General features: G+C 39.7%; 45 protein-coding genes, 5 tRNA genes and 1 pseudogene (2 of these 51 only partly in view). 17 read left to right on the plus strand and 34 right to left on the minus strand.

Features of this window, described 5'->3' with window-relative positions:
• From JKG64_RS15320 to porD, 5 genes are all read right to left on the minus strand, one after another.
• Window positions 1-2,925 carry the 5' portion of a SusC/RagA family TonB-linked outer membrane protein gene (locus JKG64_RS15320; protein ID WP_210355199.1) on the minus strand. The gene continues 483 nt to the left of window position 1, outside the view, so only the first 2,925 of its 3,408 coding nucleotides appear in the window; its start codon is at window positions 2,923-2,925; its stop codon lies beyond the left edge, outside the window.
• A 191-nt stretch (window positions 2,926-3,116) separates the two neighbouring features.
• On the minus strand, window positions 3,117-4,277 hold the full coding sequence (locus JKG64_RS15325) for a FecR family protein (RefSeq protein ID WP_210355200.1): 1,161 nt from the start codon (window positions 4,275-4,277) through the stop codon (window positions 3,117-3,119).
• A 75-nt stretch (window positions 4,278-4,352) separates the two neighbouring features.
• Window positions 4,353-4,937 carry an RNA polymerase sigma-70 factor gene (locus JKG64_RS15330; protein ID WP_210355201.1) on the minus strand — a complete coding sequence of 195 codons (585 nt, stop codon included), beginning with the start codon at window positions 4,935-4,937 and terminating at the stop codon, window positions 4,353-4,355.
• A gap of 184 nt (window positions 4,938-5,121) precedes the next feature.
• A complete protein-coding gene (recN, locus tag JKG64_RS15335; protein WP_210355202.1) occupies window positions 5,122-6,783 on the minus strand; it encodes a DNA repair protein RecN in 1,662 nt (553 codons plus the stop codon).
• 16 nt (window positions 6,784-6,799) lie between these two features.
• Window positions 6,800-7,693, minus strand: coding sequence for a type IX secretion system protein PorD (gene porD, locus JKG64_RS15340; protein WP_210355203.1), 894 nt, complete (start codon window positions 7,691-7,693; stop codon window positions 6,800-6,802).
• Window positions 7,694-7,784: 91 nt separating this feature from the next.
• Here porD and JKG64_RS15345 point away from each other — a divergent pair, with 91 nt between their 5' ends.
• The 3 genes from JKG64_RS15345 to JKG64_RS15355 all read left to right on the plus strand — a co-directional run bounded on the left by JKG64_RS15345 (window position 7,785) and on the right by JKG64_RS15355 (window position 10,671).
• Entirely contained in the window at window positions 7,785-8,414 is a 630-nt protein-coding gene (locus tag JKG64_RS15345; RefSeq protein ID WP_246512624.1) for a SprT family zinc-dependent metalloprotease, read from the plus strand.
• 106 nt (window positions 8,415-8,520) lie between these two features.
• Window positions 8,521-10,182, plus strand: coding sequence for a M28 family metallopeptidase (locus tag JKG64_RS15350; RefSeq protein WP_210355204.1), 1,662 nt, complete (start codon window positions 8,521-8,523; stop codon window positions 10,180-10,182).
• 75 nt (window positions 10,183-10,257) lie between these two features.
• A complete protein-coding gene (locus JKG64_RS15355; RefSeq protein ID WP_210355205.1) occupies window positions 10,258-10,671 on the plus strand; it encodes a hypothetical protein in 414 nt (137 codons plus the stop codon).
• Window positions 10,672-10,719: 48 nt separating this feature from the next.
• On the opposite strand, the gene JKG64_RS15360 is transcribed toward JKG64_RS15355, so the two are convergent.
• Window positions 10,720-12,327, minus strand: a complete 1,608-nt coding sequence (locus JKG64_RS15360) for a DUF4139 domain-containing protein (protein ID WP_210355206.1) — start codon at window positions 12,325-12,327, stop codon at window positions 10,720-10,722.
• 161 nt (window positions 12,328-12,488) lie between these two features.
• Between JKG64_RS15360 and JKG64_RS15365 the strand changes: the two genes are divergently transcribed.
• From JKG64_RS15365 to JKG64_RS15385, 5 genes and pseudogenes are all read left to right on the plus strand, one after another.
• Complete coding sequence (locus tag JKG64_RS15365) at window positions 12,489-13,337, plus strand: transketolase (protein ID WP_210355207.1); 849 nt, start codon at window positions 12,489-12,491, stop codon at window positions 13,335-13,337.
• 94 nt (window positions 13,338-13,431) lie between these two features.
• Complete coding sequence (locus JKG64_RS15370) at window positions 13,432-14,385, plus strand: transketolase family protein (RefSeq protein ID WP_133585279.1); 954 nt, start codon at window positions 13,432-13,434, stop codon at window positions 14,383-14,385.
• A gap of 5 nt (window positions 14,386-14,390) precedes the next feature.
• A pseudogene (locus JKG64_RS15375) lies at window positions 14,391-14,935 on the plus strand (RNA polymerase sigma factor).
• Window positions 14,936-14,969: 34 nt separating this feature from the next.
• Window positions 14,970-15,836 (plus strand): hypothetical protein, encoded by an 867-nt coding sequence (locus JKG64_RS15380; RefSeq protein WP_210355208.1) that lies wholly within the window; start codon window positions 14,970-14,972, stop codon window positions 15,834-15,836.
• Complete coding sequence (locus JKG64_RS15385) at window positions 15,836-16,273, plus strand: hypothetical protein (RefSeq protein ID WP_246512625.1); 438 nt, start codon at window positions 15,836-15,838, stop codon at window positions 16,271-16,273. Before JKG64_RS15380 ends, JKG64_RS15385 begins: the two co-directional genes overlap by 1 nt.
• 6 nt (window positions 16,274-16,279) lie before the next feature.
• Here the strand turns inward: JKG64_RS15385 and JKG64_RS15390 are convergent, their stop codons facing one another.
• Entirely contained in the window at window positions 16,280-16,984 is a 705-nt protein-coding gene (locus JKG64_RS15390) for a DUF4397 domain-containing protein (RefSeq protein ID WP_210355209.1), read from the minus strand.
• 142 nt (window positions 16,985-17,126) lie between these two features.
• On the opposite strand from JKG64_RS15390, the gene JKG64_RS15395 reads away from it, so the two are divergent.
• From JKG64_RS15395 to JKG64_RS15405, 3 genes are all read left to right on the plus strand, one after another.
• Window positions 17,127-19,835 carry an FtsK/SpoIIIE family DNA translocase gene (locus JKG64_RS15395; RefSeq protein ID WP_210355210.1) on the plus strand — a complete coding sequence of 903 codons (2,709 nt, stop codon included), beginning with the start codon at window positions 17,127-17,129 and terminating at the stop codon, window positions 19,833-19,835.
• Between the two features lie 78 nt (window positions 19,836-19,913).
• Complete coding sequence (locus JKG64_RS15400) at window positions 19,914-20,567, plus strand: LolA family protein (protein WP_210355211.1); 654 nt, start codon at window positions 19,914-19,916, stop codon at window positions 20,565-20,567.
• Window positions 20,568-20,633: 66 nt separating this feature from the next.
• Window positions 20,634-21,671, plus strand: a complete 1,038-nt coding sequence (locus JKG64_RS15405) for a LacI family DNA-binding transcriptional regulator (protein WP_210355212.1) — start codon at window positions 20,634-20,636, stop codon at window positions 21,669-21,671.
• Here the strand turns inward: JKG64_RS15405 and uxuA are convergent.
• The 4 genes from uxuA to uxaC all read right to left on the minus strand — a co-directional run bounded on the left by uxuA (window position 21,664) and on the right by uxaC (window position 26,623).
• The gene (uxuA, locus tag JKG64_RS15410; RefSeq protein WP_210355213.1) at window positions 21,664-22,827 is read right to left on the minus strand and encodes a mannonate dehydratase; all 1,164 of its coding nucleotides are present in this window, start codon (window positions 22,825-22,827) and stop codon (window positions 21,664-21,666) included. The two genes, JKG64_RS15405 and uxuA, sit on opposite strands and share 8 nt — an antisense overlap.
• Before the next feature lie 14 nt (window positions 22,828-22,841).
• A complete protein-coding gene (locus tag JKG64_RS15415; protein WP_210355214.1) occupies window positions 22,842-23,663 on the minus strand; it encodes an SDR family oxidoreductase in 822 nt (273 codons plus the stop codon).
• 114 nt (window positions 23,664-23,777) lie between these two features.
• Window positions 23,778-25,163, minus strand: coding sequence for an MFS transporter (locus tag JKG64_RS15420; protein WP_246512626.1), 1,386 nt, complete (start codon window positions 25,161-25,163; stop codon window positions 23,778-23,780).
• A 59-nt stretch (window positions 25,164-25,222) separates the two neighbouring features.
• The gene (gene uxaC, locus JKG64_RS15425; RefSeq protein WP_210355215.1) at window positions 25,223-26,623 is read right to left on the minus strand and encodes a glucuronate isomerase; all 1,401 of its coding nucleotides are present in this window, start codon (window positions 26,621-26,623) and stop codon (window positions 25,223-25,225) included.
• A 226-nt stretch (window positions 26,624-26,849) separates the two neighbouring features.
• On the opposite strand from uxaC, the gene JKG64_RS15430 reads away from it, so the two are divergent.
• The gene (locus JKG64_RS15430; RefSeq protein ID WP_210355216.1) at window positions 26,850-28,088 is read left to right on the plus strand and encodes a glycoside hydrolase family 88 protein; all 1,239 of its coding nucleotides are present in this window, start codon (window positions 26,850-26,852) and stop codon (window positions 28,086-28,088) included.
• A 107-nt stretch (window positions 28,089-28,195) separates the two neighbouring features.
• Here JKG64_RS15430 and JKG64_RS15435 read toward each other — a convergent pair whose 3' ends face one another.
• The 19 genes from JKG64_RS15435 to JKG64_RS15525 all read right to left on the minus strand — a co-directional run bounded on the left by JKG64_RS15435 (window position 28,196) and on the right by JKG64_RS15525 (window position 48,547).
• Entirely contained in the window at window positions 28,196-28,966 is a 771-nt protein-coding gene (locus JKG64_RS15435) for an SDR family oxidoreductase (RefSeq protein WP_246512627.1), read from the minus strand.
• 8 nt (window positions 28,967-28,974) lie between these two features.
• Window positions 28,975-30,096, minus strand: coding sequence for a DUF4861 family protein (locus JKG64_RS15440; protein WP_210355217.1), 1,122 nt, complete (start codon window positions 30,094-30,096; stop codon window positions 28,975-28,977).
• A gap of 11 nt (window positions 30,097-30,107) precedes the next feature.
• Window positions 30,108-30,953 carry a 5-dehydro-4-deoxy-D-glucuronate isomerase gene (gene kduI, locus JKG64_RS15445; RefSeq protein ID WP_210355218.1) on the minus strand — a complete coding sequence of 282 codons (846 nt, stop codon included), beginning with the start codon at window positions 30,951-30,953 and terminating at the stop codon, window positions 30,108-30,110.
• Between the two features lie 64 nt (window positions 30,954-31,017).
• Entirely contained in the window at window positions 31,018-32,523 is a 1,506-nt protein-coding gene (locus tag JKG64_RS15450; protein ID WP_210355219.1) for an alpha-L-fucosidase, read from the minus strand.
• A gap of 107 nt (window positions 32,524-32,630) precedes the next feature.
• Entirely contained in the window at window positions 32,631-34,865 is a 2,235-nt protein-coding gene (locus tag JKG64_RS15455) for a glycoside hydrolase family 2 protein (protein WP_210355220.1), read from the minus strand.
• A gap of 291 nt (window positions 34,866-35,156) precedes the next feature.
• Window positions 35,157-39,434 (minus strand): DNA-directed RNA polymerase subunit beta', encoded by a 4,278-nt coding sequence (rpoC, locus tag JKG64_RS15460; protein ID WP_210355221.1) that lies wholly within the window; start codon window positions 39,432-39,434, stop codon window positions 35,157-35,159.
• Between the two features lie 71 nt (window positions 39,435-39,505).
• Window positions 39,506-43,315, minus strand: coding sequence for a DNA-directed RNA polymerase subunit beta (gene rpoB / locus JKG64_RS15465; RefSeq protein ID WP_210355222.1), 3,810 nt, complete (start codon window positions 43,313-43,315; stop codon window positions 39,506-39,508).
• Window positions 43,316-43,479: 164 nt separating this feature from the next.
• Window positions 43,480-43,854, minus strand: coding sequence for a 50S ribosomal protein L7/L12 (gene rplL, locus JKG64_RS15470; RefSeq protein WP_133585303.1), 375 nt, complete (start codon window positions 43,852-43,854; stop codon window positions 43,480-43,482).
• Between the two features lie 74 nt (window positions 43,855-43,928).
• Window positions 43,929-44,447: a 50S ribosomal protein L10 gene (gene rplJ / locus JKG64_RS15475; protein WP_210355223.1), complete on the minus strand. Its 519-nt coding sequence runs from the start codon at window positions 44,445-44,447 to the stop codon at window positions 43,929-43,931.
• 2 nt (window positions 44,448-44,449) lie between these two features.
• Window positions 44,450-45,148, minus strand: coding sequence for a 50S ribosomal protein L1 (gene rplA, locus JKG64_RS15480; protein WP_210355224.1), 699 nt, complete (start codon window positions 45,146-45,148; stop codon window positions 44,450-44,452).
• A gap of 22 nt (window positions 45,149-45,170) precedes the next feature.
• Complete coding sequence (rplK, locus tag JKG64_RS15485; RefSeq protein WP_133585306.1) at window positions 45,171-45,614, minus strand: 50S ribosomal protein L11; 444 nt, start codon at window positions 45,612-45,614, stop codon at window positions 45,171-45,173.
• A 218-nt stretch (window positions 45,615-45,832) separates the two neighbouring features.
• On the minus strand, window positions 45,833-46,378 hold the full coding sequence (gene nusG / locus JKG64_RS15490; RefSeq protein ID WP_021068871.1) for a transcription termination/antitermination protein NusG: 546 nt from the start codon (window positions 46,376-46,378) through the stop codon (window positions 45,833-45,835).
• A 14-nt stretch (window positions 46,379-46,392) separates the two neighbouring features.
• Entirely contained in the window at window positions 46,393-46,584 is a 192-nt protein-coding gene (gene secE, locus JKG64_RS15495) for a preprotein translocase subunit SecE (protein ID WP_021068870.1), read from the minus strand.
• A 25-nt stretch (window positions 46,585-46,609) separates the two neighbouring features.
• Window positions 46,610-46,680, minus strand: a tRNA-Trp gene (locus tag JKG64_RS15500).
• Window positions 46,681-46,838: 158 nt separating this feature from the next.
• Window positions 46,839-48,023 (minus strand): elongation factor Tu, encoded by a 1,185-nt coding sequence (gene tuf, locus JKG64_RS15505; protein WP_133585308.1) that lies wholly within the window; start codon window positions 48,021-48,023, stop codon window positions 46,839-46,841.
• Between the two features lie 76 nt (window positions 48,024-48,099).
• A tRNA-Thr gene (locus JKG64_RS15510) sits at window positions 48,100-48,171 on the minus strand.
• A gap of 87 nt (window positions 48,172-48,258) precedes the next feature.
• A tRNA-Gly gene (locus JKG64_RS15515) sits at window positions 48,259-48,331 on the minus strand.
• A gap of 33 nt (window positions 48,332-48,364) precedes the next feature.
• Window positions 48,365-48,445, minus strand: a tRNA-Tyr gene (locus tag JKG64_RS15520).
• Window positions 48,446-48,474: 29 nt separating this feature from the next.
• Window positions 48,475-48,547: transfer RNA gene (locus tag JKG64_RS15525), tRNA-Thr, on the minus strand.
• 477 nt (window positions 48,548-49,024) lie between these two features.
• Here JKG64_RS15525 and JKG64_RS15530 point away from each other — a divergent pair.
• Window positions 49,025-50,170, plus strand: coding sequence for a BamA/TamA family outer membrane protein (locus JKG64_RS15530; RefSeq protein ID WP_210355225.1), 1,146 nt, complete (start codon window positions 49,025-49,027; stop codon window positions 50,168-50,170).
• 11 nt (window positions 50,171-50,181) lie between these two features.
• On the opposite strand, the gene JKG64_RS15535 is transcribed toward JKG64_RS15530, so the two are convergent.
• Window positions 50,182-50,637, minus strand: a complete 456-nt coding sequence (locus JKG64_RS15535) for a hypothetical protein (RefSeq protein ID WP_210355226.1) — start codon at window positions 50,635-50,637, stop codon at window positions 50,182-50,184.
• 137 nt (window positions 50,638-50,774) lie between these two features.
• Here JKG64_RS15535 and JKG64_RS15540 point away from each other — a divergent pair, with 137 nt between their 5' ends.
• Window positions 50,775-51,233 carry a GyrI-like domain-containing protein gene (locus JKG64_RS15540; RefSeq protein WP_210355227.1) on the plus strand — a complete coding sequence of 153 codons (459 nt, stop codon included), beginning with the start codon at window positions 50,775-50,777 and terminating at the stop codon, window positions 51,231-51,233.
• Window positions 51,234-51,309: 76 nt separating this feature from the next.
• Here the strand turns inward: JKG64_RS15540 and JKG64_RS15545 are convergent, their stop codons facing one another.
• Genes JKG64_RS15545 through JKG64_RS15555 form a run of 3 tightly spaced genes read right to left on the minus strand, consistent with a single transcriptional unit; the run spans window position 51,310 to window position 55,322 of the window.
• Complete coding sequence (locus JKG64_RS15545; RefSeq protein WP_210355228.1) at window positions 51,310-52,629, minus strand: sensor histidine kinase; 1,320 nt, start codon at window positions 52,627-52,629, stop codon at window positions 51,310-51,312.
• Between the two features lie 3 nt (window positions 52,630-52,632).
• Window positions 52,633-53,994, minus strand: coding sequence for a sigma-54-dependent transcriptional regulator (locus JKG64_RS15550; RefSeq protein WP_210355229.1), 1,362 nt, complete (start codon window positions 53,992-53,994; stop codon window positions 52,633-52,635).
• 14 nt (window positions 53,995-54,008) lie between these two features.
• Window positions 54,009-55,322 (minus strand): TolC family protein, encoded by a 1,314-nt coding sequence (locus JKG64_RS15555; RefSeq protein WP_210355230.1) that lies wholly within the window; start codon window positions 55,320-55,322, stop codon window positions 54,009-54,011.
• 262 nt (window positions 55,323-55,584) lie between these two features.
• Between JKG64_RS15555 and JKG64_RS15560 the strand changes: the two genes are divergently transcribed.
• The 3 genes from JKG64_RS15560 to JKG64_RS15570 form a co-directional block, all read left to right on the plus strand.
• Window positions 55,585-56,835, plus strand: a complete 1,251-nt coding sequence (locus tag JKG64_RS15560) for an efflux RND transporter periplasmic adaptor subunit (protein WP_210355231.1) — start codon at window positions 55,585-55,587, stop codon at window positions 56,833-56,835.
• 95 nt (window positions 56,836-56,930) lie between these two features.
• The gene (locus tag JKG64_RS15565) at window positions 56,931-57,608 is read left to right on the plus strand and encodes an ABC transporter ATP-binding protein (RefSeq protein WP_210355232.1); all 678 of its coding nucleotides are present in this window, start codon (window positions 56,931-56,933) and stop codon (window positions 57,606-57,608) included.
• A gap of 10 nt (window positions 57,609-57,618) precedes the next feature.
• Window positions 57,619-57,671, plus strand: the 5' end (the start) of a protein-coding gene (locus JKG64_RS15570; protein WP_210355233.1) for an ABC transporter permease. The gene runs 2,362 nt beyond the window's last position; 53 of the gene's 2,415 nt are visible here — the first part of the coding sequence; the start codon lies at window positions 57,619-57,621; its stop codon lies off the right edge, out of view.

Here is a 57,671-nt window from a genome sequence, read left to right on the forward strand (position 1 = left end):
GGTCCGATTCGTAACGGAGTACATGCTTCCACCTTTTCTAATATCAATCACGGCACGCAATTCAAACCCCTTATATTGAAAGGAATTCGTAATACCACCTGTCCAATCAGGAAGCGTAGATGCTAATGTCTCTGGATCAGTGGTAAAGACAGGCATACCTTGGTTATCGTGCACTCTTCTGCCTTGTTCATCTAACACAAAAGTGCGTCCTATAATTGATCCAAAAGGCTTTCCTTTTTCAGCAATAATTGTCGCTCCTGCCCAACGTGCTTCTGCAACAGTATAGGCATCCAATCCATTCGTTATATCGAGCACGGTATTATAGTTCTTTGCAAAGTTTAAACTCAAATTCCATTTAAAACTATTTTCTAAACTCAATACGGTTGATTTCAATAAAATTTCAACACCGGTATTTTTTAATTTTGCTGCATTTAAAGACGCAAAACGGAAACCAGTAGTTTCATTAACCGGGATATCTAGCAGAACATCTTTTGTAATCTCATTGTAGTACGTGAAGTCTAAACCAATTCTATTTTGAAAGAAACTTAAGTCAGCACCTACTTCAAAAGAATTTTTGCGTTGTGGCTTTAAGTTCGCATTTGGAATAATATCACCTAAAATTTCCCCCATTGGCAATCCATTCATGGATTGCCCCGTCAGGCTATACATAAAACTTGTTTTGTAGGGATCGGTATCACTTCCAACTTGCCCGTAGGAGGTTCTCAATTTGGCATAATTGACAGCCGACGAACTGAAATCGAATGCATCTGAAAGCACAACCGATAGATCCGCTGCCGGATAGAAGTAACTGTTGTTTCCTTTTGGAAGCGTAGAAGACCAATCGTTTCGACCTTGTAAGTTTAAAAACACATATTGATTATAGCCAAACATTACATTTCCGAACAAAGACTGAATTTCCTTTCTCGGATTAGAAGGAACAATCTGTACTTCTTTAAAATTAGTAATCAAAGCTTTACCTGGTGCATTAATCTCGGCCCCATTTGTTAAGGTTTGCTCTCTATTAAATTTCATGATATTTCCACCAATCATGGCATCCATTTTAAACCTGGATGAGATATCCTTACTGAAATTTAATAAAGCTTGAAAATTGTCCTCTCTAACATTAAGTTGATTCATACGTAATGAACCTCCTGCTCTATTGGGTGTATATAAGTCGTAGAAATTAAAAAAATCAAACTTGTAGAAATCAGTTCCTGCCGATGCATTCGCCGACCAGTTCTCATTGAACTTGTACGTTAAGTTTGCTGATCCTCCTGTGCGTACCTTTTTACTATCATTCAATGTTTTATTCAGTGTCCAATATGGATTTGCTCGGTAAGGATTACCGGTGTAGTCGATGTATGATCCATCTTCATTTTGATAATTTTGCAACCATGATTGATCAAAATTGGCAGCTATATTGAGTAAAGCATTTCCAATATTGTTGATATCATCTGTCAATGCAGGTCTATTTTTAACGTTCTCAAACATCAAAGAACCTTTAACATCTAAGGTAAGTTGATCAAATATTTTACTACTTCCTTTGAACGAAATATTATTACGGTCAAATTTTCCAGTCGGAACAATATCTTTATTCGTCACATTCGAGTAGGATGCATATAAATTATGATCTTTATTCCCCCCTGTAAGCGATATCGTATTCATCGCAGTAACACCTGTTTGAAAAAAATCTTGAATGTTATTCTTTATATATTTATACGGTCGTACTGACCCATCTTTTTGAAAGATAGTTTCAGCATCTGTAAAACGTGGTCCCCAGCTCGAGGCTATATTATTTGAAGTGGTCGCATCTCGTGGCAGCAAACCATTGGAGCCCTGTCCGTAAATCTTTTGCTCTTCATCGAATTTTGTAGAAATGGTTTCCGTCGTTAAGGTACTGTTGAAATCTATACCCAAGCCCTTTTTGTGTGCACCATTTTTCGTCGTTATTAAAATCACACCATTTAATGCCCGAGAGCCATACAATACTGCGGCAGAAGCTCCCTTTAGTACAGAAATATTTTCAATATCGTTCGGATTAATATCGCCTAAGCCATCCCCCAAATCAAAACCACCATCTTTATCGGCCGAACCGATGTTGCCATTCACAGCAGGAATACCATCAATGACATAGAGTGGTTGATTACTTCCCTGTAGCTCACGAATGCCTCGAATCACCACACGGCTCGAACTCGACGGACCGTTTGTCGTCGTTGAAACACTGACACCGGCCACTTTACCTGCTAAAGAAGCAATAGCATTGGTCTCTCCAAAACCGGTAATATCTTTTCCGTCAATATCTGAAACAGCATAGCCCAACTCCTTCTTTTGGCGCTTGATTCCGAGCGCTGTTACGACTACATCATCCAGTATTTCTGGCTTTTCGGTCAATGTGACTTGTAGTTGTGATTGCTTATTTACCGTAACTTCTTTGCTGTTGTATCCTAAAAAACTAAAAATCAAAACCGCATCTTGCGTAGGTATCTGAAGTGAAAATAAACCACCTGCTGCTGTTACTGTGCCCACGTTCGTTCCTTTTACCCGGACTCCTACACCTGACATCGGCGTCCCTTTTTCATCGCGAACGATCCCCGTAACAGCATGCTGAGACTTCTTTTCAATATCGTTTATTTCACGCAGCTTGACAATCACCGTATTATCCCACAAGGTATATGTGACGGGTTGATTTTTAAAACACATATCTAAAGCTTTCTCTAAATCGACCGCTCTTAAATCCACATTTACGGGTACCGAACTTTTCAACATATTAGCACTATACACAAAGTCATACTCACTTTGCGAACTTATTTTTTGCAGTACTTCTTCTAGTGTCTTATTCTGGGCATGCAAGGTGATTTTCTGCGCATAGGTATGCGCGCTTACATGCATAAAGGTACCTAGCAATAAGATTAGTATAAATTTCATAATGCACAGCATCTTAAGGAAGAAATAGTTCTTCCCCGTTAAATAAAATTTCATATTTTTGATTGTTTAGGGTTTAATCTTGTTAGTAAAATATTCCACATGTTTTATTCAATGATCCTAAGCTAGAATGCTTGAGCGTCGGAAGCGCTCTTGCATTTTTAAGATATCATCAAATACTCTATAGATCCGATCTATGGCATGACAATAATCCTCCTTCCTTCAATTTTAAAATGTATCCCCCCCGTTAATTCTAATTTTTTCAAAACTTCATTAATCGAACTTTTTCGAAGAATTCTACCTGTAAATATTTTATTGTCTAAGTCCCCTGTATAGGTAATTTCTACGTCGTACCACCGCGCTAATTGTCGCATAATAGTGGTGATCGATTCATTACGAAACATAAAATAACCATCCTTCCATGCAATATCTGTCTGTAGATCGATTCGTTTTGAAGATAGGTCCTCTTTAGACTTATCAAATAATCCGAGTTCGCCCGGTTTAATTTTCAATGTATGATTAATTGTATTTAATTGCACCGACCCTTCCACTAATGCTGTACGAATTTGTTTGTCTTCTGGATAGGCTCTCAGATTAAAGTGCGTTCCCAATACGCGAACAAGTATTTTATCTGCATGAACTATAAATGGTTTGCTTTTATTCTCAGCGACTTCAAAATAAGCCTCGCCAACTAAACTTACTTCACGCGTGTTGCCGACAAAGTGGTTCGGAAAAGTCAAAATACTACCTGCATTTAGCCATACTGTAGTACCATCGTCCAATATGATTCGATATTGCCCCCCTCTAGGTGTACTCAGTTGATTTTCGACGATTCTTTGACTAGAACTGGTTGTCCTTGCTTGATTACTTTTCATGGTCAACACACCGTCACTTTCTACCCTAAAATTTTGATCTTGATTATTCTGCAGGACTTTCTTTCCTGCCTCATCAAGAGGAATCACCAAACCATCTGCCAAGGTTAATATCGCCTTATCTGTTCCAGGCTGGATTTGTAAGATACTATCTTTATGGACTTGCTTAGCTGATTCGGTTAGCAAATTGCCCCTTTCTATATAAAAAAGTGATATAGAAAAGCCTATGAGTAAAATTGCCGCAGCCCAATACCAAGGATGAATTTTTTGAATGATACTTTTTTTTCGCGGAGGAAAATCTAGTGTAGCATTTAATTTGGTTAAAATAAGTTGCAAGGACTCGTCTACCTTGTCTTCATCCGCCATGAATATCTCCGAATGATCAAAGGAACGATACCAAACAAGTAGACGCTCACGCTCATCATAAGTAGCAGTACCATCAATATATTTTTCTATTAAATCAGGTAATTCAGATTCGTTCATTATTAAAATTGGCATTAATATATGAACATGTACCACAAAGGACTAGGTAACCCTTGCTCTATAAATGAACTTTTTTTAAAAATCTTTTAATAGCATTTCGATAAGAACTAAAGAAAGGCCTAATCCCTCTAATCCCTTTCGTACTTTTTTCAATGCCTTTGTTAAATGACCTTCAACCGTCTTTTCAGCAATACCCAATTCTTCCGCGATCTCCGCATTTGTCATCCCTTCCCGACGACTACATACAAAAACAAGTTTACACTTCTCAGGTAACTGTTCAACAATTCCATTGATATACTCTTCTAAAAACTTTGCATCAATTTTTTCTTCTGCTAATTCGATAATTTTTGGCTGATAATGCTGTCTTGCCATTTCTTCCTGGCGTTTCTTACGATGTAATGTTTTAAAAACGGAAAACTTAACAGCAGTCGCTAGATAAGGTCCTAAAGTATCTATCTGTACCTGATCTCTACGCTCCCACAAAACACTGAAAACCTGTTGCACAATTTCTTCGGCCAATTCCATATCCTTAGCATAATTATAACCTATAGCCAATAATTGCCGAGAAAAACGGAGATAGATAGCAGTAAAAGCTTCTTGACTTCCATTTTTTAAAGAACGAGCTAATTCATAATCTGAGTAGGTGTGGTAACTATTCATTTCATATGTAAATAATTTGTCTTTTAATGGTCATCCGCCAGCTGGCGGATCCAAAACTATATTAATCCGCATTTGTGTAGCCTCTACTACACGGATATTTCATAATCATATATGAGTTAAAAAAATGTGCCTATTACCTAACATGTAACGCCTTCTTTCATGTTGGCGAAAGTAAACAAGCTGCTTATGCGTTCAATAATTCTCGCGCATGCTGAATCGCTGCCTCTCCAGGATTCGTCCCGCTCAGCATTTGTGCGATTTCCATAACACGCTCATCATTATTCAACAATTGTATATTAGACTGGGTCTTATCCCCGCGATCTTCTTTATAAACTTTAAAGTGTGCTTTTCCTTTTGAAGCGATTTGCGGTAAATGCGAGATGGCTAATACCTGCATATGATCTGCCAACCTATCCATTACCTCTCCTACGCGCAATGCTACCTCACCAGATATACCTGTATCTATCTCGTCAAATATAATCGTCGGTAGGGCGGATGATTTCGCAACCAAAGATTTAATCGCCAACATAACCCGCGACAGCTCTCCTCCAGACGCTACCTTATGAATAGCTTGCATAGCCTGTCCTTTATTTGCGGAAAAAAGAAATTGTATAACATCTAGTCCCTTTACACTCATCCGATCACCATCTAACAATTGTAAATCAATCTTCAATTGCGCATTAGGCATCCCTACCGCACTCAGTGTTTGCTGTACCTCCATCTCCACCCTCGGAATAATAGATTTCCGCCTTTCATGGATATCGCGCCCTAACTGTAGTACCTTTTGCATTTGCTCTTTCTGCTTATGGGCAAGTTCTTCTACAAGCTGATCTTGGTTTAAAACCATCTGAAGCTTAGTCTCTAATTGTTGGCGGATCTGGACCAGTTCATTCTCCGAATCTACACGGTGCTTTTTCTGTAGAACATAAATCTCGCTTAAGCGATTATTCACTTCGTCAAGACGTTGTTCATCCAAATTAACCGCATTCTCCTGTGTCACCAACTCCTCGGCAATATCCTTGAGTTCAATCAAGGCACTCTGCATTCGCTCTGTCAGCCCCTCAACACCACTAAGGTAGCGAGTCACATGTTGCACCTGCCCTACACTTTCCTTCAAAAGTGAAATCACATTAGCCTCACCCTCTGACAAAGAATAGCTTGCGGCATTTAGCCCTCGTTTTATTTCTTCAGCATGTTCCAACTGCTGCTGCTCATCTTCCAATCCCTTGACCTCATCAAGCTGTACATTCACACGCTCCAATTCGTCAAATAAAAACTGATTATAATCGGCCTCCGCATTCGCACTGTCCAGCTCTTCCCGTACCGTCTTGAGCTGTCTGTCCAAATTCCGTAACTCCTTCAACTCTTCTTTAAACGAGACCAACCGCTCTTCATTTTCAGCCAGGCTATCCAGAACAAATAATTGAAAATCTTCCGTATTGATCTGCAAAGTGGCATGCTGAGAGTGGATATCAATCAATTTCTCCCCTAGTCCCTTCAATGTAGCCAGTGTTACGGGCGAATCATTAACAAATGCGCGTGACTTGCCATCTAATAGGATTTCCCTGCGAATAATGGTTTCGGCTTCGTAGTCTAAGTCTTCTTCTTCAAAGAAGGGTTCTAAGCCATAGGCGGAAATATTAAAATATCCTTCTATAACACATTTTCGCTCTTCACTAAAAAAAGGACGCCCTTCTACTCTACTCCCTAAAATCAACCCCAAGGCTCCCATCAATATAGATTTACCAGCTCCTGTCTCGCCTGTTATGATATTCAGTCCTTTGTCGAAAGAAATATCTAAACTATCGATCAGCGCATAGTTTTTTATCAGTAATCGTACTAGCATAAAATTCAATCAGATTTTAGTTCTTCAACTTTTCATATTTTGACACATTGGTCGGGTCCAGGTCGGCCAATAGATTGAAGACCTTAACACTCTCATTGCCTGGCATCTTCGAAAACAAACCGACAAACTCATTCGACTTTGCTGTAAACAATGCATTAGTCAGCACATTTCCCGTATTAGAACGATCTACATCCTTCAATTTCACAAGAAGTTCAGCCATCTTCTTTTTCGCTTCTATCTCCTTTTCTGCCATCAGATCCAACCCTTCTCTATGATAGGTGTAAGAAAACTCTCGATAAGGAAAATACTTTCTGTCCAATAAATTATTCACCAGCCAGTATCTATTATCTGTTGCATCCATAGCCCGCCACCCTTCGGTCTGCGTAGACTGCGAATAGTTCACGATATTCCGAGCCCGCCCAAACACACTAGTCCCGCCCATACTTTTGAAGGTATCCATATCCATTCCTATAATAATCTGCGCATAAAACGCCAATAAAGAAGATAACGTTCCCATATTTTGGTTTTCGTTAAACTCCAGTTGCTCCCCCTCAGTATAGGTGAAATTAAAATATTTGTCTTTAAAACTCAGAACGGGAGAATTGTAATTCGTCCCGTATACAGGCCGTGCTGAATTGACTTGCACAGTAGCTTTATACTGACTAACTCCGTCAAAGGAAGAAATCACAATGTTGAAGCTGCAATCTATACGTTCCTCCGGTTTGACTTTATGATCCGTCCAGGATCGATTGTTTAAATAATCAGAAACGACCTTTTTCAAAAAATCTATAGTGCGTGAGTTTGCATTTTGAACCTGAGGCGCTGAGATTTCAACTCGCGCCAACAACTCCTGTCCCCACGATAAGCAATAAAAATGAACAAAAAATAAGGTGAAAAGAATCCGAACCATATGTATTTAAATATCTAAATCAAACTTAGATAAAATGCTTTATATTCACGAATTTGAAATTGAAATAATCTGAATCTGAAAAGAAAACGATATGTTTGCAATCATGTCAGACTTTAGCAAACAACTGAGTAAATATATGCCTGAGGCTGCAGCTCCCATTATCTCCCAATGGATCAATGATACTTCATGCCGCTTTAAAGTAACCCGAAGCCGCAAGACTAAATTAGGAGATTATAGAGCCCCTTTTAGAGGTAGCCCTCATCAGATTACGGTAAACCACGACCTCAACCCTTACTCTTTCTTAATCACGAGTATCCATGAATTTGCTCACCTAAAGACTTATCAGGATTATAAAAGCACGGTCAAACCACATGGTAAAGAGTGGAAACAGAACTTTGCTACGCTCATACTGCCTTTTATTAAACTGTCTATATTCCCCACGGATCTACTCATCGCGATTTCGTCTTATATGAGCAACCCCTCGGCCTCATCATGTACAGATCTAAATCTATACCGTGCGTTAAAAAAACATGACACTCAAAACACCAACGGCGCGACGGTGGTGGAAGAACTTCCTCTCCATGCGATTTTCACCTTAAAAAATGGGCGGAAATTCAAAAAAATGGAAAAGGTCCGAAAGCGTTACAAATGCATTGAAATAGATACCGACAAAATATACCTGTTTCATCCTATTGCCGAAGTCTTCCTCTCTGAAGATTAAGTTCCTATTGTAAGAGCCTCTTATCAATAGCTCAAATTATGGGAAAAATATTGTAATTTTAGAGTTTGCAATCCACAATACTATACTTTAAACAGCATATTCACATATGAACAAACAGCTATTCATCACCTTATCTACATTCTTTATATGCATTGGATGTACGCAAACCAACAGCACTTCATACGATGCATCGGGCATTGATAGCACTGCTATTGCCGCTATAGACATGGACAGTTATGCTAATAATGTAGCTAATCTAGCCTCTGATAAATTTGAAGGAAGAATGCCATTTACCAAAGGAGACAGTCTTACGGTCGATTACATCAAAAATCAATTTATTGCGCTAGGATTACAGCCCGGAAATGGCGACTCTTTTTTCCAAGAGGTACCTATGGTCGAGATATCGTCCAAACCTGTAACCTCAACACTTACATTTAAAGGCAAAAACGGCTCTCTATCCGCTCAATATCTGGATGATTATGTCATCGGTACGAGGCGATTGGAAGAACATACTGATATTGCATCTACGGATTTGGTATTTGCGGGTTTTGGAATTGTAGCGCCTGAATACAATTGGAATGACTACGCCGACCTTGATGTAAAAGGCAAGACCGTAGTTGTCTTAGCTTCTGATCCCGGACACTATGACAAACAGCTATTCAAAGCCGATACAATGACCTATTATGGACGATGGACCTATAAATTTGAAGAAGCTGGTCGACAAGGTGCCACAGGTGTACTAATCATCCATGATACCAAAGCTGCGAGTTACGGTTGGGATGTGGTCCGCTCGGGATGGAGTGGCCCTCAAATGGACCTCGATGACAAAAATACAGCAGATCCAAAACCACAATATGAAGGATGGATATCGGCAAAAACTGCACAGCAGTTATTTAAACTCTCTGGAATAAGCACCGATGCAATCGAATCTGCTAAAAAACCGGGATTTAAAGCGATCCCTCTAGCTATTTCAACGGCAGTACAGTTGAAGAATACGTTAAAATATGCCAAATCTAACAACGTCATTGCGAAACTAGAGGGAACCAAAAGAGCCGACGAAACCATTATCTATACGGCCCACTGGGATCACCTAGGAATAGGGGAAGCAGTAAACGGCGATTCTATTTATAATGGAGCAATAGACAATGCAGCGGGAGTCTCTGCATTATTTGAAATAGCGAGAGCTTTTCAAGCTGCTAAGGTAAAACCGGAGCGGACTATTATCTTTATGGCTGTGACTGCCGAAGAGCAAGGTTTATTGGGATCGGCACATTATAGCAACAATCCAATCTATCCCATCAACAAAACTGTCGCTAACCTAAATATGGACGCATTCAGTCCCTTAGGAGAAACAAAAGATGTCTCTATTGTCGGATTTGGACAAACGGAAATCGACGACTATGTCATACAATCCGCTAATAAGTTCGGGCGGACAGTACACGGTGAGAAAAATCCAACATCAGGTGGCTTCTATAGATCAGACCATTTCAATTTTGTAAAAAAAGGTATCCCTGGTCTCTTTATGGGGAGCGGTACTGAATTGGTATCTACTGATACGGTACAAATCAATAAACGAAGAACAGCCCTATCGGACCGATACCATGCGCCATCTGATGAATTAGATGATAATTGGGATTTTGAAGGAATACGAGCAGACATTAAGTTGTTTTTTGATATTGGGTACACCTTAAGTATGGAAAAAACGTTCCCACAGTTCAAAATTATGTCAGAATTTCGTGAATTAGGAGAGAAACGATTAACAAAGTAGTACTTTTGACGGAATCATTATTAAAGAAGAGAAAAACAAAAGAGAGAAATTAAATTATAAATCATGTTAACAGGAATGAAACACCTACACTCTACATTAGCTATCATCTTATTGATTGCTTTAGTTATTTCGATTGTAATCACAGCATCAAATTATTTCAAAGCAAAACCTTACAACCGTAAAGTAGCATTAATCGGCTTTATCAGTGCACACCTTCAGTTGTTGATTGGTCTAATTTACTTCTTCACACTTAAATACCACACGATGTTCTCTGCAGGCATAATGAAAAGTCCTGAATTACGCTTTAAAGTAATTGAGCATCCATTGACGATGCTTATCGCTATTGTATTGATCACAATTGGGTATTCAAAAGCAAAAAAAGCAAAAGAAAGCTATGCAGCAAACAGAACTGTCTTTATTATGTATACAATCGGATTGATACTAATACTATCTAGAGTTCCTTGGTCTACATGGTCTATATTCAACTAATAAAAAAGGCATCGAAATAATCGATGCCTTTTTTATTAGACGAGAAGCTTAGTTAAAATCTAAGGTCTTATCCTTTGGCGATTTCACCAAGTAGCTTATTCTATACGTTTGTGTTTCATTTGGCTTCACACGGAGCATCCAAGTCACAATTCCTGTTTCTGTGTTAACCTGCCCAGACTTGGCTTCTAAAAGTTCCACCTCAATAGATTTGTCCGTAGAAATAGGAAATTGATCCTTCAATAGGATATCCACTTCACTCGCTTTGTTGTTCCTCACTTTAATCTCATAGGTAAACACCTGTCTTTTCCAGCTACCTGAAATCTGTGTACTCTTTTGATCCATTATCCGTTCTCTTTTTATAGATATCCCCTTATCCCGACCAAGACTAAGATTCAATGTATCCACAGTTACGTTCGGGTTGATGTAGGACTTACCCACAAACATATTTTCGAAAGAAACATTCGCCTCACCTGGTATAAGGTTTAATTTCTGAAAATCGGTAATCTCAGCCATCAAGAAAGCATCCTTATCCAATTTAGGCACGGCATAATACTTATAAATAGCCGGCTGTGAAAACTCTTTCAGTGCTACGCTATGAGGTTGTCCGTTTGACAAGATAGTATAAGGAACCTCAATATCGAAAGTCGTACTCAACTGATTTTCGACCATATTAATGGCTGGAGTGGCAAGCTCTTCAACGTACTTAGCATCTGCTACTACCTCTGCCCGTATAGACTTTGCACTCATAGATTGTATCTTATTCTGCGCTCTATTTTGTACACTTAAATTTGAAAAAATCGCATCATCTAGGTTACGGATTACAGCATAAGAAGGTGATAGGACTGGCGCGGTTCCTCCTACGGCAGGATTACCGGTTGACAGAATCAACTTCGCGTTCCGCCAATCCACTCCTGAGCTTTGCGAGACGCCAGCCTTATAATACATTTTCAATGGAGCCGATACAGAAGCAGCCTTCAAGTCGTAATAAGCTTGCCAGCTGGCGGCAGAAGTCATATAACGTACTTCCATTGAAACATTCCCACTGCGGGTGGAAGTAATTTGCAACTTAAGCTGACCTCCATTTCCGGTGTACAGACGTAATCCCTCCCGGACTTTAGCTATCCGTTTATCCAACTGTTCGATTTCTTTGCTCAGGGAGGATATATCCTTATTAAGATTTACCGATTTAAGCTGATAATAGTCCACCAGCTTCGATAGGTCTGCGATATCAATCTTACCATCTCCACCGCCCAACAAATTCTGGTTTGTCAAAATCTGTAAAGCTCCTCGCGCTGCATCTAGTTTATTTCCTAACAATTCTCTGTCGGCCGTAAACAAATCCAATGAATCCTTGAGCTTTTGATGGGCAGGATTCGTGACCTGTACATCTTCAGCCCGTGTCTTGGCTATGGATAGTATAGAAAGATAGTCGGGCCCACTAATCTGGATATTCCGTTCATCCAAATCGCTGGCCACATTATTGATCACCAAATCACTACTACCTACTGGTAGGTTTACCTGAATGCGATTCTGCACCTGAGCCCCATTGGCATAGACCGTTACTTCTTTTACTTCTGCGGTTGCACTGAGCTTGTTTTGTGCAATACCAGGCAATACCATGCCGAAAAATGAAACACAAAAAACAATTTTTTTCATACGATATTCTGTTTTAATAACCATTTTGAATCTACGATTTGACTAGGGATGCACAATCCATACCAATTCCATAATCGACAACAATTAAAAATGCAAATAATACCCCTAAATATTCAAAATTCACTACCTTTACGAATAAACATTATGAAATTCAATTAAAGATGAGTGTAGATATTAACAATCTCGAGCAAATCGCTTCTCAGGTAAGACGTGACATCGTACGTATGGTACATGCCTGTCAATCTGGTCACCCAGGAGGGTCTTTAGGATGTGCAGACTACTTTGTAGCGCTGTATTTTCACGCCATGAAACATGATACTTCTTTCCAAATGGATGGAAAAAACGAAGACTTATTTTTCTTGTCCAATGGACATATCTCCCCTGTGTTTTATAGCACCCTAGCTAGAGTTGGTTATTTTCCGGTGAGTGAACTAGCTACTTTCCGCAAACTCAATACTCGTCTGCAAGGCCACCCTACTACCCATGAGCATCTTCCGGGAATACGCGTTGCCTCAGGATCTCTTGGACAAGGACTATCCGTAGCAATAGGTGCTGCACAAGCTAAAAAATTAAACAACGACAATAGCTTAGTCTACGTCTTGATGGGAGACGGAGAGCTACAGGAAGGCCAAGTCTGGGAAGCAGCAATGTATGCCCCTCATAATAAAGTAGACAATATAATCGCTACAGTCGATTATAATGGAGCTCAGATCGATGGACCGACCAATCAAGTGTTATCACTTGGAAACCTGAGAGCAAAATGGGAAGCTTTTGGATGGGACGTATTAGATGTGACCAAAGGAAATGATATGACTGCAGTGATAGCAGGCTTAGACGAAGCAAAATCCCGTACTGGAAAAGGAAGACCTGTTGTTATACTATTGCATACAGAAATGGGTTTTGGCGTAGATTATATGATGGGAACACATAAATGGCATGGTGCAGCACCTAACGACGAACAGTTAGCGTCTGCTCTAAACCAAATCCCAAGAACTTTAGGGGATTATTAATTTTAATAGACTTTTAGAAATCAGATAGTAGAAATAAGAGTATAATCAGCGCTGATTAAGATTCTCTTATCTCCTATCTCACATCTATAATATAATGAAAAAATATACTTTTACAGAATCTAAAGATACACGCTCGGGTTTTGGAGCGGGCCTGTTAGAAGCAGGCAAAATAAACAGCAATGTCGTAGCACTTTGCGCCGATTTGATCGGTTCACTAAAGATGGAAGCTTTTATTAAAGAGTTTCCAGAGCGTTTTTTCCAAATCGGAATTGCTGAAGCTAATATGATCGGCATTGCCGCGGGACTTACGATCGGCGGAAAAATTCCGTTTACCGGAACGTTTGCTAACTTTTCTACAGGACGTGTATACGACCAAATTCGTCAATCAGTAGCTTACTCTGGGAAAAATGTTAAAATCTGTGCTTCGCATGCTGGACTTACACTAGGTGAAGATGGCGCTACGCACCAGATTTTGGAAGACATCGGTTTGATGAAAATGTTGCCAGGTATGACAGTAATCAATACCTGTGACTACAATCAGACCAAAGCAGCGACTATCGCACTAGTGAACCATGAAGGCCCAGTCTATTTACGATTTGGCCGTCCGGTAGTACCAAACTTTACCCCTGCTGACCAGACCTTTGAAATAGGAAAAGCAATCTTACTTAACGAAGGGACAGATGTTACCATTATTGCAACAGGTCATCTAGTTTGGGAGGCCATACAAGCTGGTGAAGAACTTGAAAAATTAGGCATCAACGCAGAGATTATCAATATCCACACCATAAAACCACTAGACGAGGAGGCGATTTTAAAATCTGTAGCCAAAACTAGGTGTGTCGTAACCGCAGAAGAGCACAACCGCCTAGGCGGACTTGGAGATAGTGTCGCACAGGTACTTGCTCAAAAACTACCTACACCTCAAGAATATGTTGCTGTAAACGATAGTTTTGGAGAATCCGGTACACCGGCGCAACTAATGGAAAAATATGGCCTAAATGCCAACAGCATTGTTGCTGCAGCACGTAAAGCTATCAGTAGAAAGTAATTCAAATGGAAGACGCGCAAATCATTGCTATGTTTGCTGATGAACGTACACGTGAAGATGCGTTCAGTCATTTGTTAAAAAAATACCAACAGAAAATATATTGGCACGTCAGACGCATGGTCATCAACCATGACGATGCGGATGACGTGACCCAAGATGTTTTTATCAAGATATGCGTAATCTAGAGAAATTTAGAGAGGATTCTCAGCTGTATACCTGGTTATACCGTATTGCTACAAATGAATGTATTACTTTCTTGAACAAGAAAAAACAAAAACAAAATGTCTCTCTTGACGATGATAATTCCTCTTATCTTTCTGAGACTTTAGCGGATACAACCTACTTCAATGGAGACAAAGCACAGATGAAGCTACAACAGGCTCTATTGACGCTTCCCGAAAAACAACGCTTGGTATTTAACATGAAGTATTTCGAAGACCTCAAATATGATGAGATCTCTGAAATACTGGGAACAAGTGTGGGAGCGCTAAAAGCTTCATACCATCTAGCGGTTAAGAAAGTTGAAAACTTTTTTAACAATAACGATTAAACCTTTAGTCCGAGAAAGCATCTATACATAGACCATGAATCAAAGAGACACATATAACGAGCCAATGGAAGAGAATAACCTTCCGGATGCACTACGTGTCACACCTTTTTCTACAAATGAGGATTTCTTTGCTAAACAGGAAGAACTGATACGAGCAGAAATTAAAATCGGTATTCAGCGTTCTTCACTGGAATCAAGTGGGTATACGGTGCCTGAGGGATATTTTGGACAACTAAAAGAATCCATTTTTCTAAAAGAATCTGAACAGAAACTCAAAGAACAAGTGGCTACTTTATCTTATCAAGTACCGGAAAATTACTTTGAAAGCCTAGAAGATTCAATACGCATTAAAATTTCAGAGATCAATCTTAAAGAATCTGTTGTACAGAGTGGCTTCACCGTTCCGACAGACTATTTTGCAACTTTGGAAAATCGTATTACTGCACAGCGATCAGAAGAATTCCTGAGGTCAAAAGTCACAACAGATGGTTATTTGACTCCGGCAGATTATTTTCAATCACTAACTGGCAAGATTACAAGTAAAATATCTGCGGATGGCGAAGATGAAGGAGTAAAGATAATTGCTATTAACAGAGAAAGAAGCTTGTCTAGCTATATTTCTGCTGCAGCTGTGCTATTTCTTATTGGCTTCGGTTCTTATTTTGCGTTGAAGCAAACTCCATCATCCGATGCGACTCCCAATTTGCAAACTAGCACATCGAAAATCAATGTGAGCGATGTAAGTGATGAAGAAATTTTAGAATATCTCGCCCAGGTTTCAGAAGGAGAAGAGCTCATACATCTCACAAAATTTGTAGAACAAGAGAAAACGAGCCAAGATCATATTGATAATTCAATAGACGACGAGGATATAAAGGAATATTTAAACTACATGTTATAATGTTACGGTTAAAGTATATTTTAATTGCGTTTTTTGCACTACTGTCTTTCCATTCGATTTCATTTGCACAACAAAGAAACTTTGAAGCAATTGAAAGTGAGAAGATTGCCTATATTACTAAAGAATTAAAGATTACCCCAAATGAAGCGCAAAAGTTCTTCCCTATATATAATAAGTATATGGATGAGCTAAGAGATTTGAAAAAAGCAAAAAGAGGAGAATCTCCACAACAAGCCAATTCTTTTATGGGTGGCAAACGTGATGTCATTGCTTTCGACGCCAAAGAAGTCGAAACAAAGAAAAAATACAGAGAAGAATTTTCCAAAGTTCTTGGACAGGCACGAGCTTCACAATTCTTTCAGGTTGTTGAAGATTTCAACGATTTACTGAGAAATACTTTACAAGAACGACAAAATCAAGAGCGGAGAAGAAGATAAAAGGTGTTAAAATTTTATAGATTTTAGGGAGACCTCTTCATCTTTACTTTCCGCATTCAGTAATCCGACTACCATCAACGTATAGAAGACCTTATTTTCCGGGACGAAAGTCTGTGAAATCTCTGGAGTCTTATTCCGATCTCCAGAAGGTACTATTTTCAAACTCAAACTTTCATTTGCCTTTACTTCGATAAACTCGGTAATATCTTTAAAAGGAATATTCCCAAATAAAGGTTGAGTCTGCTCCTTATCCCACATACTGAGGGCTGGTGCATCTTTAACCATATGTACAAATCTTATCTTCGCATATCCATCCCTAGGAACTACGATATTATCCTTTGAAAGTTTGACTTGAATACCTCCCTCCTCATAAAGGAATAGACTGTATATATTTTCTGCCTGCAACGTTATATCCTTTAACGCGTGTACCGGCTCTCCCTTTGTCGTCAGCCCTTCAATACCTAGCTTCTTCTGTCCCGGAAAACTATTCCGATGTCGCATAAACTCACCGAAAGAAAATTTCTCATTTGTAGTGTTAAAACGCACGCCATCTAAAAAAAGATTGACCTCTGAAGTACTAGGAACCGCATTAAAGGCGGATAAGCTAGAAAGGCTCCCTGGATTATTAAATATCTGATTTGTATCATCCTTTACACAGCTACCTAAAAACAGTGTCATCAAAAAAAGCGCAACATTATATCTATACCTCATGGCTAACGAACAAAATACTAATTTAATCATTAAAACGAACAGTATACAACAATCGCTACAGATACCTTATAAATCCAACGGCAACACTGCATTTCTATGTTTTTTTTTAATAAGTTTGTATAAGGTAAAGTATAACATTTTCATGGCATACAAAGGCAATACATTTAAAAACAGCAGTCAGAGTAGAAGTACTAAAGAGGCAAAGAATACTGCGACAACATCGACTAAAAAGACTCCCTCATTCGTAAAATCTTTCGACAACATTGATTTTTCCGAGGGCCAAAGAAAAGCATTAAAAATAATAGGTCTTTTCCTAATATTAAGCTCTTTTTTACTGGCGGTTGCTTTTACATCTTACCTTTTTACATGGAAAGAGGATCAAAGCTATATTGCGGCGACCAACGGAGGATGGAAAACACTATTTGATACCAGTGCAGAACTTCAAACCGAAGGATTGGAAATTCCAATTGTCGAAAATAAATTAGGAAAGTTAGGTGCCCTGCTTGCCAATATGTTTATTTTCGAGTGGTTCGGAATCGCTTCGTTTCTTTTTATCCTGATTTTATTTGTAGTTGGTTATAAACTGCTCTATAAAAAATCAATACTTCCGGTATGGAAAACCGTTCTTTATTCCTTTATCGGAATCATATTTCTCTCCGTCACGCTTGGATTTATACAAGAATATATAACGGAGACACCACATATCTTAGAGGGGAAGTTTGGCTTCTGGACCAATCAGTTACTAAACACACAAATCGGAAAATATGGTGTAGGAGGCCTTTTAATATTCTCGTATCTCACGGCATTGATACTGATATATAATCTTGATCTTAAATTATCATTTCAATCGATCAATAAATCCGATAATGTAGGCCTTGAAGAAGAGGAGGATGAAGAACCGATCCAAATAAACAGAGTCTCTACGCCAAAGAATCAACCTGTCCCAAGCTCAGAAAAAGAGGAAGAAATTAATATTGATGGTGCGGTAATAGAAGTTTCAAACACTTTGCGGGGTAGAAATACGCCCAACCTATCTGCCAATCTTTCTCCAAGTCTAAATGACAGGTACGCGCATCTACGAGAAGACAATCAAGAAGAAGAGATTGAAGACCCAATGCTAGATGATATAGAGATTATCAACAGTGTCAACTTTGAGGCAAAAGCTCAAACAGAAGCGATTGCATCTTCGGATAATACAACAATAGAATTGTCCATAGATCCGCCTCTTGATATTGAACCTCGCCAGGAAGAGAGCCAAGAGCCAACTTTAGTTATTGAGGAACAAAAAGAAGAAAAGTCTATATCAGCAAGTGATCTGGTCGCTCAGTTTGGAGAATACGACCCTAAACTGGATTTATCAAGTTATCAGCATCCTACACTAGAGCTACTAAAGGACTATGGTACTGGCAAAATCACAATCAACCAGCATGAGCTTGAAGCCAACAAAAACCGGATTGTTGAAACATTAAGAAATTACAGTATAGAGATAGAACATATCAAAGCAACGGTAGGCCCTACAGTGACTTTGTACGAAATCATTCCCAAACCTGGAGTACGGATTTCAAAGATTAAAAATCTGGAAGACGATATCGCTTTGAGTTTAGCGGCGCTAGGTATACGGATTATTGCTCCTATGCCCGGCAAGGGAACGATCGGAATTGAAGTACCAAACAGTACTCCCGAAATGGTCTCTATGCGTTCGGTTATCTCAACCGAAAAATTTCAAAAGACAGATATGGATTTGCCTATTGCACTGGGAAAAACCATATCCAATGAAGTCTATATTGCTGATCTGGCAAAAATGCCTCACCTCTTGGTGGCCGGAGCCACAGGTCAAGGTAAGTCGGTGGGGATAAATGCGATATTAACCTCTCTGCTTTACAAAAAACATCCGGCTGAACTAAAATTTGTCCTGGTCGATCCAAAAAAAGTGGAGCTATCCTTGTTTAAAAAAGTAGAAAGACACTTTCTAGCCAAACTACCAGGAGAAGAAGATGCTATTATCACGGATACAAAAAAGGTAATCAATACCTTGAACTCGCTTTGTATCGAAATGGACCAGCGTTACGACTTACTAAAAAATGGTCAAGTACGTAACTTAAAAGAATATAACGCAAAATTTGTCAATAGGAGATTAAACCCTGAGGAGGGACATCGATTCTTACCTTTTATAGTTCTTATTGTAGATGAGTTTGCAGATTTAATGATGACTGCCGGTAAAGAAGTTGAAACGCCTATTGCACGATTAGCACAATTGGCCCGGGCTGTTGGGATACACTTGGTCATTGCGACACAGCGTCCATCCGTCAATATTATTACGGGTACAATCAAGGCCAATTTCCCGGCAAGGCTAGCGTTTAGAGTACTATCGAAGGTAGACTCTCGGACAATTTTGGATTCGGGAGGAGCGGACCAGCTTATCGGTCGTGGGGATATGCTCTTGGCTACAGGAAGTGACCTTATACGGATACAATGTGCGTTTGTGGACACTCCAGAAGTAGAAAGCATTTCTGATTTTATCGGAGGACAGCGTGGCTACCCGTCGGCATTCATGCTACCTGAATATGTAGATGAATCGGGTGAAGGGTCTGGATCGATGGATTTCGACATGTCTGAGAGAGATCAGCTCTTTGAAGAAGCAGCCCGTCTTATCGTAATGCATCAACAGGGTTCAACCTCACTGATACAGCGCAAACTAAAATTAGGGTATAACAGAGCAGGGAGAATCATCGATCAACTGGAGGCAGCTGGTATCGTAGGGCCATTTGAAGGTAGTAAGGCCCGCGAAGTATTATATCCAGATGAATACTCATTAGAACAGTATTTAGAAACTTTGAGAAAAGCTGATTAAAATGAAATACTCATGTCTATCGAAGCACAAAAGCCCATGAGTATTCCATGTGACAGATAAAAGGCAACTTATACACATATGAAAAAACACATTCTTACATTGATTTGTACTGCAATTGCAGCTCTCTCCATAGCACAAACCGATCCAGCAGCGACAAAAATGCTAAATGAAGTTTCTAAGAAATATGATTCTTATAAAACAATTCGTTCGGAATTTGATCTGACTGTGCAAGATGCGAACAAAACGGCTTATAGCAACACAGGAGTTATGTATTTCAACAAGCCTAAAAAACAATATGCCATCAAAATGGAAGATCAAGAGATATTGTCTAATGGAAAGACAGTATGGAATATCGCCCACGATATCAAGGAAGTTCAGATAACTGATGCGGAGCACGATGATAGCACGATAGGCCCCAACAACCTTTTTTCCTTCTACAAAAAAGGATATAAGTACATATCGATGCCAGTAGAGAAGTTGAGCAAAAACGGTAAAACGGAGTCCCTGCGTGTAGTAGAATTATCTCCCCTGGATACGAAAACAAACTATTTTAAGATAAAACTACGTATCAACGAAAATAACCATATACACGACGTTACGATTTTTGACAAGTCCAGTAACCGGTTTACCTATACGATTAAATCGCTATATCTAGGTCAGAAGTTCGATGAAAGTATTTTTACTTTTGCAAAAGACAAATTCAAAAACTACGAAATAGTCGACTTAAGATAAATATAAAGAAAGGGGCTTATTTAAGCCCTTTTCTTTGTATATTAGAGCCAGGAGGAATCTACTAACATGGCCAAAATTACCTTAAAAGAAATCGCAGAAAGATTAAATTTATCTCCATCTACTATTTCAAAAGCATTGAATGACAGTTATGAAATCAGTGAAAAAACCAAGAAGAAAGTAAAAGAATTTGCACAAGAACATAACTATCAACCCAACCCCTTAGCCAAGTATCTAAAATTAGGAAAGACGAACAATATCGGTGTACTGTTACCGAGTATCCGTACTCCTTTCGCTGCTCAACTATTACAATACTTACATCAAAGCGCAATATACAACAGTTACAACATTATCCTTATGCAAAGTATAGATAATGAAAAGGATGAAGAAAGGGCGCTAATAACACTAACCAATCAAGGTGTAGACGGTATCTTGATAGCTCCGGTAAGTGAGACATCAAATCTGCAATTGCTATCTAGTATCCATGCCAATCACTGTCCAGTAGTTGTATTTGACCGTATACATTACAACTTAGATACGCACAAAATAGGTATAGACAACATGAAAAGCACCTACATGGCAGCAGAAGAACTCATAAAAATAAATAGAAAGAATATCATGGTGCTATGTGGTAAAAATCTTGGAGTAACACAATACCGCTTAGAGGGATACCAAAAGGCACTCAAAGATTATAGTATCCCCATTAAAGAAGAAAATATCATCCATATAGATTACAGTAAATCTTTAACAACAATAGATGAGAGTTTGAAAGAAATTATTACAGGGCGTATGTGTTCCGACGATGCTCCAAATGCTATTTTGGGTACAACGGAGACGTTAACTACACGTGTACTTGGAGTTCTTGCAGATCTAAAAATACAGGTGCCTAAAGAAATTGCGGTTATTGGTTTTTCAAATATAGAGTTTGCAAATAGTCTTAACCCAGCACTATCTACTGTTCACCAGCCTACAGAAGAAATGGCTAGTACCGCATTACAGTTACTTTTGGATCTTATAAACTCAAAAAAAGAGCGGAGCCAGATAGATTTTCAAACTATTCTTTTAGAAACCTCTATCCAGCTCCGAAAATCTACGGCACTTACATAAGGGCTATCAGGCCCTGCTCTACTCCTCTTAATTCGGCCAAACCACGCAATCTGCCTATGGCAGAATATCCGGGATTCGTGACTTTATGCAGATCATCTAGCATCTGATGCCCATGGTCAGGTCGGAAAGGAATAGGACGCGTCCTATTTTGATTTTCTTCAACAAATATTCGGAGAAGGCCAGGCATATCCACATCGCCATCGAGATGGTCTGCTTCATAGAAATTACCTATATGATCCTTCTTAACATTTCTAAAGTGCGCAAAATGAACCCTGTGCTTGACAGCACGAGCTATATCCAAGACATCATTAGCCGCTCCAGCTCCTAAGGATCCAGAACAAAAGCAAATTCCATTAAAAGGACTGTCTACCCCGTTTATTACTTTAAGGTAGTCCTCTTTATTGCTAGCTATCCGGGGCAAACCTAAAATCGGATAAGGTGGATCGTCTGGATGCAATGCCATCTGTATTCCATTGGCCTCACAAACCTCCTGAATTTCTCCTAAAAACCACAAGAGATTGCTTAAAAGTCCATCAAGTCCTATGTTTGAATATATGTCTAAACTATTTTGAAGATCTGTTAACGAGATATCTTTTTCGCTAGGAATCCCCATTAGTATCACATGAGTTAGGGCGGCCAAATCCTCTTCGGAACGCTGTTCAAAGCCCTTCTTAGCAGCAGTTACGATTTCCTCTGAATAATCCTTATCAGCTCCTTTTCTTTTCAATATATAAATATCAAATAGAGCAAGGTCGACCCAATCAAAATAGAGTGCCTTTGCACCATTTTCCATTTCCTTATCGAGCATCGTCCGCGTCCAATCTAATACAGGCATAAAATTGTAGGTAACGATATATATCCCACAGGAAGCAAGGTTTTCAAGTGTTTGTTTATAGTTCTCAATATATCGCTTTGCTTCGCTACCTCTAGTCTTTATGACTTCATGTACTGGTACGCTCTCAACAACGGACCAGGAAAGTCCACTTTCCTCTATAATACGTTTCCGTTCAAGAATATCTGCTACTGTCCATACTTCTCCATGAGGTACATGGTGTAAAGCCGTCACGACACCTGCAGCGCCAGCTTGTCTAATATCTTGTAAAGACACTGGATCATCGGGTCCGTACCATCTCCAAGTTTGTTCAAATTTCTTCATTTTTTTCCTTTTAATTACACGCCTGTCCATGCATTAAAGCCACCGTCTACGTACACGGTCTCTCCAGAAACAAAAGCAGATGCATCACTCAACAAATAAATAAGAGTACCCTCTAATTCACTGGGATCACCTAGACGGGAATAGGGAGTACCATTAACAAAACGTTGTGCCCGTTCGGTGAATGTCCCATCTGGATTGGTCAATAATGTCCTATTTTGCTCGGTCAAAAACACGCCAGGAGCAATAGCATTGACACGCACCTTATCTCCATAGCGCAAAGCCAACTCAGTAGCCATCCACTTGGTATAGCCCACAATACCATTCTTTGCAACTGTATATCCTAATACCCTTGTTATAGCCTGACTAGAAGACAAAGAGCCGATATTGATAATCACTCCCTTTCCTTTCTCTGCGATAATCTTTCCAAAGATATGCGTAGGTATTATCGTACCGAACAGATTTAATTCAATCGCTTTTATTGTATCCTGCACATTTGAAGCAAATAAATCCTGATCTGGACCTATAGTAGCACCAGGTATATTCCCACCTGCGGCATTAACCAAAGCATCAATTGTACCCCATTTGTCAAGGATCTGCTGACAGGCTGCCAACATAGACTGTTCATCTAACACGTCTCCTGCTATCGCTAAACCTTCAGATCCCAGTTCTTCGACTAACTTAACACGCTCTTGTGCCTTAGCTAAGTCTCTGCCTATAATACAAACTTTCGCACCGGCCTCAGCGATTGCTTTTACAAAATTCTTACCAAGAATACCCGTCCCTCCAGTTACGACAACGACCCGTCCTGATAAAGAAAAACGTTCTAAAATGCTCATAATTTAATTATATTTAATACAATAATAATCAAGTTAATTAAGAAATCTACTTCTCGGGAGAGACATATATACGAAAACGTTTTCGTTCATAAAATAAGCTTTCCAATTTGAAATTTAATCGAAACTAATAACCTTCATTTTTGGCACTAGTAATTTCATCACTGACCAAGCAGCCAAATAGGCAATAGCACAGATACTAAACATAATGGTATATCCTGTCTCTATATGTCCTAAAGATTTATAATGGTCAAACAGATATCCGCCGAGCTTAGTAATCAGCGCTCCACCAACTCCTCCAGCCATACCTCCTATACCGACCACCGATGCTACCGCCCGTCGCGGAAACATATCAGAAACCGTGGTAAATATATTCGCACTCCAAGCTTGGTGAGCAGAAGTACCTATACCTATCAGCAAAACGGGCAACCAAAAACTAACTCCTCCTAGAGGTTGTGCCAATAAAACCAATAAAGGAAAGAACGCAATCGTAAGCATTGCTTTCATACGACCATCATACGCAGCGTATCCCCTAGCTATAAAATATTTAGGAAACCATCCTCCTGCCACACTACCAATCATGGTCATACTGTACAATACGGCTAGCGGCAACATAATATCCTCGTTAACAATATTGTATTGGTCTTTAAGATATCCGGGTAACCAGAACAAAAAAAACCACCACACACCATCCGTCATAAATTTGCCTAACGTAAAGGCCCAAGTCTGTCTAAATTTCAATAATTTAAGCCACGAAACAGGTTTTTCGTCCTCTTCTGACAATCCTGCTTTTCTTCTTCTCTTGTCCTCTTCTTGGTCTTTACTAATATAAGCGCGTTCTTCATCCCCCATTCTCTTTTGTTTCGCAGGTGTTTCATAGAAGATGAACCAAAAAATTAACCAAATAAAACCAAGTGCACCGACAATCTCAAATGCAGTAGCCCATCCCCAATGATTTGCAATCCAAGGAACGGATAGCGGAGCTAAAATAGCGCCAATATTCGCTCCGGAATTAAAGATACCAGTGGCAAAGGAACGTTCACTTTTAGGAAAATATTCTGCGGTAGCCTTGATCGCCGAGGGAAAATTACCCGCCTCACCTATTGCTAGCACTCCCCTCGCAAACATAAAACCGATGATGGAAACAGGTAGTGCTGCTATACCTATCCACTCGAATACTTGATTTATTCCATCGCCTATAGATATGGCATAGGCATGAATAATAGCTCCGACGGACCATAATATAATTGACCAGGCGTAGCCCCACTTAGTACCAATTCTATCCACAAACCGACCTGCGAATAACATAGATACCGCATAAACAAACTGAAATATGGCAGCAATATCAGCATAATCACTATTTGACCAATTGAACTCTTCTTCCAATGTTGGCTTCAAAAGGCTCAATACTTGCCGATCCATATAATTGATAGTTGTTGCAAAAAACAAAAGAGAGCAGATTACCCACCTATAGTTTCCTACCTTAGCTGTGTTCACATTCATTTTATTTAGGTTTATAAATTACTGTTTTAGTGGTTTTCAGGTCTTTTCTCCATTGCTCATTATAGCCTAAAATATGACCGTGCATTGTAATAGCAAATATCTGCTATTATTTTGCCAATCCACTCCATATCATTAGGTAGCTCACCTCGCTCCATCTCGTCACCAAATTGATCACAGACCAACCGTCTAAAATATTCATGCCGCGGAAAAGAAAGAAAACTTCGAGAATCTGTCAGCATACCTACAAAATTGCTGATTAAACCGATATTTGCCAGTGCATTCATCTGTTTAATCATACCGTCTTTCTGATCAAGAAACCACCAAGCCGATCCAAACTGAATCTTACCCCGCACGGTGCCGTCATTAAAGTTACCAGCCATACTAGCGAATAGCTCATTATCCGCAGGATTCAAGTTATATAATATGGTTTTTGTAAGTTTTCCCCGATAATCCAACCCATCTAAGAAACGAGATAATGATGGCCCTTGTTTAAAATCACCGATTGAGTCATGTCCTGTATCTCTCCCCTTTCGCTCATACATCTTGCTACTGTTATTACGCATTACCCCCAAGTGGTATTGTTGTACCCAATTTTTTTCATAGTTCCATTCCGCAAAATTCACTAATAGCGCAGATTTAAATTTCAACACCTCGACTTCTGTGAGTTGTCTACTATTTCGTATTTTATTAAAAATAACTTCTAACTCAGCATCAGTATAAGCTTCCGTATATATCTGTCCCAATCCATGATCGGAAATCGAGCAACCACATAAGGAAAAAAAATCATGGCGCTGTTTGAGCGCATCTAGGTATTGCTTAAAGTTACCTATAGATAGCCCAGCTACTTCTTCCAATTTCACTATATATGCATTCAAGGACACCGTATCCTCTGCCCGCATTGCATTATCAGGCCTAAACGTAGGTAATAGCCTAAAAGATGTCTCTTCTTTAGATACCTGTTGATGATGTTCCAAGGTATCTATGGGATCATCAGTGGTACAGACCACCGCGACATTCATTCGTTCCAACAATCCTCTAGCTGAGAAATCGGCTTGGCCGATCTGTTCATTCGCTCGTTCGTAGATAAATTCTGCTGTTTTAGGTGATAAGAGTTCTGTAATACCAAAGTAGCGCTGCAACTCTAGATGAGTCCAGTGATATAAAGGGTTTCTCATTGTGTAAGGCACAGTCTCAGCCCATTTTAAAAACTTCTCCTTGTCCGAAGCATCGCCTGTGATATATCTTTCAGGAATACCATGTGAACGCATAGCCCGCCATTTGTAGTGATCGTTAGCCAGCCACAACTGTCCCAAGTTTGCATATTTTGTATCTTGGGCTATTTCAACAGGCGGTAGATGGTTGTGATAATCTATAATAGGGAGATTCTTCGCGTATTGATGATATAATTCCTGAGCGGTATCAGTCTTCAGTAAAAAGTTGTCGTCTAAAAAAGTTCTCATTAATCAATTAAAATTCTAATCGTGACTCCCTTTTGATCGATTACTAAGTTTATAAATCTTCAGGCAGGTTAGAAACTTGACATATCGTTGCATAGGAGTAAAATACAAACGCAATATAGGTAACGTTACAGTTTTACGCCCATGTTATTTACGAAAACGTTGGCGTAGTTAGTTTTCCCTATAACGTCTATAAGTCGTATCCTTGTAATTAAAACCTATATAATATATGAAAACTTTAAAACACATACATTTGATATTCCTTTTTCAAACATTACTATTTCTTCCAGTTACTTTTGCACAAAAAACCACCATCAACCTAGAGTTCATAGACAAACAACTATCAGATGCCGCTAAGCAAATCCAAGTGTTGGTCCAAAATACTCCAGAAGATAAATTCCCAAAGACTTTCGAAAATGGTCAACAAAAATATAGCAATTCGGATTGGTGGTGTTCCGGTTTTTACCCTGGAACTTTACTTTATTTATATGAGGGAATAGGTGATCAGCGGTTACTTGATGAGGCTGAAAAAAAATTGGTTTATCTTGCTAAAGAAAAAAACAATAAAGGTACGCATGATTTAGGTTTTATGCTTTACTGTAGTTTTGGAAACGCTTATCGTTTGACGGGGGATTCCTCCTATAAGGAAGTATTGCTAACAGGTGCCGAGTCTCTGGCTTCCCGTTATAGTGATATTCATAAGGTCATAAAATCCTGGAGCTGGGGTACATGGAACTATGCTGTAATAATAGACAATATGATGAACCTAGAGTTTTTGGCTGAAATGTCTAAATTATCAGGGAATCGTAAATATGAAAAAATAGCTATTAATCATGCAAACACCACCATACAAAATCACTTCAGAAAAGATTACAGTTCCTATCATGTCGTTGATTATGATAAAAACAGTCCAAAAGTGTTGGCTAAGAAAACACATCAAGGGGTAGCTGATGAGTCTGCATGGTCGAGAGGCCAAGGATGGGCATTATATGGCTACACGATGATGTATAGAGAGACGAAGCAAAAGGCCTTTTTGAATCAAGCTCGCCATGTAGCTAAATATATTCTTAATCACCCAAATCTGCCTAAAGATCTAATTCCCTATTGGGATTTTGATATGGATAAGATTCCTACATCTAGCAAAATGTATAAAAATAGAGCTCTAAGGGATGTATCGGCCGCTTCTTTGTATGCTTCTGCACTATTGGAATTGGCTCAATACACTAAGGGAAGCGAAAGTAGCCGTTATTTTACAGCTGCAGAAACGATATTAAGAAATCTTTCTAACACGCCTTACAAGGCAAACTATGGCGAAAATGGAGGCTATATTCTACAACATAGTGTCGGTGCTCTACCTGGAAATTCTGAAGTAGATGTTCCGTTGACTTACGCTGACTATTATTATGTTGAGGCTTTATTACGTTACAAGAGATTGCTGGAAGGTAAACCACTTACCTTAGGGTTATAATGCCCTCTGGCGAAAATGAATTCTAAACTCATTCCCTATTGCTATCGTAAGAGAATGTAGGAAAATCGAAAGGTTTTCCTACATTCTTTCAGAAATTCTACCAGATATTATCTACCCATCCAGCCACCATCTACGGCCAAAATAGTACCGTGTACATAATCGGAAGCTTTAGATGCTAAAAATACGGCTGGTCCCTTAAAGTCTTGCGGTTCTCCCCATCTTCCTGCGGGTATACGCTCAAGAATGGATACAGCACGATCTGGATTGCTCCGAAGTGCTTCCGTATTGTCCGTAGCGATATATCCTGGAGCAATAGCATTTACATTGACCCCCCTAGATGCCCACTCGTTGGCAAAAGCCTTGGTTAATGATCCAATAGCTCCTTTTGAAGCAGCATACCCTGGGACATTGATGCCACCTTGAAACGTTAGTAGCGAAGCGGTGAAGATAATTTTACCTGAACCTCTCGCAACCATGTCCTTCCCTATTTCACGTGTCAATACAAATTGAGCATTTTGATTAATTTCAATAATTTCGTCCCAGTACTCATCGGGATGCTCTGCAGCCGGTTTACGAAGAATATTACCAGCATTATTGAATAAAATATCGATTATCGGATGATCCTGCTTTACCTGCTTTATAAAGCTATATAGGTCATCCCGCTTCGAAAAATCGCATTGATAGGCATAAAACTTACGCCCTAGATCCTGGACCGCTTTTTCTACCGCAGAACCACTTTGTTCTAATGAAGCTGATACACCAATGATATCCGCCCCCGCTTCTGCGAGCGCCTCGGCCAAGGCTTTTCCTATACCACGTTTACATCCCGTTACAACTGCAACTTTGCCTGATAGGTCAAAAGAATTCATAATAGACATGTATTTACTTATTTTAATTTTATTTTTAAAGGTTTCTTAATGGATTCAGCAAAGTCTTCGACATAATCTCCCCATGCCGCTGCTGATGTTATTTTCTCTGCTTTATTCCAGGCAGCACCATTGTAATAAACAAATGGGGTATCATTTTTTACTTCTGTCTTTAATAGGTATTGCTTCAGATCATCAGAGATAAACTGGATTTTTGCTTTAGGCACGAATAGGGCTATTCCTGTATGACCGAAGTTATTGAAATCGGGTTCCCAATACCATAACGTCCTTTCGGAAGCATCGTATTCAAACTTTGGCTCGCTCTCACTTCGCTTTGCAATACCAACAACTAATGGTGTTTCTTTTGTTCCTTCACTTTTTAAGATTACCTCAATCCGGTTGAACTGTTGACCTGCATCTATGGAAATTGTTTTGGTTAGAGACACCATTTTTCCTGCTATATCCTGTGGCTCAAAGATCAGGCGAAAAGAAGTCCGCAAAGGACCATTGTCCAGTATTTGATATTGCCTATAATGCTTTGTAAAGTGAATTTTATTATCATAATAAAGAGCTAAGTCACCTGCACCTAGGCTTTGTCCCACAGAGTAGTAATCCATCCCCTCTCCATGATCTTTATGATAATCATTTTGCTTATACCATTTGTCAATCACGAGGTCTTCGGTTCTTTTTGCCCAGTAATCCATCCCCTGTGCATCATCGTTTCGCCCCTCAAGTGCTTTACCATACATTCGAAAGGCCACGAGATCGTTTTCCCAGGCAAAATCATCAAAACGCTCAGGAACATAGCGTGCATACGTTTTTGATTTAACAGCAAGAGCCGGTTCTTTATTTACAGTAAGCCGCAGCTCAGCGTTTGGAGCAATTTTTATTTGAACCAACACGTTCTTGACCACCTCGTTCCCCAATTTTTCAAGTTGGTGGACTACAAGTTGACCAGAACTTTTGTCCCTTATGCTAAAAATAGTGTCTACACCAAAATGCTTTGCAAAAGAGCCATAAGGAATAGAGATTACTTCCATCCGATTCAGATCGGTAGGATTTGTTACATAAATCGTCTTCTGCGCCTGTACCGATAGAAATACAGCACAGCTTATTGCTATGGTGAAAAAAATCTTCTTCATTGCTATATTCTTCACTTCAGATCTGTAATCAGACTCTTGTCCATATCATCATAGTCCATATTTTCTCCTGCCATCCCCCATATAAAAGTATAATTGCTCGTACCAGCACCAGAATGTATAGACCAGGGAGGAGAAATGACCGCTTGTTCGTTATGCATCCAGATATGCCTAGTCTCATCAACTGGCCCCATAAAATGCGAGACAGCCTGTCCTTCAGGCACATCAAAGTAGAAGTAAACTTCCATACGACGGTCATGTGTGTGCGAAGGCATCGTGTTCCAAACAGACCCAGGCTTTAACTCGGTCATTCCCATTTGAAGTTGACATGTTTGAATTACAGTGTGAAGTAACATCTGGTTGATGGTACGATGATTCGCTGTTTCCATATTCCCTAATTCTATTTTATTAGCTTCCGCTCTGGTAACCCTTTTGGTAGGATAACTATGATGAGCTGGAGTAGAATTTAAGTAAAATTTTGCTGGAGTTGCTACATCGTCGCTACTGAAATAGACTTCCTTTGCCCCTTTGCCTATATATAAGGCTTCTTTGTTACCTACCTCAAAAACCTGCCCATCTACCTCTACCTTGCCCGGTCCTCCTACGTTTATGGCACCGAGTTCGCGACGGGAAAGAAAATAAGGCTCTTTTAAAAGAGATTCGATGGCCTCTAATTTTATTTTTTGTGTTACGGGAAAAGCTCCTCCTGCCATATACCTATCGTAATGGCTATACACAAAATGTATTTTCTCCTCAAAGAATAGTTTTTCGATCAAAAAATTACCTCGCAGTCCCCTCGTGTCCAAGGACTTGCTTTCATTGGGGCCAATTGCGTACCTAGATTCAAAAGTTATCGACATAATGGTATAGTTATTTAAATTTTCCTAAAATCTATTATATTATTATTACCCAGTTGGTATAAATTTACATCTTGGCATCCATCAATTTATCAGTCGTTGATAGTGGGGCTCCCAATTTCATTTTGATAACAAATGCCTGGTTTGATTTAAATTTCTTGGGCAATAGAATATCATAATAAGTGTTCTTGTCTAGATCCAAACCTATATCTGCATGCTTAACCTGTAGAGACTGTTTAGTCGTTAACAACGATGCTCGCACTGGGACAGCTTTAGTATTTTTAGGGACTGCTATACGCACGATATCATTAACCGGCCTATTCATTACAGTAAGGTACAAGTCATCCCCTTTTTGCGTATAATACCCCAACTTTGAAAGAGGTAAATCTGCATGTCTAACCCCATACACCGCTTCACTGTTAAGCTTCATCCAATCGCCTAATTCTTTTGAGACCTTATCTTCTCCCACATGCATCTTACCATTACCATCTGGCCCAAAGTTCAGTACGAAGTTCCCATTCATAGAGACAGCATGCATCAACATATCAATAATATCATCAGTCGTTTTGGTATATAATCCAGACCAATCTTTCATATATCCCCAACCATTTGGAGGTATAGTCATAACTGCATCCCAATCATTACCATCCAACCATTCAAACTGTTGAGGCAGTTTACGTTCCCACCCTTGTTCATAATCCCCGAGTAGCCTACCATTGGTATCAAAGTGTCTCGATCCGTTTTCATCATTTCTAAAGCGGGAACCAATCACTAATCCGGGATGACGGTCTCTAAGTTCTTTTTCCAGTTGGTAGGTAAAGTCATATGCCGATTTCCAAGATGGATCCCAGGTACCATCAAACCAAAACCCTTTGATTTTTGGATAGTTATCCGATAGCTCTACTAACTGATTGCGCGTATAATCCAGAAATCGACCAAAGCGTTGCTTTTCTTCGGCTGTCTGTGGTACTTTTCCCATATAATCAGGATTATTCCATTCCAGAACAGAGAAATAAAGATAAACGTCTATTCCTTCCGCCGTATACGCATCCACGACTTCTTTAACGATATCTTTTCCATACGGAGATTGAGTAATATTATATTCGGAGTATTTCGTAGGCCATAACGCAAAGCCGTCGTGGTGCTTTGTGGTAAATATCAGATATTTTGCTCCCATTTCTTTTGCCTGCCTAGCCCATTTCTTAGCATCAAAATCCTTCGCTGCAAACTGTTTGTATAGGTTATCGTAGGTATTTTTCCAGTTTTTTGGAGCAGTAGCACCACCCCAGCTCCGGATCCATTCAGAGGCTGCCGCGCCGCCACGGGCGCTTACACCCTCCCACTCATTTCCGGGAATAGCATATACTCCCCAGTGGATAAACTGGCCCAGACCGTAATTCCGAAACGCTTCCATGTTAGCATCCATCCGGTGAGCAGAAGTTATCGGTCCATATGTAAGCGAAACCTGCTGTGTCGGCTTTTCCTTAGGCCCGGTCCATTGAGCTTGCACAGTTGTACTAGCCAACATCAAGGATGTTGAGCATATCAAAACTAGATTAAATATTTTTATCATATTTGTATATAATTATTCGGTTATATTTGTTTGTTTCCTCCTAGATTCATCATCTACGGTCTGGATAGTCAGCATGGTTACCGATACCCCGAAACACGATCTAAAGCCTACAACCCTACATGTTCGTCTTTGGTAACCGATGGTTCGCCAACAGCCCGCTTGTATTTAGGATCATAGTTCCATTTGATTTCATCCCTCGTCACTGTACCATTTGCTACATCATTAACTTCAGCAACAACCGTATTCTCTCCCAATTCTAATTTGACGTTTTCAAAAATATAGTGAACCTCCGTAGTTCCCATTTTATAGCTCTTCACCTCCTTTCCATTCACTTTAAGTACTGGTGCACCTTGATTCGAATACACCGTTATAAGCGTGATTTCATTCCCCCTATTGATCACTCGACGTTGGGTGATGTACACTACTGGAGTTTTACTCCAGTTAGCTTTATACCAGTAGAAGGCGTCTTTTTTCACCTTTCTATCAAAGGTGACTATCCCTTTGTAGTTGCGCGGATTAATATTTAAACCGGTAATTGGTGTAGCAAATTCAAAAGTATTCCATAGGTAAGATCCCAATAAAGTAGGTGTTTTAGCAATTACACCCCAATTGATCTCGTGAAATCGAGTTGCGAAATCCTCCGGAAAGAAATCGGGTCTGCTAAATTGGTTGCCAAAATTGCCAGTTACCTCCGCTTGGTCTTCGATGATAGCTTCTGCTCCGTATTCCGAAAAAATCAATTTATAATCCCTAAATTCTTCAGAAATACGTTTCGCCCAGGTTTCAACATCATCACTCTTATCTGACTGATTTTCTAACTCTCCGTTATACCAGCCGAAGTAATGATTGATTCCCTGTACATCTGCATTGTTATTGACCGCGTGATTTACCACGTTATAGCCACTCACCTGAACTGTATATCGGTCCGGATCTTCAGACTTCGCCAGATCATGTAGTTTTGTCGTCAGCTCCACCGTGTACGTATTAGGGCTATATACCTCGTTGTGTAATCCCCAGATATAAATCGACGGGTGATTAAAATTCTGGCGTATCAGCTCTTTCATTTGCTGCAGTGCATTGTTTTCTTCGTGTGTGGTCACGCGGTTTACAAACGGAATCTCCGCCCATACGATCAATCCTATACTATCACATTTGGCGTAAAAGTACTCTGATTGCTGATAATGCGCCAGACGGATACTTGTAGCCCCCATTTCTTGAATAATAGCTAGATCTTCGTCATGATCAGCATTGCTCAATGCCGATCCTTTACCCAGTCTATCCTGATGACGGCATACCCCGTATAACGGGTACTTGATATCATTCAGGAAAAAGCCCTTACTGGCTATCAGTTCAAATTTTCGGATCCCCAATGGCTCTACAATTTCGTCCACCACCTGATTGTCTTTTTTAATCTGCGTTACGACCTTATACAGATATGGATCGTCTAATCCTTGCCACAGGTGAGGGCTCTTCACATTAATCTCGTACTTTACTTCCTGTCTTCCCTGCGGCAGCAGAGAATAAGGTTGTTTATATGAAGCTTTTACCTTACCATCCCTTTCGTATATTGTAGTGCCCACTTCGATTTCCTGTATCTTACCTGTCTTGTTCTCTATCTTTACCTTAAAACCAATATCTGCATTTTTCTTAGATACATTTTTCTGGGTGATATATACGCCAGAAGACGCAAAATCCGATGTTGCGATACTTACGGCGTCCGTCACGATCAGTTCTACGGGACGATAGATCCCACCATACATAGGAAACAATGTATGATTGACAGGTATAACGTCGGGAGAAGCCTCATTATTAACCTTCACCAATAGTTCATTTTCCTGCCCATATGAAATCATTTGCGTCAGCTCGAATACAAAGGCAGAATATCCACCTCGGTGACGACCTACAAATTGATAATTATTGGTAGGGGTCTGTTCTGTATAATTGACCACTTCCTTTTCTTGTTTTACAGCAGGTGCTTTTGTACCTAGATAGACCTCGGTATTGGTGTTCACTCCTTCAAACCTAATAAAGACCCGTTTCCCTTTCCAAGATGCCGGGACAGAAAATGATTTTCTATAATAAGCATCACCGGTATAAAAACGTTCGTTAACAGCCAAGCTACCTACCTTGATGTCTTTCAACTGCATATCATTGGCATTCCAGGTATGGGGTACCTGCACCGCTTGCCATTTACCTTGAAATACAGCACCAAATTGCATGGCATCATCAGTAAATGGTCCTTTTTTAAACGCCCAACCCGCGTTGAAGGGGATAACTTCTCTTCCTAAAGAACGTGGCATAAGACCGAACAAAAATAGACTCAATAACAAAAAAACTCTCATGTGATGGCATTACAAAATTTAAATTCTAATTTTTTATAGTTCAAATTAAATTTAGATAATTAAAACTTTGGTCTAAGTATACACAACATTTCTTTAAACACGACACAAAAACGAAGCACAATCGATTGCATTGTTAGCTACAACGTTATAGTTTTGGTTAATACCTATCTCACTGTAGAAGTCTATGCGGGACTTGTACGCTAGAGCAATCGACCTTGATGGGGGGATATAAAAAAAAGGAAGGTGCCCTTTTGGAGCACCTTCCTTTTTTATAATCTTCTTAAGAAGTGATTAATCTTCTTCTTTAGAAGCTAATAACTGATCGTATTCTTCACGCGATCCAACGATGATATTACCATATTGACGAAGACCTGTACCTGAAGGAATTAAGTGTCCTACAATTACGTTCTCTTTCAATCCTAATAAATTATCACGTTTTCCAGCGATAGCTGCCTCATTCAACACTTTAGTAGTTTCCTGGAAGGAAGCTGCTGAAATGAATGATTTAGTACCTAATGAAGCTCTAGTAATACCTTGAAGTAATGGACTAGATGTCGCTGGGATAGCATCACGAACTTCTACTAGTTTCATATCTTGACGCTTCAAGAGTGAATTCTCTTCGCGCAATCTACGCAACGTAACAATCTGTCCTGGACGCAATTCATTAGAATCACCAGCTTCAACAACAACCTTCTTGTCGTACAATGAATCGTTCTCCTCCATGAAGTCCCATTTATTTACAGCTTCTTTTTCTAAGAAACGTGTATCTCCTGGATCTTCAATATTTACCTTTTGCATCATTTGGTGTACAATCGTCTCAAAATGCTTATCATTAATCTTCACACCTTGTAGACGGTAAACCTCTTGGATACCATTTACGATATATTCTTGTACAGCCGCTGGGCCCTTGATTGACAAAATATCACCTGGAGAAATCTGTCCATCAGACAATGGCATACCCGCTTTGATAAAGTCGTTATCCTGAACCAAGATGTGTTTCGAAAGAGGTACTAAGTACTTCTTCACTTGACCATCACGTGATTCGATAGAAACCTCACGATTACCACGTTTTACACCGCCTAGTGATACAACACCATCGATTTCTGTAACAACAGCTGGATTCGAAGGGTTACGAGCCTCAAACAACTCTGTAACACGAGGTAGACCACCCGTAATATCTCGAGTTTTACCTGTCGAACGAGGGATTTTAACTAAAACAGCACCTTCTTTCAATTTTTGTCCATCAGAAACAGAAACGTGTGCTCCTACTGGAATATTGTATGAACGGATCACCTCACCTTTATTATCAAGGACCTTGATCGTCGGGTTTTTAGTTTTATCACGTGTTTCAATAATTACCTTCTCTTTGTGACCAGTCTGCTCATCTGACTCTTCGCGGAAAGTAACACCTTCGATGATAGCATCGAATTCGACTTTACCAGCAAACTCAGAGATAATCACAGCATTATATGGATCCCAATCAACAAGTTTAGCACCTTTCTCTACCTTATCACCTTCTTTAACATAAAGATTAGATCCGTAAGGGATAATTTGTTGATAAAGCACCTTACGGTCAGCATTTACAACCTTAATCTCCCCAGAACGACCTAAGACAACATTATACGGTCCTTCTTCACCTTCTTTTTCTACCGTACGAACGTTCTCGAACTCGATAGTACCTTCATATTTCGCAATGATAGTAGACTCATTGGCAATATTCGATGCCGTACCACCCACGTGGAATGTACGAAGCGTCAACTGTGTACCTGGCTCACCAATAGACTGAGCAGCGATTACACCAACTGCCTCCCCCATTTGAACGCGCTTACCTGATGCTAAGTTACGTCCGTAACAACAAGCACAAACTCCACGCTTAGCCTCACAAGTCAATACCGAACGGATTTCTAAGCCTTCGATACCAGCTTCGTCAATTGCAGCGGCAACTTCTTCTGTGATATCATCATTTGCAGCTACGATAAGCTCATCGGTTTCAGGATGATAAACATCATGAAGCGGTGTACGTCCCAAAATACGGTCATACAATGGTTCGATAATATCATCATTATCTTTCAATGCTGTCGTATAAAGACCACGTAATCCACCACAATCGAAATCAACAACAATCATATCCTGTGCAACGTCATGGAGACGACGAGTCAAGTAACCCGCATCGGCTGTTTTAAGGGCCGTATCCGCAAGACCTTTACGCGCACCGTGAGTAGAAATAAAGTACTCCAATACCGACAAACCTTCTTTAAAGTTTGACAAAATCGGGTTTTCGATAATCTCACCTCCAGAAGCTCCAGATTTTTGAGGTTTAGCCATCAAACCACGCATACCGCACAGCTGACGAATCTGCTCTTTCGAACCACGGGCTCCAGAATCCAACATCATATATACAGAGTTGAATCCTTGGTTGTCATTAGACAAGATATCCATTACGTGCGCAGTCAACCTGTTGTTGATACGCGTCCAGATATCGATAATCTGGTTGTAACGTTCGTTGTTAGTAATGAAACCCATGTTATAGTTGTTCATCACCTCGTCTACTTCGTTTGTAGCTTGCGAAATCAATTCTGCTTTTGCAGCAGGAATATTTAAATCTTGCAAGTTGAAGGATAAACCACCCTTGAATGCTGTTTGGAAACCAAGTTCCTTCATATCATCCAAGAATTTTGCTGCACGTGCCATACCTGTAGATTTTACAATCTCACCAATGACATTACGCAACGATTTCTTAGTAAGGATCTCATTGATATAACCTACCTCCTCTGGAACAATCTGGTTGAAGATTACTCTTCCCACAGTTGTTTCGATGATTTGCGGTTCGATCCGTCCAGACTTCGTAAGGACTTCGGTTCTCACTTTAATCCACGCATGAAGATCAATGCGGTCTTCATTCAAAGCGATGATTACTTCTTCTGGAGAATAGAAAACACTTCCTTCACCTCTCATCTTACGAGAATCATCTGTTCTGCGGCCTTTAGTAATATAGTAAAGACCCAATACCATATCTTGAGATGGTACAGTGACAGGAGAACCATTCGCAGGGTTCAAGATGTTATGAGCTGCCAACATTAGGATTTGGGCTTCCAAAATTGCAGCATTACCTAGAGGTAAGTGAACTGCCATCTGGTCACCGTCAAAATCCGCGTTAAACGCCGTACACACTAATGGGTGTAATTGGATAGCTTTCCCCTCTACCAAAGTAGGTTGGAAAGCCTGAATACCCAAACGGTGAAGCGTTGGAGCACGGTTTAATAATACAGGGTGTCCTTTCAATACATTTTCAAGAATATCCCATACTACCGGATCTTTGCGATCTACAATTTTCTTAGCTGATTTTACCGTTTTTACAATACCTCTTTCGATCATCTTACGGATGATGAATGGTTTGTAAAGCTCTGCGGCCATATCTTTAGGAATACCACATTCGTGTAATTTCAAATGAGGTCCTACAACAATTACTGAACGAGCAGAATAATCGACACGCTTACCCAATAAGTTTTGACGGAAACGACCTTGTTTACCTTTCAAAATATCAGATAACGATTTCAACGCACGGTTACCTTCAGTTTTCACTGCGTTTACCTTACGTGAGTTGTCAAACAACGAGTCGACAGCCTCTTGAAGCATACGTTTTTCGTTACGTAAGATTACTTCAGGAGCTTTAATTTCGATCAAGCGCTTAAGACGGTTGTTACGGATAATAACACGACGGTATAAGTCGTTTAGATCCGAAGTCGCAAAACGACCACCATCTAAAGGCACCAATGGACGTAACTCAGGCGGGATAATAGGAACAATCTTAACGATCATCCACTCTGGCCTATTTTCTATACGTGTATTAGCACCACGGAAAGCTTCTACAACGTGAAGACGCTTTAAAGCTTCGTTTTTACGTTGTTGTGAAGTTTCATTAGCTGCTTGGTGACGCAAGTCGTAAGACAACTGATCTAAGTCCAGACGCTTTAATAATTCTTCTAAAGCATCTGCCCCCATCTTAGCGATGAACTTCTGAGGGTCATTGTCATCCAAATATTGGTTTTCTTTTGGAAGGGTATCCAAAATATCCAAATATTCTTCTTCTGTTAGGAAATCCATGTACGAAATACCATCATCCTCCTTGATACCAGGTTGGATAACTGCATAACGCTCATAATAAATAATCATATCCAACTTTTTCGTTGGAAGACCTAACAAATAACCGATTTTATTAGGAAGTGAACGGAAGTACCAAATATGCGCAACAGGAACTACCAAGTTGATGTGTCCCATACGCTCACGACGTACTTTCTTCTCCGTAACTTCTACACCACAACGATCACAGACAATACCTTTGTAACGGATACGTTTGTATTTACCACAGTGACATTCATAATCCTTTACAGGACCAAAGATACGCTCACAGAATAAACCATCACGTTCCGGCTTATAGGTACGGTAGTTGATTGTTTCTGGTTTAGTAACTTCTCCACTCGAACGCTCCAAGATAGTTTCTGGCGAAGCCAAACTAATGGTGATGGAAGTGAAGTTACTTTTAATTTTATTATCTTTTTTGTAAGACATACGTTGTATAACTTAAAGATGTATGTAAAAGCTTAAGAGGACAGGCCTCTTAAGCTCATTTCTTTACTTGATTAATCTAATGTGATGTTCAGACCTAAACCTCTTAGCTCATGTACTAATACATTGAACGACTCAGGAACAGATGGTGTAGGTAAATTATTACCCTTAACAATTGCTTCGTATGTCTTAGCACGTCCTACGACGTCATCCGATTTCACAGTCAAGATTTCTTGTAAGATGTTAGATGCACCGAATGCCTCTAAAGCCCAAACCTCCATCTCACCAAAACGCTGACCACCGAATTGCGCCTTACCACCTAATGGTTGTTGCGTAATCAATGAGTAAGGTCCGATAGAACGAGCGTGCATCTTGTCGTCGACCATGTGTCCTAATTTCAACATGTAGATAACCCCAACTGTAGTAGGTTGATCGAAACGGTCACCAGTAAGACCATTGTACAAATACGTACGACCTGATCTAGGTAATCCAGCTTTGTCTACCCACTCTTCTACCTGATCCATTTCTGCACCATCGAAGATTGGAGTTGCAAACTTAACGCCTAATTTTTGACCAGCCCATCCTAAGACAGTTTCATAAATCTGACCTAAGTTCATCCGTGAAGGTACACCCAGTGGGTTCAATACGATATCTACCGGTGTTCCATCTTCTAAGAAAGGCATATCCTCGTCACGTACAATACGTGCTACGATACCTTTGTTACCGTGACGACCTGCCATCTTATCACCAACTTTCAACTTACGTTTCTTAGCGACATAAACCTTAGCCATCTGTACGATACCGGAAGGAAGCTCATCACCCACAGAAACAGCAAACTTATCACGTTTGAAAGCACCTAGCTCTTCGTTCAATTTGATGTTATAGTTGTGAAGCGACATTTTCACCATATCGTTCTTCTCATCATCTGTAGTCCAGCCAAATGGGTTAACATTTGCATAATCTAGATCCATCAGAATTTTCTGAGTAAACTTGGCACCTTTTGCTAATAGAAGTTCTTTATAAACACTGTAAATACCTTGGCTAGTTTTGCCATTTACAATTGTAAACAACTTATCAACCAAACGGTCCTTCAATATTCTTAGATTCTTCTCATGCGTAATTTCTAATTTCTCTAGGGCTTTTTTCTCAACCTCTTTAGACATTTTCTTAGCACGAGAGAACAATTTGGTATCGATAACTACACCTTTGATAGAAGGAGGAGTTTTCAATGAAGCGTCTTTTACATCACCAGCTTTGTCACCAAAGATAGCACGTAATAACTTCTCTTCTGGTGAAGGATCAGATTCTCCTTTAGGGGTAATCTTACCAATTAAGATATCACCTTCACCAACCTCAGCTCCGACACGGATAATACCGTTTTCGTCCAAGTCTTTAGTAGCCTCTTCAGAAACGTTAGGAATATCTGCCGTCAACTCTTCTTCACCACGTTTAGTATCACGTACCTCCAACTCGAACTCTTCGATATGAAGAGAAGTAAAGATATCTTGAGATACTACGCGCTCAGAAATAACGATCGCATCCTCAAAGTTGTAACCTTGCCAAGGCATGAACGCCACTTTCAAGTTACGACCTAGTGCTAGCTCGCCATCTTCAGTTGCATATCCTTCACACAATACTTGTCCTTTTACAACTTTTTGTCCTCTCTTAACGATTGGCTTCAAGTTGATACACGTATTCTGGTTTGTTTTCTTAAATTTAATTAAACGATATGTTTTAACATCGTCATCAAATGATACTAGACGATCATCATCCGTACGGTCGTAGCGGATTTTGATTTCCTCTGCATCAACATACTCTACTACACCAGAACCTTCAGCATTAATCAACGTACGAGAATCGGATGCTACACGTCCTTCAAGACCTGTACCAACGATTGGCGCTTGTGGACGTAACAACGGCACAGCTTGGCGCTGCATGTTGGATCCCATCAATGCACGGTTGGCATCATCATGCTCCAAGAAAGGAATTAACGAAGCGGCAATAGAAGTAATCTGATTTGGAGCAACGTCCATCAAATCCAATTTCTCTGGCTCAATAACCGGGAAGTCACCCTCGTATCTTGCTTTTACTTTTGGATCTTCGAAATTACCTTTATCATCATATATCGCATTAGCTTGCGCGATTGTTTTCTCATCTTCGTCTTCTGCAGACAAGTAAATAACAGGTTCTTCTACCACTACACGACCGTCTCTTACTTTACGGTAAGGAGTCTCGATAAAACCAAGGTTATTAATCTTTGCGTGAACAGCCAATGAAGAAATCAAACCAATGTTCGGTCCCTCTGGAGTTTCAATCGTACAAAGACGACCATAGTGCGTATAGTGAACGTCACGAACCTCAAATCCGGCGCGCTCACGAGAAAGACCACCAGGACCTAACGCTGATAAACGACGCTTGTGCGTAATCTCAGCCAATGGATTCGTCTGGTCCATAAACTGAGAAAGCTGATTCGTACCGAAAAACGAATTAATCACAGAAGACAATGTACGCGCATTGATCAAATCTGTAGGCGTAAACACCTCGTTGTCACGAATATTCATACGCTCACGAATAGTACGAGCCATACGAGCTAGACCGACTCCGAACTGAGCATATAACTGCTCACCTACAGTACGCACGCGACGGTTAGACAAGTGATCGATATCATCCACCTCAGCTTTAGAATTGATCAAGTTGATCAAATACTTAACGATAGCAATAATATCTTCACGCGTCAATACTTTTGTATCTGCGTCTTTACCTAATTGTAACTTACGATTGATACGGTAACGACCTACATCACCTAAATCATAACGTTTGTCAGAGAAGAATAAACGATCGATGATACCACGAGCAGTTTCCTCATCAGGTGGTTCAGCGTTACGTAATTGACGATAGATATGTTCTACCGCTTCCTTCTCGGAGTTAGACGTATCTTTCTGTAAGGTATTATATATAATAGAATAGTCCGCATTGTTTGACTCATCTTCTTTAGCAAGTATAATAGATTTTACACCTGCATCGATGATCAAGTCAATGTGATCCTCTTCCAAAACAGTTTCACGTTCAAAAATAATCTCGTTACGATCGATTGATACAACTTCTCCTGTATCCTCGTCCACGAAATCTTCAGTCCACTTGTTCAATACCCTTGCCGCCAAACGACGACCAACGTATTTCTTCAATCCCGATTTACTAACTTTTACTTCATCAGCTAGGTCGAATAATTCTAAGATATCCTTATCTGAATCATAACCGATAGCACGTAATAAGGTCGTAACTGGGAACTTTTTCTTACGATCGATATAAGCGTACATGACATTATTAACGTCTGTCGCAAATTCAATCCAAGATCCTTTAAAAGGAATTACCCTTGCAGAATAAAGTTTAGTACCATTTGTGTGTCTACTCTGACCAAAGAATACACCAGGAGAACGGTGTAACTGAGATACGATAACGCGCTCTGCACCATTGATAACGAAAGTACCTTTTGGTGTCATGTACGGTATTGTACCTAAGTATACATCTTGTACGATGGTTTCGAAATCTTCATGCTCTTCGTCATTACAAGATAACTTTAACTTTGCTTTTAAAGGCACGCTATAAGTTAGGCCACGCTCGATACATTCTTGAATATCGTAACGAGGGGGATCGATAAAATAATCCAAAAACTCTAGCACGAAAATGTTTCTTGAATCAGAAATAGGGAAGTTTTCCGCGAAAACCTTGTACAACCCTTCCTGATGGCGATTATCAGAAGTAGTTTCCAATTGAAAAAACTCCCTGAAAGACTCCAATTGCACGTCCAAGAAATCCGGATAATCAATTACCTTCTTACTTGTAGCAAAGTTGACTCTTTCCTTTTGAATATTATTGTTTGCCAAGGGAATAAGATTTTAGTTTAAAAAAACTGAGCTTAATTGTACTGTAAATTGTCACTCTAAAAATCATGCGCCAGTACACGTATGATCCTCTTCAATACATTAAAACAGGAATAGACTCTGATAGAAACTATCAGAGTCTAATCTCTTTTGGGCTCTATGCGAAATTATTTAATTTCAACAACAGCACCAGCTTCTTCTAATTGTTTTTTCAAAGCTTCTGCTTCGTCTTTAGAAACGCCAGCTTTCAATTCTTTAGGAGCACCATCAACTAAATCTTTAGCTTCTTTTAAGCCTAAGCCAGCTAAATCTTTAACTAATTTCACTACCGCTAATTTTTGACCACCAGCTTCTTTCAAGATAACGTCGAATGAAGTTTTCTCTTCCGCAGCAGCGCCAGCTTCAGCAGGAGCAGCAGCAACTGCAACAGCAGCAGCAGCAGGCTCGATACCGTACTCGTCTTTTAAGATATCAGCTAATTCTTTAACTTCTTTTACTGTTAAATTTACTAACTGCTCAGCAAGTTGTTTTAAATCTGCCATTTTATTTTGATTTTTAAAATTTTCTTAAATAATTGTTTTTTTTAGTCTACGAACTTTTATTTGAGAGACGTTCGTTAGCCTCTATCTTCTAAAGCTTTCAACAAACCTGAAACTGTATTTCCTCCCGATTGAAGAGCTGAAATAACATTCTTCGCAGGTGATTGTAATGCTGCAATGATATCTGCAACCAATTCATCCTTAGATTTAAGGTTAACTAGTGCATCTAATTGATTGTCGCCTACGAAAGCTGTTTCTTGGATATAAGCAGCTTTTAATACTGGCTTATCTCCCTCTTTGCGTAATTGTTTGATCAATTTTGCTGGTGCATTACCACTCTCAGAGAACAATAAAGTAGACGCACCTTTCAATACGCTTCTTAATTCTTCTGAGTCGATTCCCGCTTCGACCAAGGCTTTCTGAATCAAGCTGTTCTTAGCAACTTGAATGATAATGTCTTGCTCGAAACATCTGCGACGAATTCCATTGATTTTCTCAACAGATAAATCAGCAGTGTCAGTAATATAGAAATTACCGTAGGATTTAATCTGTTCGGCTAAAGCTTGAACAATTTCTTGTTTTTCTTCTTTTCTCATGATTAAATTCCCGCTACTGATTTAGTTTCTACATGAATACCAGGGCTCATCGTAGATGAGATGTGGATACTCTTGAAGTATGTTCCCTTAGCTGCAGAAGGTTTCAATTTAGAGATAACTTGCAATACTTCTAATGCATTCTCATAAATTTTCTCTGCAGGGAAAGACACTTTTCCAACTGAAGTGTGAATAATTCCTGTCTTGTCAACCTTGAAATCAATCTTACCACCTTTTACGTCTGTTACAGCTTTACCTACTTCTGTAGTTACTGTACCAGTCTTTGGATTTGGCATTAGGTTTCTTGGGCCTAAAATACGTCCCAATTTACCTACTTTTGCCATAACCGAAGGCATAGTAATAATGATGTCAACGTCAGTCCAACCACCTTCAATTTTACTGATATAGTCATCAAGGCCTACGTGATCTGCACCGGCAGCTTTAGCTTCTTCTTCCTTGTCAGGAGTACACAATACTAAAACACGCACAGTTTTTCCAGTTCCGTGAGGCAATGTTGCAATACCACGAACCATTTGATTCGCTTTACGTGGATCTACGCCCAAACGCACGTCGATATCCACAGAAGCATCAAATTTAGTCATAGTAATCTCTTTAACTAATGCAGTAGCATCAGCTAAAGTGTACGCTTTACCAGCTTCAATTTTGGATAGTGCCGCTTTTTGATTCTTTGTTAATCTAGCCACTTTCTTAAACTGATTTCGTTAATTAATTTTTCCAAGGAGCGTCACCTGAAACAGTGATACCCATACTACGTGCCGTACCAGCGACCATTTTCATTGCCGCGTCTACAGTAAATGCATTTAAATCCGGCATTTTATCTTTAGCGATCGTTTCCACTTGCTCCCAAGTAATAGAAGCAACTTTCTTACGGTTAGGCTCGCCAGATCCACTTTTCAACTTAGCAGCGTCTTTCAACTGAACTGCTACTGGTGGAGTCTTAATGATAAAATCGAACGATTTATCAGCATAAACAGTAATTACAACGGGCAATACTTGTCCTGGTTTGTCTTGCGTACGAGCATTGAACTGCTTACAGAAATCCATAATATTCACACCCTTAGCACCTAAAGCAGGTCCTACTGGAGGTGATGGATTAGCTGCACCGCCCTTTACTTGTAATTTTACTAACGCACTGACTTCTTTTGCCATTTTGTTTGTTATTTAATTTGTTAAATGTTTGTTAGTAAGTTGGAAGCAAACTGTAACATTTATTCCGAAAAGCTGTAAAACCGTAGTTTACACAACCAAACGAGGTGCAAAGATAATAATTAGTTTTTAAATACAAAAAATAATTATCAAAAATTGCTACAAATAAAAACCCTGTTCAAAATGAGCAGGGTTTCTAATATTTTAATGCTTTACAGCTATTATTCTTTTTCAACTTGCATATAGTTAAGTTCTAGTGGAGTCTTACGTCCGAAAACTTTAACCATAACTGTTAATTTCTTTTTATCCTCATGCACTTCTTCAACCTCTCCAGTAAAACCATTGAACGGTCCATCGACAACCTTTACAGATTCACCAACGAAATAAGCCATATTAATGGATTCCCCTTGTTCTGCCATCTCATCTACCTTACCTAGGATACGGTTTATTTCAGTCTGGCGTAAAGGAATAGCAACCCCTGCCTTATCACCCAAGAAACCGATAACACTATTCAAGTTTTTGATTACGTGCTCTATCTCACCATCCAAAGCTGCTTCGATCAACACATAACCTGGATAATAGTTACGCTCTTTAGCAACCTTTTTCCCATCACGCATTTGATAGTATTTCTCCATTGGAATCAACACCTGAGGAATCAAATGCTGTATACCCAAACGATTTACTTCAGCCTCTATATACTGCTTTACCTTCTTCTCTTTTCCACTCACAGCACGCACTACGTACCATTTCAATGTTTGATCTGCCATAACAATATTGATGATTACTTAGTACCGTACAATAACTCCAAAATATTGCTTGAAGCCTTATCCATTGCCAACACCACTAAAGCGATTATTAAGGAAGCTATAAGTACAACCACCGCATGGTTTTGCAACTGCGCCCAAGTGGGCCAAGTTACCTTTTGTGTGATCTCTTCGTATGACTCTTTAAAAAAACCAAGTACGTTAGCCATTGTTTTGATTATTTAAGTTATTATGCACGGGCACCAGGACTCGAACCCAGACCAAAGGTTTTGGAGACCTTCGTTCTACCTTTAAACTATGCCCGTGTATTTCTTATTTTGTGTTGCAAATATAGTGTTTTAAACCGTTTGCAGCAAATCTTTTTTATCTTTTATTTCAAAAAATGAACGTTGTAATAAAAGAAAAAAATAAGCTAATCAGAATGAACCGATTAGCTTATTTCTATTTTTATAATCTATAAAGATTAAATGATTTCAGTTACCTGACCAGCACCTACTGTACGACCACCCTCACGGATAGCGAAACGTAGACCTTTTTCCATAGCGATAGGACTAATCAACTTAACAGAGATAGTAACGTTATCACCTGGCATAACCATTTCAGTACCTTCTGGCAACATGATCTCTCCTGTTACGTCTGTTGTACGGAAATAGAACTGAGGACGGTATTTGTTAAAGAATGGAGTGTGACGTCCACCTTCTGCTTTTGATAATACGTAAACCTCAGCTTTAAAGTTATCATGAGGAGTTACTGAACCTGGTTTACAGATAACCATACCACGTTTGATATCAGTTTTCTCAATACCACGTAACAATAAACCTACGTTATCACCAGCCTCACCGTAATCTAAGATCTTACGGAACATCTCAACACCAGTTACTGTAGATTTTAAGTTCTCAGCACCCATACCTAAGATTTCAACTGGATCACCAGAGTTGATTACACCTCTTTCGATACGTCCTGTAGCAACAGTACCACGACCAGTGATCGAGAATACGTCCTCTACTGGCATCAAGAAAGGAAGGTCAGTCAAACGTGGAGGAATTGGAATGTAGTTATCTACAGCATCCATTAATTCCATGATTTTATCAACCCACTCAGGCTCACCATTCAATGCACCTAGAGCAGAACCTTTTACTACTGGAATATCATCACCTGGGAATTCGTAGAAAGATAATAATTCACGAACTTCCATTTCAACTAAGTCTAACAACTCAGGGTCATCAACTAAGTCAGTTTTGTTCATGAAAACTACTAACGCAGGAACACCAACCTGACGAGCCAATAGGATGTGCTCACGAGTTTGAGGCATAGGACCATCTGTAGCAGCAACTACGATGATAGCACCGTCCATCTGAGCAGCACCAGTTACCATGTTTTTAACGTAATCGGCGTGACCTGGACAGTCAACGTGTGCATAGTGACGGTTAGCTGTTTGGTATTCTACGTGAGACGTGTTGATTGTGATACCACGCTCTTTTTCTTCAGGTGCAGAGTCAATTGAATCAAATGAACGAGCTTCTGAAAAACCTTTATCAGCCAATACTTTTGAAATAGCAGCTGTAGTTGTTGTTTTACCGTGGTCAACGTGACCGATTGTACCAATGTTTAAGTGTGGTTTACTACGGTCAAATTTCTCTTTTGCCATGTTTATGCGAATTAGTAATTATTAAATATTCTTTTATTAAATTTTATACAAAAATATAATAAACTTTAAGTTATCGAGCCAAAGATGGGATTTGAACCCACGACCTCTTCCTTACCAAGGAAGTGCTCTACCCCTGAGCTACTTCGGCTTTATAAAAGCTTATTTACAGATTTATGCCCCCACCTAATATCATAAATTTACGAAAAGATAGAGACTGAAAATCTTGAAATTAAAGAGCGGAAGACGAGGTTCGAACTCGCGACCTATAGCTTGGAAGGCTATCGCTCTACCAACTGAGCTACTTCCGCTTTTGACCTTTTTAAAAGGTCAGAAAAAAAGTGTGGGGGGAGAAGGATTCGAACCTTCGAAGCCGAAGCAACGGATTTACAGTCCGTCCCATTTGACCGCTCTGGAACCCCCCCAGACCTGCAATTTACATCGCTTTTTTTTGAGCCTCCTATCGGAATCGAACCAATGACCTACTGATTACAAGTCAGTTGCTCTACCAGCTGAGCTAAGGAGGCTTTTATATATTTTTCTTTAAAATCTCTAAGAACATCTGTTACTTTGGAACAGCGAGTGCAAAAATCAAAATTTTATTTCAAACTTGCAAGAGATTTTTTAAAAAACTTTTTTCTTTTTTTCTTACTTAAAGAACGTCTTCAAAAGTGAAACAAACAACAGATGTTTCCGTTTTTGATGATGCAAAGATAGACACAGAAATGACTTATCAAAAACATTTCGACAAAAAAAACGCACCTAAACATCCATCACACTGATATGCAAGCAAATAATTTTCACTAAAAAAACGCACCATTTCAACAAAGCCTATATACTCCCCACCCTCCAACAGAAAAATCATCATTTTATACCAACCTTTTTTCTCCGCTCATATCTGCATCTGGTAGACCGCACACCTTTCCAATAGGAGTTTTTCAGTTTGAGTTTCGTGAATTCCATCCATTTTTTCTAAGTTTGAGACTTTGAATTTTCACTACTACATGAATCGAAATAAAATAATACTTAGCCTTCTCTTATTAGGAACCTCACTTACAACAACTGCTCAAACAGAAAATAGCTTTGTCAAAAGAGTAATAAAAAAAGTATTCTCCTCGACAAGTGACAGTACCCGTGGCCCAAGTTTCATGTTACTTCCCGCATTTGCATATGCACAGGAAACAGGTTTGGAAATAGGTGTTGCAAGTGCATACAACTTCTATATGGACAGGACAGACTTACAGAGTAAGACCTCGAATGTCATGCTTATCGCAACAGTAACTACAGAAAAACAGAAAAAAATAAACATAACTTCCGATTTATGGACCAAAGGAAATGAGTACCATATCTTAACAGACATTCGTCTACGTGACTGGCCATTCAACTTTTATGGTATTGGGAACAACACCTGGAAAGCGGATGAAGACTATCTAGAACAAACGCTATACCGCGTAAAAGTAGATGTAGAAAAACGCGTTGCACCAAAATTATATGTTGGGATTAATGCCAACTATGACAAATTTAAATTCCAGGATGTCGAGACCGGAGGCATCTTCGACTCGCAAAACATCTATGGAAAAAATGGCGGACAATTTCTAGCGTTAGGAGTTTCAGCACTATATGACACTCGCGACGTGACGACATTTACGACTAAAGGCTTTTATGGAAGAGCAAAATATGCTTATGCACCAAACTTTTTCGGAAAGGACAACTACAAAGGAAGCCAGGTAGAAATAGACGTAAGGGGCTATTACCCTTTTTCCCATAAAGTAAGCTTAGCTACCCAAGGTCTCTATAGAGGGACATATGGAAAAAACATTCCATTTTATGCCATGAGAGACCTAGGCGGAGATATGAGTATGCGAGGTTACTACCTAGGGCGTTACAAAGACAACAATTACATCACTGCACAAACAGAACTACGCTATCGCTTTCTGCCTCGTTTTGGAGTTGCCGGTCTACTCGGAACAGGAAGTACGTTTTCAGATGAACATAAAATCCGACTTGTACCAAGCTATGGCGCTGGAATCCGTTATTTCTTTAGTATAGAACACAGCAGTAGTATTCGATTAGATTATGCTTTTGGAGAAAAAAGAGCTGGTGAAAAGAGACAGTCTGGTTTCTACCTGAGTGTCAGCGAGGCATTTTAATGGCTAAAAGATTATCTCCAATACGGAAAGCGTAATTTAAAGAGTTCTTTAGGTTGCTCTTTTCGATAGAAAACCAAGCCATAGTAAAACAAATCTATACAAACAATAAAACGGGAGTCACGACAAATCGACTCCCACAACAATTTTCTTCCGTTATCTCTATAAATATCTGGAATAACTAAATATCGGAATTGTTGTTGGAGAATTGTAAGTTGTTCCACATCCATCATCACATCTTCAATAACAAAAGCCTTATCCCTCCCTTTTTCCAAAGGCGAAGAAACATAGTCCACCTCAAAATAGGTTGCGACGTCAGCCAATAACAACTGTTGTTTATTAGCTATGTTAGTACGCTTGGATTTTGCATAAATCACTTCATCAGCCATGCTGTACACAAAAGGGGAATGGGTACCATGTCGGCTATTGGAAGAAAAAAAATGGAAAAAGAGACGCCACAAATATTGCATTCCGCAAAATTAGTACTTTCAGGCAAAAGAAAAACGAAAACCAGAACGAGTTTATGTCTTTTGTCTCCGCTCTACTGACAGACTGCTGTCAAAACAGGACCTAAATTTGCTTTCATACATTTTAATAACATTACATTATGGAATTTTTACAAGTAGATTCGTTTGAACTTATAGGTATTTCAATTTTGACCAGTAATGATCCGGGCAAAGCTGAGCTAGATATCCCTACTCTATGGGAGCGTTTTTTTGCAGAGGACATTATAAACAAAATCCCCAACAGAACGACAAGCTCAATTTATTGCGTCTACACAGACTATGAAAGCGACCATACCCAGCCCTATCGAGTTCTATTAGCGTGCCCTGTATCCACAATCGACGAAATACCGGACGGCATGCTTGCCCATAGAATAGATAAGGGTAAATTTCATAAATTCACAGTTAAGGGTGACATGAAGGATAATATTATCTACAACAAATGGCTGGATATCTGGGAATCGGGGCTAGACAGAACCTTCCAATCGGACTATGAAGTATATGATGAACGGAGTCAAGACCGGAGCAATGCTGAGGTTGATATCTTTATTGGCATAAAGTAGCCCATACATCAGAAAATAAAACCCTGGCCGGCAGTCCCGCAAAGATGTCGGCCCTATAAAACGACAAATAGATCGATCAGAAATTCAATGTAAACACACTTCCATTTCCCTCCTCACTATCGACCATGATATTTCCATTATGGACCAACATAATTTGCTTACTTAAAGTAAGCCCTACTCCTGTACCGGTTTTACGAGTTGTAAAGAAAGGTGTAAAAATCTGTTCCTGTATATCGGCATTCATTCCCTTGCCATTGTCTGCGATCTGGATTTGCACCCGACCCTCCTGCGTCTTTCCCGATATACTAATATAAGGTCTTTCACAGTCTGCCACAGCCTCCATGGCATTCAACAAAAGATTGATAACGACCTGCTCGATAAGATTTCTATCAGCCCTCACCAGTAAACGTCGATTTTTAATAATGATATCTACATCTATCCCCTTCTGTAGCATAGTGGGTTCCAGTAGCTGATAAATATCTTCAAAAAGATCAATCAATAATATGTCGTTAAAGTCGGGCTGATCCACCCTATTGATTAATCTATAACTCTTGGCAAACTGCAGCAAGCCCTCGCTCCTCCTTTTTATAGTATAAATCCCCACCCTTAAATCCTCCATATCTTCATCATTATAGCCACTTTCCAAACGTCCATGAAGTGTTTCTGCCAAAGAACTAATAGGCGCTATCGAATTCATAATCTCATGGGTCAACACCCGAAGAAGCTTTTGCCAGGCATTTGTTTCGGCCTCGTCAATGGCTTCATTAATATTTTGACATACCACGATTCGAAATACTCCTTCCTGTGTTTCGAACTCAGAACTATTCATTAATAGTTTAATCTTCCCTTGAATTGAATTTACAGTCTCTGTCTGCGGCTTCCCGATCTTCAGCCCCAACGTTTTGTCATACAAATCCTGATTTCTTTTGGTCAGTCCTTTGATATTTCCCAAATGAGGAGTATTGAATAGCTGCTTAAATGCATCGTTAATCCAAATAACCTTTCCGGATTCAGCTTCATAAAAGATAATAGCGGAATCGAGCATATTGATTACCTTATTCAAGTATTGATGCTGTAACTCCTTATCTATACTTATTTGCCTGTAGACTTGATTGATCGTATTGAAAGCGGAGAACAATTTACTCTCAGTGCTTTTTTTGTCCTTTATAGCAAATCTTCTCGTAAAATCATTGTATCGAACAGCCTCTGCAAAGTCCAGCACGTGATTCAACAATCTTCGCTCAAGATTAAACCATTGATAGGCCAATACAACTATAATGAAAAATGATAGTATAGCATACAACCAATATCCCAACAAGGCAAGATAAGCCACACCTGTACCACACAAGAGCAGCAAGATGATTTTCAAGAAAAGGAAAAAGCCTAATTTCCCCATATATCAGATATTATATTTCTCCATCCTCCTGTACAGGGCAGCACGTGTCAGTCCCAAATCTTTAGCGGCTTTACTGATATTACCGTTGTACCGCTCGATAGCTGATTGTATAGCCTTTCGTTCCAATTCTTCTAAACTCTGATTTCCGAACCCCTGATGTTCCATAGGGAACTCTACCGTCGAGACCTGCTCGATAGGGGAAAAGAGAATATCCCGCTCACCGATACTCAACCCTTCGCTCATAATAATAGCCCGTTCAATACTATACTGTAGTTCCCTGACATTTCCAGGAAAGTGGTAAGATTTCAACTTCGCTATTGCATCTCGTTCAAACCCTTCAATATTTTTATGATATTTTGCATTATAAAAACCTAGAAAGTGATTAGCCAGAAGAATGACATCCTCTCCCCGCTCCCGTAATGGCGGAACTTGGATCTCTACCGTGTTAACTCTATAGATAAGATCTTTTCGGAAGCGACTTTCATCTGCCAGTGCTCTTAGGGGAACATTTGTTGCGCTCAACAACCGAATATCGACATCAATACCAATATGAGACCCTAAAGGTGTAACCTGTCGATTCTGCAAGACACTAAGCAATTTAGCCTGTTGATGTAGCCCTATATTTCCTATTTCATCAAGAAACAGTGTCCCCTTATCAGCGGCTTCAAAACGACCTGCCCGATCCTCCCTCGCATCTGTAAATGCTCCTTTCTTATACCCAAAGAGTTCACTTTCGAAAAGCGTCTCCGTGAGTGCACCGACATCCACCTTTATATAAGGAGCTTTATTCCTCAGCGAACGTCTATGCAGAGCCCTAGCAATCAAATCCTTTCCTGTACCATTCTCTCCGAGAATAAGGATATTAGCTTCCGTGGGCGCAACTTTATCTATTTTGTATTGTAAGTCTTCCATCACTGCAGATCTCCCTACCAACTCATCTTCTTCCCGTAATGCCTGCACATTCCTTTTCTTCCCTTTCTCTTTTGTCTCGCTGTAGGTCGATTCTAGGGTATTCAACAGATGTTCGTTAACCCAAGGCTTCACAATAAAATCGGAAGCTCCCAATTTGAGCGAGCGAACCGCTAGATCGACTGCACCGTACGCTGTGATCATAATGACCCGAATATGTGGATAAGCCTCCTTTATCTTCCCCAACCAAAACAACCCTTCATTACCGGTATTGATTGCACTTTTAAAATTCATATCCAACAACACCAGATCTATCGTGTTTTTCGACAGAATACTAAGCAAATTTTCCGGATTACGCTCAATAATCACCTCATTGACCAGCGGACGCAAGAGTATCCTTACGGCAGTCAACAAGTCTTGATCATCATCTACAACTAATACTCGTGCTTTTTTCATCAAAACTAAATTAGTTATAAATTTATAGTTCCAGTATAATAGTCGTTGATATATTTCTGCAACATAAGTTCGTACCGTTTGATCAATAGCTGAGTTTGGGCGTTATCTAGTTTTGTTTTCGCCGTGAGGAAGACTACAGAATTACTATTTCCTGCATCAAAATGAACCTGCGCTATTCGAAATGCTTCTTTATAGCTATTCTCTTGTTCCCGGAGATTAGCAACATTTACTTGCAGTGTTTCTAAATCAAAAACCGTTTTGGCAGTCTCCTCTCGCAGTTTACTTTTTGCTATTTCTCTATCCCAAATCACTTCCTGCAGATTTAGCTTCGCCAACTTAACCTGATTTCTTGTTCGGAACTGATTAAAAATCGGAATACTAAGTCCTAATGAAACACCTTTTGATAGGTAGTTGTTCATCTGCCTGCCATAACTGCTCGGATTGGTACTCGAGTACCGCGACCAAAGCCCCGCTCCTAATGACAAGGATGGGAGGTAAGCCGCACGTTCCACCTTCACCCCTTGTTCTGCCTCCCTAATACGCCAATCATACGCTTTAAACTCTGGCAAAACGTCCAATGCATTTCTAAAAAGCTCCTCTCCCGTTTGCCTCGCTACATCGAGCGACATAGCCAAGGGTTCAATATCACCTAAACTATCTATAGACAGATTTAAAAGTGAGGCCAACTGCAACCTATTTCTATTTAACAATTGCGCACTTGCTTCTAGTGTATTTTTATCGGCATGTAGCTGTCCCTGTATATCATAGTAGTCTCCAGGGCTTACCGCCCCTTCTTTATGCAGAATCTCCGTACGCCGCACATTCTCTTCCGTCACAGCCAATTGTCCTTTGGTTTGTTCCAGCATATCTTTGGCCGTCAAAACTAGGATATAGGCCGTCAGCACATCCAATTTCAGTTCATTCTTCGCATGATCAAATTCAAATCGTCCTGCCTCTTTCGCATTAGCCTGCCTACGAATATGGTGTAATGTCTGGAATCCATTAAATATAGGCACATTTAAATTGAGTGCCTGGTTCCCTGAAAAATAACTCTCTTCGACAAACTGATTCGTGGTTGGGTTTACGCTCCGCCCCTCATTATAGGCATGCCCCCACTCCGCCTTTAGAGAAGGTAACCTATTATTCTTCGCCTGTTTAAGTGCTATATTATTTCTTACTAGATTCAATTCAGATCGTTGCAATGCCGGATTATTCTCCAGAGCCAACCTGATGCAATCGACAAGGGACAAACGTTTTGTCTGCCCTCGCGCCTGCACTAAACAACTAGTAAATAAAAACAAAATAAAAATTCTAAAAATCGTCTTCATTTTAAATGATCAATTATTAGATTGGCTTACCCATAGCACGTGCCAAAAACATAAACAACTATAAAACAACACCATACAAAAGAAATATCATATAGGGTGTCCATTGCCGAACAAACAGTGTCCGAATACGGACACCTTAAACCCGATTAATACAATAAACAACTGTAAAACAGTGTTTTAAAAAAATGGCACAAGATTGTAGGTGATTCTGCCGAAGGGCTTTTTGTGCGCCTTTTTTGGATTTTTAATTTTTAGTTTCTGAATGGACAGACCAATACAACAAAAGAAATGGAATACAAAACGTATTCTCACCCTGATAGGAATAACAGCCATTGTCGCATTGATTGGGGGAAGCTATTATTTCAGTAGTGGCAACAGCCGTCTCAACGTCGATAAGGACCGCATCAGTATTGTAGAGGTCAAAGAAGGTGTTTTCCAGGAATTCATTCCCATCAATGGAACAGTACTTCCTATAAGCAGCATATATCTCGACGCTGCTGTAGGTGGCCGGGTCGAAGAGAAATATGTAGAAGACGGAGCTATCCTTAAGAAAGGTGACCCGATCATGAAACTGTCCAATACCGATCAAGAATTAGGGCTCGTCCAACAGGAGACACAAGTTCTTAATCTTCTTACCCAAGCTCAGATTGCCCGCACGAGTGCCGAACAGGTGTCTATCAATAACCGCAATCAAATGGCTGATGTCGAACAGGCATTGCGGGAATCAGCACGTGTATACAATCTCAATAAGAAACTCTATGCAGAAAAAGCGATTGGATCTCAAGAATTTGAAAAGTCAAAAAATGACTACAACTATCAAAAAGAACGTGTCGTGCTGACCAAGCAGATATTACGTCAGGACTCTATTTCCAGCAGACAAAAAATCAAACAAGATCAGGAAACATTCCAACGTACACAAAGTGCCTTAGAGCTTATGCGTCGCAAAGTAGGCGATTTGATTCTTAGAGCGCCAGTAGATGGACAGCTCACTTCATTTGACGCAGAGATCGGTCAAAATAAAAACGCGGGCGAACGACTTGGACAAATTGACGTGCTCACAGGCTTTAAAGTCCGTGCTGAAATCGACGAACACTACATCAATCGCATTTTTACCGATCAGGTCGGAGAATTCACTTTGAATGGAAAACCCTATCAACTAAAAATCAAAAAAGTGTATACACAGGTCACCAATGGTCGGTTCCAAGTTGACATGGAATTTGTAGGACAGGCTCCGACCACAGTAAGAAGAGGACAGACCTTACAGATAAGACTTTCATTAAGCGACGAAACGAAAGCATTATTACTAGCCAAAGGTGGTTTTTATCAGCAAACCGGAGGCAACTGGATTTTCAAATTGGACAAAACAGGAACAACTGCTTATCGTATGGACATACAACTGGGCAGACAAAATCCCGAGTTTTATGAAGTAATCAGTGGACTGAAGCCTGGCGACAAGGTTATAGTCTCAAATTATGAAACCTACGATAAGATACAGGAATTGAATATTAAATAATATCGGTATGTGAGATGTCAGACACACTTCCTGTAACCTTCATAACTAGATAACAAGATAACTACATAACTTTATAACAAGACAACATCATAAAAATGATAAAAATAACGAATTTACAGAAATATTACCGTACCGAGGAGGTCGAAACGGTTGCCTTAAACAAGGTAAACATTCATGTCAAAGAGGGTGAATTTGTGGCCGTTATGGGTCCCTCTGGCTGCGGCAAATCCACCTTACTGAACATCATAGGACTTCTTGATGATCTCGATGAAGGGAGCTATCTTTTCAATGGTACCGAAGTTGCTAAATTCAAGGAAAGTAACCGATCCAATCTTCGAAAACACAACATCGGTTTTGTATTCCAGAGTTTCAATCTCATTGATGAACTTACTGTTTTCGAAAACGTAGAACTACCTCTCGTATATACAAACGTGCCTGCTGCCGAGCGCAAACGGCGTGTAGAAGAAGTATTGGAGAAAGTACAGATTATGCACCGGCGAAACCATTTCCCACAACAACTATCCGGTGGACAGCAACAGCGGGTTGCTGTAGCCCGAGCGGTAGTAAACAATCCTAAGCTAATTCTTGCTGATGAGCCAACTGGTAATCTGGATTCGAGCAATGGCAACGAAGTTATGCAGCTCCTTACCGAACTGAATGAAGCAGGTACTACTATTGTTATGGTGACACACTCCGAGCATGATGCCAAATTTGCAGATCGGGTGATACGTATGCTAGATGGTCAGGTTATCATGGCGACTCAAACTATTTAAAGGCAATGTTATGAATCACATTAAACTAACCTTGAGAAAACTTTGGGCAAATCGATTTTTCAC

The sequence above is a fragment of the Sphingobacterium tabacisoli genome (assembly GCF_017908035.1).
GTDB lineage: Bacteria > Bacteroidota > Bacteroidia > Sphingobacteriales > Sphingobacteriaceae > Sphingobacterium > Sphingobacterium tabacisoli.

What these genes read in the sequence shown, in the direction of transcription:
- JKG64_RS15325 (WP_210355200.1), bottom strand. Translation starts at nt 4,277, where the DNA reads ATGAACGAATCTGAATTACCTGATTTAATAGAAAAATATATTGATGGT.
- JKG64_RS15330 (WP_210355201.1), bottom strand. Translation starts at nt 4,937, where the DNA reads ATGAATAGTTACCACACCTACTCAGATTATGAATTAGCTCGTTCTTTA.
- recN (WP_210355202.1), bottom strand. Translation starts at nt 6,783, where the DNA reads ATGCTAGTACGATTACTGATAAAAAACTATGCGCTGATCGATAGTTTA.
- porD (WP_210355203.1), bottom strand. Translation starts at nt 7,693, where the DNA reads ATGGTTCGGATTCTTTTCACCTTATTTTTTGTTCATTTTTATTGCTTA.
- JKG64_RS15345 (WP_246512624.1), top strand. Translation starts at nt 7,785, where the DNA reads ATGTTTGCAATCATGTCAGACTTTAGCAAACAACTGAGTAAATATATG.
- JKG64_RS15350 (WP_210355204.1), top strand. Translation starts at nt 8,521, where the DNA reads ATGAACAAACAGCTATTCATCACCTTATCTACATTCTTTATATGCATT.
- JKG64_RS15355 (WP_210355205.1), top strand. Translation starts at nt 10,258, where the DNA reads ATGAAACACCTACACTCTACATTAGCTATCATCTTATTGATTGCTTTA.
- JKG64_RS15360 (WP_210355206.1), bottom strand. Translation starts at nt 12,327, where the DNA reads ATGAAAAAAATTGTTTTTTGTGTTTCATTTTTCGGCATGGTATTGCCT.
- JKG64_RS15365 (WP_210355207.1), top strand. Translation starts at nt 12,489, where the DNA reads ATGAGTGTAGATATTAACAATCTCGAGCAAATCGCTTCTCAGGTAAGA.
- JKG64_RS15370 (WP_133585279.1), top strand. Translation starts at nt 13,432, where the DNA reads ATGAAAAAATATACTTTTACAGAATCTAAAGATACACGCTCGGGTTTT.
- JKG64_RS15380 (WP_210355208.1), top strand. Translation starts at nt 14,970, where the DNA reads ATGAATCAAAGAGACACATATAACGAGCCAATGGAAGAGAATAACCTT.
- JKG64_RS15385 (WP_246512625.1), top strand. Translation starts at nt 15,836, where the DNA reads ATGTTACGGTTAAAGTATATTTTAATTGCGTTTTTTGCACTACTGTCT.
- JKG64_RS15390 (WP_210355209.1), bottom strand. Translation starts at nt 16,984, where the DNA reads ATGAGGTATAGATATAATGTTGCGCTTTTTTTGATGACACTGTTTTTA.
- JKG64_RS15395 (WP_210355210.1), top strand. Translation starts at nt 17,127, where the DNA reads ATGGCATACAAAGGCAATACATTTAAAAACAGCAGTCAGAGTAGAAGT.
- JKG64_RS15400 (WP_210355211.1), top strand. Translation starts at nt 19,914, where the DNA reads ATGAAAAAACACATTCTTACATTGATTTGTACTGCAATTGCAGCTCTC.
- JKG64_RS15405 (WP_210355212.1), top strand. Translation starts at nt 20,634, where the DNA reads ATGGCCAAAATTACCTTAAAAGAAATCGCAGAAAGATTAAATTTATCT.
- uxuA (WP_210355213.1), bottom strand. Translation starts at nt 22,827, where the DNA reads ATGAAGAAATTTGAACAAACTTGGAGATGGTACGGACCCGATGATCCA.
- JKG64_RS15415 (WP_210355214.1), bottom strand. Translation starts at nt 23,663, where the DNA reads ATGAGCATTTTAGAACGTTTTTCTTTATCAGGACGGGTCGTTGTCGTA.
- JKG64_RS15420 (WP_246512626.1), bottom strand. Translation starts at nt 25,163, where the DNA reads ATGAATGTGAACACAGCTAAGGTAGGAAACTATAGGTGGGTAATCTGC.
- uxaC (WP_210355215.1), bottom strand. Translation starts at nt 26,623, where the DNA reads ATGAGAACTTTTTTAGACGACAACTTTTTACTGAAGACTGATACCGCT.
- JKG64_RS15430 (WP_210355216.1), top strand. Translation starts at nt 26,850, where the DNA reads ATGAAAACTTTAAAACACATACATTTGATATTCCTTTTTCAAACATTA.
- JKG64_RS15435 (WP_246512627.1), bottom strand. Translation starts at nt 28,966, where the DNA reads ATGTCTATTATGAATTCTTTTGACCTATCAGGCAAAGTTGCAGTTGTA.
- JKG64_RS15440 (WP_210355217.1), bottom strand. Translation starts at nt 30,096, where the DNA reads ATGAAGAAGATTTTTTTCACCATAGCAATAAGCTGTGCTGTATTTCTA.
- kduI (WP_210355218.1), bottom strand. Translation starts at nt 30,953, where the DNA reads ATGTCGATAACTTTTGAATCTAGGTACGCAATTGGCCCCAATGAAAGC.
- JKG64_RS15450 (WP_210355219.1), bottom strand. Translation starts at nt 32,523, where the DNA reads ATGATAAAAATATTTAATCTAGTTTTGATATGCTCAACATCCTTGATG.
- JKG64_RS15455 (WP_210355220.1), bottom strand. Translation starts at nt 34,865, where the DNA reads ATGAGAGTTTTTTTGTTATTGAGTCTATTTTTGTTCGGTCTTATGCCA.
- rpoC (WP_210355221.1), bottom strand. Translation starts at nt 39,434, where the DNA reads ATGTCTTACAAAAAAGATAATAAAATTAAAAGTAACTTCACTTCCATC.
- rplL (WP_133585303.1), bottom strand. Translation starts at nt 43,854, where the DNA reads ATGGCAGATTTAAAACAACTTGCTGAGCAGTTAGTAAATTTAACAGTA.
- rplJ (WP_210355223.1), bottom strand. Translation starts at nt 44,447, where the DNA reads ATGAGAAAAGAAGAAAAACAAGAAATTGTTCAAGCTTTAGCCGAACAG.
- rplK (WP_133585306.1), bottom strand. Translation starts at nt 45,614, where the DNA reads ATGGCAAAAGAAGTCAGTGCGTTAGTAAAATTACAAGTAAAGGGCGGT.
- nusG (WP_021068871.1), bottom strand. Translation starts at nt 46,378, where the DNA reads ATGGCAGATCAAACATTGAAATGGTACGTAGTGCGTGCTGTGAGTGGA.
- secE (WP_021068870.1), bottom strand. Translation starts at nt 46,584, where the DNA reads ATGGCTAACGTACTTGGTTTTTTTAAAGAGTCATACGAAGAGATCACA.
- tuf (WP_133585308.1), bottom strand. Translation starts at nt 48,023, where the DNA reads ATGGCAAAAGAGAAATTTGACCGTAGTAAACCACACTTAAACATTGGT.
- JKG64_RS15530 (WP_210355225.1), top strand. Translation starts at nt 49,025, where the DNA reads ATGAATCGAAATAAAATAATACTTAGCCTTCTCTTATTAGGAACCTCA.
- JKG64_RS15535 (WP_210355226.1), bottom strand. Translation starts at nt 50,637, where the DNA reads ATGCAATATTTGTGGCGTCTCTTTTTCCATTTTTTTTCTTCCAATAGC.
- JKG64_RS15540 (WP_210355227.1), top strand. Translation starts at nt 50,775, where the DNA reads ATGGAATTTTTACAAGTAGATTCGTTTGAACTTATAGGTATTTCAATT.
- JKG64_RS15545 (WP_210355228.1), bottom strand. Translation starts at nt 52,629, where the DNA reads ATGGGGAAATTAGGCTTTTTCCTTTTCTTGAAAATCATCTTGCTGCTC.
- JKG64_RS15550 (WP_210355229.1), bottom strand. Translation starts at nt 53,994, where the DNA reads ATGAAAAAAGCACGAGTATTAGTTGTAGATGATGATCAAGACTTGTTG.
- JKG64_RS15555 (WP_210355230.1), bottom strand. Translation starts at nt 55,322, where the DNA reads ATGAAGACGATTTTTAGAATTTTTATTTTGTTTTTATTTACTAGTTGT.
- JKG64_RS15560 (WP_210355231.1), top strand. Translation starts at nt 55,585, where the DNA reads ATGGACAGACCAATACAACAAAAGAAATGGAATACAAAACGTATTCTC.
- JKG64_RS15565 (WP_210355232.1), top strand. Translation starts at nt 56,931, where the DNA reads ATGATAAAAATAACGAATTTACAGAAATATTACCGTACCGAGGAGGTC.